This window comes from Listeria grandensis FSL F6-0971 (assembly GCF_000525835.1).
GTDB classification, from domain to species: Bacteria; Bacillota; Bacilli; order Lactobacillales; family Listeriaceae; genus Listeria_A; species Listeria_A grandensis.
Map to the genome: position 1 here is coordinate 1 of NZ_AODD01000013.1, position 57,671 is coordinate 57,671.

At 43.4% G+C, this 57,671-nt stretch carries 48 protein-coding genes and 1 pseudogene (1 of these 49 running past the window's edge); 6 read left to right on the top strand and 43 right to left on the bottom strand.

Going from position 1 to position 57,671, the window contains the following annotated elements; all coding sequences use genetic code 11:
• From PGRAN_RS08650 to PGRAN_RS16605, 4 genes are all read right to left on the bottom strand, one after another.
• A partial coding sequence (locus PGRAN_RS08650; RefSeq protein WP_051998526.1) for an Ig-like domain-containing protein occupies positions 1–4,120 on the bottom strand: 4,120 nt, incomplete at its 3' end.
• A gap of 347 nt (positions 4,121–4,467) precedes the next feature.
• Entirely contained in the window at positions 4,468–5,142 is a 675-nt protein-coding gene (locus PGRAN_RS08655) for a Crp/Fnr family transcriptional regulator (RefSeq protein WP_036066515.1), read from the bottom strand.
• Positions 5,143–5,269: 127 nt separating this feature from the next.
• The gene (locus tag PGRAN_RS08660; RefSeq protein WP_036066516.1) at positions 5,270–5,956 is read right to left on the bottom strand and encodes a Crp/Fnr family transcriptional regulator; all 687 of its coding nucleotides are present in this window, start codon (positions 5,954–5,956) and stop codon (positions 5,270–5,272) included.
• A 744-nt stretch (positions 5,957–6,700) separates the two neighbouring features.
• The gene (locus PGRAN_RS16605) at positions 6,701–6,961 is read right to left on the bottom strand and encodes a hypothetical protein (RefSeq protein ID WP_149024027.1); all 261 of its coding nucleotides are present in this window, start codon (positions 6,959–6,961) and stop codon (positions 6,701–6,703) included.
• 637 nt (positions 6,962–7,598) lie between these two features.
• On the opposite strand from PGRAN_RS16605, the gene PGRAN_RS17780 reads away from it, so the two are divergent.
• Positions 7,599–7,826 (top strand): WxL domain-containing protein, encoded by a 228-nt coding sequence (locus tag PGRAN_RS17780; protein ID WP_420911973.1) that lies wholly within the window; start codon positions 7,599–7,601, stop codon positions 7,824–7,826.
• Between the two features lie 125 nt (positions 7,827–7,951).
• Here the strand turns inward: PGRAN_RS17780 and PGRAN_RS08680 are convergent, their stop codons facing one another.
• From PGRAN_RS08680 to tadA, 21 genes are all read right to left on the bottom strand, one after another.
• Positions 7,952–9,304, bottom strand: coding sequence for a nucleotide sugar dehydrogenase (locus PGRAN_RS08680; RefSeq protein WP_036066520.1), 1,353 nt, complete (start codon positions 9,302–9,304; stop codon positions 7,952–7,954).
• On the bottom strand, positions 9,301–10,242 hold the full coding sequence (locus PGRAN_RS08685) for an NAD-dependent epimerase/dehydratase family protein (RefSeq protein ID WP_036066521.1): 942 nt from the start codon (positions 10,240–10,242) through the stop codon (positions 9,301–9,303). The genes PGRAN_RS08680 and PGRAN_RS08685 overlap by 4 nt, the downstream gene beginning before the upstream one ends.
• On the bottom strand, positions 10,229–11,659 hold the full coding sequence (locus tag PGRAN_RS08690) for an oligosaccharide flippase family protein (protein WP_051998527.1): 1,431 nt from the start codon (positions 11,657–11,659) through the stop codon (positions 10,229–10,231). Before PGRAN_RS08690 ends, PGRAN_RS08685 begins: the two co-directional genes overlap by 14 nt.
• Positions 11,656–12,018, bottom strand: a complete 363-nt coding sequence (locus PGRAN_RS17295; protein ID WP_241433322.1) for a glycosyltransferase family 4 protein — start codon at positions 12,016–12,018, stop codon at positions 11,656–11,658. The genes PGRAN_RS08690 and PGRAN_RS17295 overlap by 4 nt, the downstream gene beginning before the upstream one ends.
• A complete protein-coding gene (locus tag PGRAN_RS08695) occupies positions 11,990–12,793 on the bottom strand; it encodes a glycosyltransferase family 4 protein (protein WP_241433323.1) in 804 nt (267 codons plus the stop codon). The genes PGRAN_RS17295 and PGRAN_RS08695 overlap by 29 nt, the downstream gene beginning before the upstream one ends.
• A complete protein-coding gene (locus PGRAN_RS08700; RefSeq protein ID WP_036066522.1) occupies positions 12,793–13,458 on the bottom strand; it encodes a sugar transferase in 666 nt (221 codons plus the stop codon). The genes PGRAN_RS08695 and PGRAN_RS08700 overlap by 1 nt, the downstream gene beginning before the upstream one ends.
• A gap of 15 nt (positions 13,459–13,473) precedes the next feature.
• On the bottom strand, positions 13,474–14,235 hold the full coding sequence (locus tag PGRAN_RS08705) for a glycosyltransferase family 2 protein (protein WP_051998528.1): 762 nt from the start codon (positions 14,233–14,235) through the stop codon (positions 13,474–13,476).
• A complete protein-coding gene (locus tag PGRAN_RS08710; protein WP_193786259.1) occupies positions 14,208–15,170 on the bottom strand; it encodes a hypothetical protein in 963 nt (320 codons plus the stop codon). Before PGRAN_RS08710 ends, PGRAN_RS08705 begins: the two co-directional genes overlap by 28 nt.
• Positions 15,092–15,985, bottom strand: coding sequence for an O-antigen ligase family protein (locus PGRAN_RS08715; protein ID WP_159101127.1), 894 nt, complete (start codon positions 15,983–15,985; stop codon positions 15,092–15,094). The genes PGRAN_RS08710 and PGRAN_RS08715 overlap by 79 nt, the downstream gene beginning before the upstream one ends.
• Positions 15,900–16,445, bottom strand: coding sequence for a hypothetical protein (locus PGRAN_RS16300; protein ID WP_051998531.1), 546 nt, complete (start codon positions 16,443–16,445; stop codon positions 15,900–15,902). The genes PGRAN_RS08715 and PGRAN_RS16300 overlap by 86 nt, the downstream gene beginning before the upstream one ends.
• Positions 16,446–16,464: 19 nt before the next feature.
• Entirely contained in the window at positions 16,465–17,154 is a 690-nt protein-coding gene (locus PGRAN_RS08720; protein WP_051998532.1) for a CpsD/CapB family tyrosine-protein kinase, read from the bottom strand.
• A complete protein-coding gene (locus PGRAN_RS08725; RefSeq protein WP_051998533.1) occupies positions 17,144–17,824 on the bottom strand; it encodes a YveK family protein in 681 nt (226 codons plus the stop codon). Before PGRAN_RS08725 ends, PGRAN_RS08720 begins: the two co-directional genes overlap by 11 nt.
• Positions 17,824–18,990 carry a glycosyltransferase family 4 protein gene (locus PGRAN_RS08730; protein ID WP_036066524.1) on the bottom strand — a complete coding sequence of 389 codons (1,167 nt, stop codon included), beginning with the start codon at positions 18,988–18,990 and terminating at the stop codon, positions 17,824–17,826. The genes PGRAN_RS08725 and PGRAN_RS08730 overlap by 1 nt, the downstream gene beginning before the upstream one ends.
• Before the next feature lie 19 nt (positions 18,991–19,009).
• Entirely contained in the window at positions 19,010–19,495 is a 486-nt protein-coding gene (locus PGRAN_RS08735; protein WP_036066526.1) for a DUF4352 domain-containing protein, read from the bottom strand.
• A gap of 69 nt (positions 19,496–19,564) precedes the next feature.
• The gene (locus tag PGRAN_RS15690; RefSeq protein ID WP_051998535.1) at positions 19,565–23,920 is read right to left on the bottom strand and encodes an Ig-like domain-containing protein; all 4,356 of its coding nucleotides are present in this window, start codon (positions 23,918–23,920) and stop codon (positions 19,565–19,567) included.
• 91 nt (positions 23,921–24,011) lie between these two features.
• On the bottom strand, positions 24,012–24,695 hold the full coding sequence (locus PGRAN_RS08745) for a Crp/Fnr family transcriptional regulator (protein WP_036066527.1): 684 nt from the start codon (positions 24,693–24,695) through the stop codon (positions 24,012–24,014).
• 436 nt (positions 24,696–25,131) lie between these two features.
• On the bottom strand, positions 25,132–26,874 hold the full coding sequence (cydC, locus tag PGRAN_RS08750; RefSeq protein WP_036066528.1) for a thiol reductant ABC exporter subunit CydC: 1,743 nt from the start codon (positions 26,872–26,874) through the stop codon (positions 25,132–25,134).
• Positions 26,874–28,589: a thiol reductant ABC exporter subunit CydD gene (cydD, locus tag PGRAN_RS08755; protein WP_036066530.1), complete on the bottom strand. Its 1,716-nt coding sequence runs from the start codon at positions 28,587–28,589 to the stop codon at positions 26,874–26,876. Before cydD ends, cydC begins: the two co-directional genes overlap by 1 nt.
• Complete coding sequence (cydB, locus tag PGRAN_RS08760; protein ID WP_036066531.1) at positions 28,589–29,602, bottom strand: cytochrome d ubiquinol oxidase subunit II; 1,014 nt, start codon at positions 29,600–29,602, stop codon at positions 28,589–28,591. Before cydB ends, cydD begins: the two co-directional genes overlap by 1 nt.
• Before the next feature lie 20 nt (positions 29,603–29,622).
• Entirely contained in the window at positions 29,623–31,029 is a 1,407-nt protein-coding gene (locus PGRAN_RS08765; RefSeq protein ID WP_051998536.1) for a cytochrome ubiquinol oxidase subunit I, read from the bottom strand.
• Positions 31,030–31,510: 481 nt separating this feature from the next.
• Positions 31,511–31,984, bottom strand: a complete 474-nt coding sequence (gene tadA, locus PGRAN_RS08770; RefSeq protein ID WP_036066533.1) for a tRNA adenosine(34) deaminase TadA — start codon at positions 31,982–31,984, stop codon at positions 31,511–31,513.
• 360 nt (positions 31,985–32,344) lie between these two features.
• Between tadA and PGRAN_RS08775 the strand changes: the two genes are divergently transcribed.
• Complete coding sequence (locus PGRAN_RS08775) at positions 32,345–33,928, top strand: acetate--CoA ligase (protein WP_036066535.1); 1,584 nt, start codon at positions 32,345–32,347, stop codon at positions 33,926–33,928.
• A 72-nt stretch (positions 33,929–34,000) separates the two neighbouring features.
• Positions 34,001–34,441: a GNAT family N-acetyltransferase gene (locus PGRAN_RS08780; protein WP_036066536.1), complete on the top strand. Its 441-nt coding sequence runs from the start codon at positions 34,001–34,003 to the stop codon at positions 34,439–34,441.
• Between the two features lie 293 nt (positions 34,442–34,734).
• On the opposite strand, the gene PGRAN_RS08785 is transcribed toward PGRAN_RS08780, so the two are convergent.
• The 8 genes and pseudogenes from PGRAN_RS08785 to yicI form a co-directional block, all read right to left on the bottom strand.
• Positions 34,735–35,265, bottom strand: coding sequence for a hypothetical protein (locus PGRAN_RS08785; protein WP_036066537.1), 531 nt, complete (start codon positions 35,263–35,265; stop codon positions 34,735–34,737).
• A gap of 11 nt (positions 35,266–35,276) precedes the next feature.
• Positions 35,277–36,155, bottom strand: coding sequence for a hypothetical protein (locus PGRAN_RS08790; protein ID WP_036066538.1), 879 nt, complete (start codon positions 36,153–36,155; stop codon positions 35,277–35,279).
• Positions 36,156–36,591: 436 nt separating this feature from the next.
• Positions 36,592–37,512 carry a DUF6119 family protein gene (locus PGRAN_RS15695; protein ID WP_051998537.1) on the bottom strand — a complete coding sequence of 307 codons (921 nt, stop codon included), beginning with the start codon at positions 37,510–37,512 and terminating at the stop codon, positions 36,592–36,594.
• Between the two features lie 58 nt (positions 37,513–37,570).
• Entirely contained in the window at positions 37,571–37,960 is a 390-nt protein-coding gene (locus PGRAN_RS15700; RefSeq protein ID WP_206537360.1) for a hypothetical protein, read from the bottom strand.
• Positions 37,961–38,471: 511 nt separating this feature from the next.
• A complete protein-coding gene (locus PGRAN_RS08800) occupies positions 38,472–40,031 on the bottom strand; it encodes a right-handed parallel beta-helix repeat-containing protein (RefSeq protein ID WP_051998539.1) in 1,560 nt (519 codons plus the stop codon).
• A gap of 223 nt (positions 40,032–40,254) precedes the next feature.
• Positions 40,255–40,773, bottom strand: coding sequence for a peptidoglycan recognition protein family protein (locus tag PGRAN_RS08805; RefSeq protein WP_051998540.1), 519 nt, complete (start codon positions 40,771–40,773; stop codon positions 40,255–40,257).
• Positions 40,774–40,846: 73 nt separating this feature from the next.
• Positions 40,847–42,232, bottom strand: a complete 1,386-nt coding sequence (locus PGRAN_RS08810) for a glycoside-pentoside-hexuronide (GPH):cation symporter (RefSeq protein WP_036066539.1) — start codon at positions 42,230–42,232, stop codon at positions 40,847–40,849.
• Between the two features lie 57 nt (positions 42,233–42,289).
• Positions 42,290–44,559: pseudogene (gene yicI / locus PGRAN_RS08815) on the bottom strand (alpha-xylosidase).
• Positions 44,560–44,712: 153 nt separating this feature from the next.
• Here yicI and PGRAN_RS08820 point away from each other — a divergent pair.
• The gene (locus PGRAN_RS08820; protein WP_036066540.1) at positions 44,713–45,867 is read left to right on the top strand and encodes an ROK family transcriptional regulator; all 1,155 of its coding nucleotides are present in this window, start codon (positions 44,713–44,715) and stop codon (positions 45,865–45,867) included.
• A 51-nt stretch (positions 45,868–45,918) separates the two neighbouring features.
• On the opposite strand, the gene PGRAN_RS08825 is transcribed toward PGRAN_RS08820, so the two are convergent.
• Positions 45,919–47,271: an MATE family efflux transporter gene (locus PGRAN_RS08825; RefSeq protein WP_036066541.1), complete on the bottom strand. Its 1,353-nt coding sequence runs from the start codon at positions 47,269–47,271 to the stop codon at positions 45,919–45,921.
• On the bottom strand, positions 47,268–47,717 hold the full coding sequence (locus tag PGRAN_RS08830) for a MarR family winged helix-turn-helix transcriptional regulator (protein ID WP_036066543.1): 450 nt from the start codon (positions 47,715–47,717) through the stop codon (positions 47,268–47,270). The genes PGRAN_RS08825 and PGRAN_RS08830 overlap by 4 nt, the downstream gene beginning before the upstream one ends.
• 198 nt (positions 47,718–47,915) lie before the next feature.
• Here PGRAN_RS08830 and PGRAN_RS08835 point away from each other — a divergent pair, with 198 nt between their 5' ends.
• Positions 47,916–48,737 (top strand): helix-turn-helix domain-containing protein, encoded by an 822-nt coding sequence (locus PGRAN_RS08835; protein ID WP_241433324.1) that lies wholly within the window; start codon positions 47,916–47,918, stop codon positions 48,735–48,737.
• Between the two features lie 384 nt (positions 48,738–49,121).
• Here PGRAN_RS08835 and PGRAN_RS08840 read toward each other — a convergent pair whose 3' ends face one another.
• The 4 genes from PGRAN_RS08840 to PGRAN_RS08855 form a co-directional block, all read right to left on the bottom strand.
• Positions 49,122–49,517 carry a DUF1398 domain-containing protein gene (locus PGRAN_RS08840; RefSeq protein WP_036066546.1) on the bottom strand — a complete coding sequence of 132 codons (396 nt, stop codon included), beginning with the start codon at positions 49,515–49,517 and terminating at the stop codon, positions 49,122–49,124.
• Between the two features lie 12 nt (positions 49,518–49,529).
• On the bottom strand, positions 49,530–50,696 hold the full coding sequence (locus tag PGRAN_RS08845) for a DHHW family protein (protein ID WP_036066548.1): 1,167 nt from the start codon (positions 50,694–50,696) through the stop codon (positions 49,530–49,532).
• An 18-nt stretch (positions 50,697–50,714) separates the two neighbouring features.
• The gene (locus tag PGRAN_RS08850; RefSeq protein ID WP_036066550.1) at positions 50,715–52,139 is read right to left on the bottom strand and encodes an MBOAT family O-acyltransferase; all 1,425 of its coding nucleotides are present in this window, start codon (positions 52,137–52,139) and stop codon (positions 50,715–50,717) included.
• An 80-nt stretch (positions 52,140–52,219) separates the two neighbouring features.
• Complete coding sequence (locus PGRAN_RS08855) at positions 52,220–52,810, bottom strand: LysE family transporter (protein WP_036066552.1); 591 nt, start codon at positions 52,808–52,810, stop codon at positions 52,220–52,222.
• A 116-nt stretch (positions 52,811–52,926) separates the two neighbouring features.
• Between PGRAN_RS08855 and PGRAN_RS08860 the strand changes: the two genes are divergently transcribed.
• Positions 52,927–53,481, top strand: a complete 555-nt coding sequence (locus tag PGRAN_RS08860; protein ID WP_036066554.1) for a helix-turn-helix domain-containing protein — start codon at positions 52,927–52,929, stop codon at positions 53,479–53,481.
• A gap of 61 nt (positions 53,482–53,542) precedes the next feature.
• Here the strand turns inward: PGRAN_RS08860 and PGRAN_RS16785 are convergent, their stop codons facing one another.
• The 4 genes in view from PGRAN_RS16785 to PGRAN_RS08875 are tightly spaced (at most 45 nt apart) and all read right to left on the bottom strand, a layout consistent with a single transcriptional unit that may run on beyond the window.
• Positions 53,543–53,689, bottom strand: coding sequence for a hypothetical protein (locus PGRAN_RS16785; RefSeq protein ID WP_159101128.1), 147 nt, complete (start codon positions 53,687–53,689; stop codon positions 53,543–53,545).
• 45 nt (positions 53,690–53,734) lie between these two features.
• Positions 53,735–54,394, bottom strand: a complete 660-nt coding sequence (gene pgmB, locus PGRAN_RS08865; RefSeq protein WP_036066555.1) for a beta-phosphoglucomutase — start codon at positions 54,392–54,394, stop codon at positions 53,735–53,737.
• Entirely contained in the window at positions 54,391–55,509 is a 1,119-nt protein-coding gene (locus tag PGRAN_RS08870; RefSeq protein ID WP_036066556.1) for a glycerate kinase, read from the bottom strand. The genes pgmB and PGRAN_RS08870 overlap by 4 nt, the downstream gene beginning before the upstream one ends.
• A gap of 21 nt (positions 55,510–55,530) precedes the next feature.
• Positions 55,531–57,671, bottom strand: partial view of a glycoside hydrolase family 65 protein gene (locus PGRAN_RS08875; RefSeq protein ID WP_036066652.1) — the 3' portion only. Its footprint extends 43 nt past the window's final position; only the last 2,141 of its 2,184 coding nucleotides appear in the window; its start codon lies beyond the right edge, outside the window; its stop codon occupies positions 55,531–55,533.

Consider the following 57,671-nt stretch of genomic DNA (forward strand, 5'->3'; position numbering starts at 1 on the left):
TCTTAATCTTATCTTTTGCATAATACTGCCAGTTTGTCGCATCTACCACGTTTACTTTACTATAAACAGTATCTCCAACTTTCAGGGCTACAGTTTTCACACTACCAGTGAAAGTACCTTTGACAGTCGTGTCTGTTTTTAGTTTAAATGCAGCTGGTGTAATCGTGCTTGTTCCTGCAGGGTTTTGTGTGACAGTGATTGTTTTCGTGTCTACAAGCGTTCCAGCGGCATTGTAACCTTTCACAGAAACAATATCCGTAGGGTTCGTAATTTTACCTTTCGCATAGTACTGCCAGTTTGTTGCGTCTACCACGTTCACTTTCGCTGATTCTACACTGTTAACAACGAGCGATACATATTTCACGTTACCAGTAAAGGTACCTTTCACATATGTGTCTGTTGAAATGACAAAATTACTTGGGTTTGGTGTAATCGTACCAGTTAAGCTTTCTGGACCAGCCACAGTAACGGTTGTTGTCGCAATAGATGTGCCTTCGGAATTGTAACCAATGACTTTCACGACATCCGTTGTATTTTTAATCTTGTCTTTCGCGTAGTATTGGAATTTGTTATTTGCGCCTACAGCCACGGCAGGGTACACCGTTCCGTTGACAGAAATGGCTACTTTGCTGACAGAGCCCGTGAAGGAACCTGACACATAACTAGAATCACTGATCGTGAATCCGTTCGCTGTCACCGCACCTTTTAATAGGTTGCCGTCTTTTAATGTTACTTTCGCGCGTGATAGTTCTCTACCAGATGCGTCTGTCGCTACAATATACGCGTTTTGTGTCGTGCTTGTAATCTTGTCTTTCGCATAATATTGGAAGCTTCCACTTACGGGAACGGTTGTATATTTCGTATCGCCTACAAGAAGGTATACTTTTGTTGCGTCGCCAGAAACGGTTGCTTTGACGTTGGTATCATAGCCTACATAATAAGCTGCGTTGACAACGACAGTACCTGCTGTTTGTTTGGTTACGGTTGTAGAAGCGCTCGATGATTTACCATCTTTCGTTACATTCGCTGTCACAACGGCACCTGTTGTTTGTTTTGGAATCGTCAAGCTGTAATTGCCATCGCCTCCTGTTGATCCAGTTGCGATTACAGTTCCAGCAGCATTTTTGATCTCGATAGAAGCGTTTGGCTCACCTGTACCTGAAACAACGGTAGAATCATTGGTTAAAGGATTAATCGTTGTTTTCGCGAGTTCTTTACCTGCTGTTACAGTTGTATTTCCACTTGTTGATTTACCATTTAATGTTCCTTTTGCTGTCACAACTGTTCCTGCTGCTTGCTTAGTAATGGTCAAGCTGTAGTTACCTTCTCCGCCTGCTGTTCCTGTTGCAAGCGTCGTCCCAGCAGCGTTTTTAATCTCAACTGAAGCGTTTGGTTCTGTTGTTCCTGTTACTACTGTTGAATCAGCTGTTAGTGAATTAATCGTTGTTGGTGCAATGCCGCCACGTACGACTGTTGTGTTTGCACTTGATGTTTTACCACTTAGTGTTGCTGTTGCTGTAATAACTGTTCCTGCTGGTTGTTTGGTAATAGTCAAACTATATAGACCTTCTGATCCAACACGACCTTTTGCAAGTTCCTTACCATCTTGATCTTTCAAAACGATATCTGAGTTAGGCTCTGCTGTTCCTGCTGCCGTTGTTGACTCTGTTGTAACGGTGTTAATTGTTGTTTGATCAATACTACCACGTACTACAGTTGTGTTTGCACTTGATGTTTTGCCATCTAATGTTGCTGTTGCTGTAAGAACTGTTCCTGCTGGTTGTTTAGGGATCGTAAGAACATATTTACCGTCTGATCTCACTGCTCCAGATGCTATCTCCGTTCCATCAGCTTTTTTGATCACAATATCGGCATTTCTTTCTGCTGTTCCTGATATAGTTGTTGCCTCTGTTGTAACTGGATTCTCAATTGTTGTTTGATCGATACTACCACGTATTACAATAGTTGATGCTGTAGCAGAAAATCCATCTAAAGTAGCTGTTGCCGTAATAACTGTTCCTGCTAGTTGCTTATCAATGGTAAGACTGTATTTACCGTCTGATCCTACTGCTCCTTTTGCAAGCTCCTTACCATCTTGATCCTTCAAAACGATTGCTGAGTTAGGCTCTGCTGTTCCTGACAAAGTTGTTGACTCTGATGTAATAGGATTATTAATAACTGTATCCGCAATGTCACCACGAACGACTGTTGTTTGTGCAGTAGATGTTTTGCCACTTAATGTTGCTGTTGCTATAACAACTGTTCCTTTTGGTTGCTTAGGAATCGTAAGACTATACTCACCTTCTGATCCTACTTTTCCTTCTGCTAGTAAAGTTCCATCAGCTTTTTTGAGTACAATTGCTGCATTTGCTTCTGCTGTACCTGTTGCTGTTGTTGATTTTGTTGTTAAAGCTGAAATTGTTGTTTGTGCAAGCTCACCTTTTGTAACGGTTGTTGTTGCTGAAGAAGTTGCGGATCCTTTTGTTGCCGTTGCTGTTACTCGTGTGCCCACATCTTGTTGTGGAATGGTAAGGCTGTATTTTCCGTTTGCCCCTACTGTTCCAGAAGCAATAACTTCACCATTGGCCATAAGTTCAATCGTCGCATCTGGTTCCGCTGTACCTGTTGCTGTTTTTGAATCTGTTGTTAAAGCTGCGATTGTAGTTGGTGCAATTGCTGCTTGTTTTACTGTTGTTTCCGCAGAAGAAGAAATACCGTTAGAAGTTGCTGTTGCTGTTACTACTGTACCCGCATTTTGTTTCGATATCTCAATGCTGTAGTAACCATTTGCTCCTACTGTTCCTGATCCTAAAGTTACTCCTGCAGCATTTTTAATAACGATTGCTGCGTTTGGCTCTGCTACACCAGTTGCGATTGTTGAATCTGTCGTAAGTTCCTCAATTGTTGTTGGTGCAATATTCGTTAATGCATAGCTACCACCAAAAAGTTTAGCTGTTGTTTTACTTACAAATTGTGATTGGAATTGAGCACTGTTTGAAGTTAGATTTCTTTGACTCAAGTTGCCTTTCGCCCATCCAGATAAATCAAAAGTTGCTGTTGTAAAGTTGTTGTAGTTACGTGTTGGAATCTCACTGTTGATTAGACCAGAATCCCACGTTGATAGTCCTTTATCAGAATTAATATTGATGTTTGTTGAATTTCCTGCATAGTTGGCAAAAACAGAACCAACAGAGTTCGTATTTGTAATAGCAAAGTTCGAACCGTTCTCAAATACTAATTTACTACCCGTTTGAACTGTTCCTTGTTGACCTGGTGAAGTCGCAACAAAATCTGCGCCAGTTTGAACCGTCAAGTTACCACTTGTAATAGAAATACCTTCTTCAACTAAATCGCCTGCAACAGCTTTTAATTTAGCTCCAGTTTTGACAATCATGTTACCGCCTGAACCTGCTGTGTAGATTGCTTGTCTATTTGTAGAAGTTAAGTCCATATTTCCTGCTAAAGTGATTTGTGTGTTGTTGTTATGACCGTAAATAGAAATATCTTTCGAATTTACTTTCAAATTAGAGTTCGCTTCTTGATTCATACTTCCGTATAAACGAATGGCAGGACAGTTAGATGAAGATGTGAAGTTTACGTTTGCGCCATCTTTAATATTGAGAGTTGTTCCTTGAAAAACTTCTTCTAATGCTGCATCTGCTGTAATTTTGCCTTCTAAGATTGTTGTACCATTAGCGTTATATACAAATTGTTGACCGCTAGAAGTTACATCTTTATACGTAACTTGTACGCCTTGATATTCTGACCAGAATAATGGATAGATATTTTGATTCGTCATTGTTAAATCTTCCACACGGTTGACTGAATCTGCTTTGGCAATTCCTATTTTGGCGAAGTTCATATCAATAGTGTGCCCGTTACCATATAGATTTTTTTGTGTTGTGAAGTTAAAGCTTTCTGTTACCTTGAAATCCGCCATTAACTTAATGTTTGTTACGTTTTTATCCAATAATGCTGCTTTGAACTGAGCGTATGACGATACCTCTGTTGCATTGGCTGGTGCTGCTGTTAGTGCTGTGCTTTTAAGTGCCGCGCTTTTAAGTGCAGCTTCACTTGCGAATACATTAACAGGTAATGTGCTTAATAAAGAACTTCCCACCAATACAGTTGCTAAGGCGATTGTTCCACTTTTTCTGACGATATTTTTTTTTCGTTGACATTAATAAATGTCCTCCTCTGAATTTAAATTATTATTATAGTTGCGCAACTATTTTTTGGACTGAATTCAAAAGTTTTAACTTGAATCAATCATATTTCTTAATTTTTCCATAAGGCACATCCTTTCTTCATGAAAAATTATTTAAATAATCGCTTTCTTGAAACATTTCGAATTAATTTATCTGACAAATAATAAGCCTATGTTTCAAAAAATCATGTTTGCTTTTGAAATTGAACTTCTGCTCTGACCTGAATATACGTTTTACTTGATGATGAAATAATGTTTTTTTATACGTGCACGATCTCTTCCTTATTTAAAATGTATTGATTTGGATCGACAGTGAAAATACCATCATTTGCGAGATTTCGATATAAGGTTGTCATATGCTGTCGAGACATACCTAGATAATTCGAAATTATTGCTTTTGTAAAATATTTCGGTATTTTAATTTGATCGCCATCTTCTTCTCCATAAAGTCTTCCTAAATAAGTGAGTGTGGATATAAGTCGTTCTTTTGTATCTTCCATTTGCCACATTTGTTTCTGTAGCAGCTTTGCATTTGTTTCTTTCATAGAATGATAAAGGTAAAAGGCACCTTCTTGAGAATACATCAGCTTACTCATTACTTGTTGTTTTGAGAAGCGCCAAGTCTTTACATCTGTTAACGCGACTGCGCTGATAGCCGATTTTTCATTTCCAAATATATCGTTCATACCAATGATATCGTGTGGACCAATAAAGTAAGTGACGTGTTCATTTTGCCACGCTACACAAACACCGGATTGGATAAAATAAATGTAATCATGTATAAGGTTTTCTGAACTTAATTTTTCTTTCTTGTTAAATATTCTCTCTTCTATATTGATGGGATAAGAGCTTGTATCTGATAATAATTTTAACAACTGCGTACTACCAAACTGTTGATCCATGACGTCCTTATCAAATAATGCCATATAACTCATGTTTGGGCAGCTCCTTTCTGTATTGCCTTTCGATATATTTAATATTACCATGTTTTTTAGGGATGAGATGGAAAGTATACGTCATAAAAGTTACTTTATTTCATCTATTTTGTGAACACCTGTTTTTTTAGCTGCAGGCGCCTATTTTAGGGGAAAGTTGATTAAGATACACGATCATGCCGTGTGGCTCATCATGGATAATACCTTCTGCCACTAGCAACTTAAAAGCCTTGACAACCGTAACATAGCTTACATTCAAATAGTTAGCTATCATTTTTTTAGAAAAATATTTTTCTGTATAGATACAATGATCTTTTTCTTCACCGTACAAAAAGCTAAGTTGGAGTAACACATCCAATACTCTATCTCTTGCTACGCCTGATCTAATAAGATGATGTGTCAATAACTCTGTGCGGCCAGCCATGACCGCTGCTGCTAAACGCCATCCTTGTGCTCTTTTGTGTAATTTTATATGCACATCTTGTAATGTCATTTTGTATAACTTCATTTTGGTCAGCGCCACAATACGTGTTCTTGTTTCACCACCAACCAAAATATTTTCTACTCCTAGGCATTCGTTCCGCCCCAAGAATTGAATAATAATACCATCTTGCATCACTACAGCAACACCGGATGCTATCATGTATATATCTGTTAAAAGTGTATCTTCTGCTATGATGACTTGATCAGCTTCCATGAAACATATTTCACTAGGAATGCTATATGCGCCGCCTGCTACTAAATATTGTTTGAGTAGGCTATTGATACGTTTCTGTTGTTGTAGCGCTTCATTTAAAGTAATGGAACTGTTCATCACGGATACACTCCTTTTTTTCTTTCGTTTTTGTTGTCTGAATTTGTTTACTCACACAGTATACCCCCATTTGCATTTCCGTGCCTTTGGTATTCCAACTTACAAATGAGAGATTTTTTTGCATTTACGAGATCCTTCGTATTATTTTGGCGTTAAATGTATTACTTTTGTTATGCTGTTCCTGCCGATTATGAACAATTGGTGACAATAAAAATTTATTGGTATCTCGATATAATGTTCTTCTAAAGATACATAATATACATTTTTATCATTTTATAAGAACTCAATATAGTGTTTCCGATCTCCTTTATTTCTCTTTTTCCCCATTGCTATACTTGATTGTATGCCTTGATACACGCAAAAATGCACATCTAAACTGTTCCTACAGTCCAGATGTGCATTTTATTAGTATATTCATCTTTACTTCTATATTATTCAGTTAAAAATTATTACTTTCGTTTTCTTCCTTAATCCTCAGCATCTATTGGAATTTTTTCTTGTGCCATCAACTCCATAAATCTTTTTACATCTATAATAGTCCAAGGCCTCTTACTAGAAACTAGTATCCCATCTTCTCTCAAAGATTTACAAACGAGGGTTACCAAACTTTTTGAGACGTTGGCCATATCAGCTAGTAGTACGTAATTAACGAACATCGGTAACTCAATACTATTAGGTTTAGCATGGAAACCATCGTACATTAATCTGTATATGCAGAAATATACCCGTTCCGTAGCATCCAAGTTAGCTCGAATAGAAGCTTGGAAAAATTTTTTTACGTGTTCTTAAGAAATGTTGCATTAAAATAAAATTGTGAGGATCTTCCTTAGCTAAGACTCGCTCAAAGAACGGAAAATCAATTACCCAGCCAACGATATCTGTAATAGCCTCGTAACGATATTCCATTGGTAGTTCTGCCTCGTATTCTGTAAGCCTCAGAAATTCCGTTGGTTCTAAAAAATGTTGAAAAATGAACGCTTGATCTTTCGCATAACTAAATTTCATTACGCCTGCTTCTATAAAGAAAAGATTGTTATTAATTATTTTTCGCGTTAGTACCTCTCCTTTTTTTATTCGCTTTTCATAGCAACTTTCATGGAAATCTGGATCTGACCTCAAAAGTTGCATCGCATCTATTTTCTCTTTAATATTTGGAAAAAAAGATTCGGAGTACATAATTCTCACCTCTATCTATTTTTTTATGTATCTTCTCTTACAACTTACCCATAATCACATTTTACAAACTCAAGTAATGGGTGACACAAGATATCGTTAACGCACCAGAGAACACAGGCATTGGAGTTTGGACGAATGCCTTTGGTAAAACATTAGGCACAAACGCAAAATCCGAAAATGCCAGCGTAACACTGAAAGTTCTAGGTGAAATAAAGAAACAGACAGCAAATACGGGACTACTTTAACATGGTCAATGACAGATACACCAGACTGATTGAAAAGCTGAAACTGCCCGTTAGCCTCGACAAAATTTGCTAGGGGGGGCGCAGTGAAAAGCCGTTCCTACTTGTGAAGTTTTCGAGGAGCTAGCCCGTGAAGCTGGATCCGGAGGCTCTAAACATGATACAGTACATGGATTACATGTCACTTTGTTCTCATGCATATTGAGGTTCTAAATCAGCAAATGATGCTTCATAAGAGCCACAACAAAGCTGATTCTATTAATCTAAGTGACGCTCCGCAAACCGTTCTTTCCGCCGACAATAGAGCAGGTATGGGTACTTGGACTACTTCTTTTGGAACCTCGACCGGGACAGACAATCTTGACACTAATAAAAACATCAAACTGCATGTCCCTGCAGAATCTAAAAAATCGCTAGAGAGACTTACAGTTCAGAACTCACATGGACTTTGACTGATACTCCTTAATCGTGTAAAGCTTTCGATATATGATCTCTAAAATGCTTGATACTCTCATTCCTAGCAAAAAAAGTAACTAAACTCAGCGTATTATGCGAGAATAGTTACTTTTTTTGTGACTCAAGAATGACTGAAAACCGATTTTTGTTGTTGCCTAGCGTCTCCGAAACGAGCAGTTTTTTCGGAGTATTGATTTGCTAATACATTTTTAGTGTCTAAAATTAAACGGCTATGTTTTGCTATTTTTTCTTTGCTTAACACTTGATGGCATGCCAATAACATGACAAGATCATAGTCAGCCATTTTTTCGTAGTCGACCGCGACGGATTTATGAATTGTGCCATCTTTTGCGCGGAATGTGGACGCCAATGGATCACAAAATGAGACGTTCGCGCCTTGTTCTTGTAGATTTTCAAAAATCGGAATGCTTGGAGATTCTCGCAAATCGTCAATGTCTTCTTTGTAAGCCATTCCGATAAGCAAGATGTTGGAGCCATTCAGTGATTTCTGCACCGTGTTCAGTGTGGCACCTGCTTTTTGAACGATATAATCTGGCATTTGTTTGTTCGTTTCCTGCGCGAGCTCGATAAAACGACTGAAGAAATTGGCTTCTTTCGCTTTCCACGATAGGTAAATCGGGTCAAGCGGAATACAATGACCGCCGATACCTGGGCCTGGTGTGAATCGCATGAATCCGAATGGTTTTGTGCTAGATGCATCGATTGTTTCCCAAATATCAATTCCCATTTTTTCGCACAGTAAAGCCATTTCGTTGATGAATGCGATGTTAATACTGCGGAATGTATTTTCGAGTAGTTTACTCATTTCGGCTACTTCTGTCGATGCTACCGGAACGACTTCATGGATCACTTTTTGGTATAGTGCGATACCTGCTTTTGTTGATGCCTTACCGATTCCACCCACCACTTTTGGTGTGTTTTCGGTTTGGTAGGTTTTGTTGCCTGGATCGACACGCTCTGGGGAATAACAGATATAAAAATCGTCGTCTAAGCGCCAACCAGCTGCTTCCAGTGGTGCCAGTAATAATTCGCGTGAAGTCCCAGGGTATGTCGTGCTTTCTAGAACGATCAATGTGTTCGGGCTCATATTGTCTTGAATCATTGTCACCGCGTTCGTGATGTACGAAATATCCGGCTCATACGATTTGGTGAGTGGCGTTGGGACGCAAATAATGATTGCATCGGCGGCGTGTAAATCTTGGACATTTGTTGTTGCATGAAGCTTTCCTGTTGTAACAACTTTCTCTAAACGCACCGATGAAATATCCATAATATCCGACTGACCCGCGTTCACCAGCGCTACTTTGCGAGCACTCAGCTCAAAACCGATGACTTCCAAGCCAGCTTCGGCAAAAGAAACAGCGAGTGGCAAGCCGACGTAACCAAGCCCCATCACGGCAATAACGGCTGTCTTTTGATCCATTTTTGCGATATATTGTTCGATTTTGTTCATTTGCTTAGCACCTGCTCTTTTCTTTTATTGGCTTTGAGGCATTTTTCTAGTCCGGCTTGCAAGGTATATCTTGGTCGCCAGCTCGTTGTCATCATGAATTTTTGATTGGATAAACGGCTGTCTTTAATATCGCCAATCCTTGCTGGCAACTGTTGTGGGGAAATCGTAGTGGAGAGAATCGTGTTCATAATGCGCAACACGTCTTGAATCGATGTCTGTTCGTCTGTAGAAATGTTGTACGTGCCATTTTGTGACACTTTCAGAGCATGAATGAGGGCCTGTGCAATATCATCGACGTAAATAAAATCACGTGTCTGCTCGCCGTCACCGTAAACTGTTGGTGCTACTCCGCCCGAAAGTTGACGCCAAAAGTTAGAAATGACATCCTTTCCAAACCCGCTTTTATCACCATATACATTAGCAAAACGTAGCGCGCAGTAAGGGAAATCATGTGTTTCTTCATTCAGCGCCAAGTACTGCTCGCCCACAAGTTTACTCATGCCATACGGTGAAGTCGGAACGGTGAGAGACGCTTCCACGAGTGGTAAATCCCTATTATCGCCATAAACTGCCGCCGACGAAGCAAAAACAAAGCGTTTAAAATCCGGCAAACTCTGGCATGCTTGCATCACATTGAGCGTCCCCATCACATTAATATCTGCATCCAATAACTGTTGTTCCAGCGACATTTGTACATCGATTTGCGCGGCTAAATGAATCACATAATTGGGCTCGATTTTCGCAATATAACGCGTCGCTTCTTCGCTCCGAATATCACATATTTTTAACGCTACACGATTCGTAGGGATCGCCTCGCGCGTGCCCGTGCTCAAATCATCGATGACAAAAATTTCGTAGTCCGATCCCACCAACAGCTTCACTACCTTGGCACCGATAAAACCACACCCACCTGTAATCAAAATCTTATTTTCTAGCATAATTGCCTCCTTTTTTCCGATTTAATAATGAAAATAATAATGGATCCTTCGTCAAAAATAAGCTAAATCCGTAAATAAAGATGCCTGCACCAATCTGAATCAGTAAACTCGTCATGTTGCTATCCCCTGTGTAAAGCGATTTTGCGTACAGAACGCCAAACAACATCAGCACGCCGAAACTCACATACTTCGACATTATTTTCAAGAAATAGCCAAACGAATAATGATGTCTTGCAAGATAAAGTTGCAGGAGTACAATCACCACATTAGCAATCAAGAAGCTAAACGCTGTCCCCGCACTTTTCCAAGTTGTAACAAGCCATAAATTAGTCGCAAAACTCACCGCACAGCTAATCACAATCGACATCGTGTACCGTCTCGCCTGATTCGTGATCAATAAGATTTGCAAGCCTAAAATATCCGCGACACCCGCTAAAAATAGACATGGCGCAATCAAAATCAAGCTTGCCGTCGCAGGCGTAAAGGCTTCTCCTAAGAAAAAGGGGACAAAACTCGCCGAAATAGCAATCAATCCGAAACTGAGCGGAATCGTTGTAACCCCAACATAACGGAAGGAAAACGCGATGAATTTTTGAAATTTTGCTTGTTCGCCATTTTTGTAATAGACGGCCATTCGGGGCATAATTACCGTCGACAAGGCGCTGACAAATCCCATGCAAATCGTGTATAATTTGAACGCCTGATTGAAATAACCGACCTCTGTTTCCCCAGCTACGTTGCCCAAAATCACTTTGTTTAGCGACGTGTAGACGAGCGAAACACAAGGAATCACCGATAGAAGCAACATCGGTTTCACATGGCGCTTCATCGCGTGTACAGAAAAATGAATCCAACCTAAATCAATGAGAAAAGCGCTCCACGTCACGAGTTGGCCAATCAATAGCGACGCTGCATTAATAAAAACGTAAACCAATAAATCACCGCTATCACGCACAAAAAGAAAAATACAAGCAATGCTCAAAACCCGCACAATCGTATTTCGCATCATGATCTGTTTCACTTTTTCCCGACCGATAAAGTACCATGAAATATCAAGGCTATAGGCGATTAATGTTAGCGAATAAATCCAAAATACGGGTTGAAAATTCGATACGTGTAGCATAAAAACAAGATAAGTTATCCCGATAAGCACCCCGCATAAGCATTGCATCAAGTAGATGCCGCCAAATGTTCGTTTTAACTCTGCTCGCGTCTTTGTTTCCGCAATCTGCTTTCGCCCATAAACACCTACATTCAACAAAATAAACACGAGAAAAATTTGTACGATCGAGTTCACATAGGCATCGATTCCGATATTCGTAGCACCGAGTACACGGGACACGTATGGCGTTGTGAAAAGCGGTGAAACAACGATGACAAACTGGTACAGCAACACGTAAATATAGTTTTGCTTCATGGCTTCGGCATGCCATAAACATGCTCCACGTCCTTTGCCAGCTGGCGCCAATTCAGTTCTGTTTCCACGCGCCGTCGCCCTGCCACACCCATATCACGCCGTCGTTCAGGCTCCGTCAAACACGTATCTAGCGCTTCTCGCAATGCCTCACTAGACCTTGCTTCAATTAAAATGCCTGTTTCCTTCGAGATAATATCTGGATTTCCGCCAACATTTGCCGCGATAACTGGCTTTCCACACGCCATGGCCTCAATAATCGCGATGCTACAACCTTCCATAAGTGACGGCTGCACGTAAATATCTGCCGCATTCACGACCTGCTGCACTTCTTCATTCGTCAGCCTTCCTGTAAAAATCACCTTTTTTTGCTTGCGATCCTATTTTGGCGATTTCTTGCTGAAACTGTCCCGACTGGCTCCCGTCGCCTGCAACCAAGAACGTCACGTTGTCCGAAGTCGCCAAAATGCTCGGAATCGCTGCCATCAAATAGGTCATACCTTTCACTGGCTCCATCCGGTTCGTTGACACAATTACCGTTTCGCTTGTCGCAATCCCATATCTCGCGCGAACCTTCGCATCCGCCGCTGCATCTGGCTTAAACACATCCGCATCCACCCCATTTGGCAAATAAACGACATGCTGTGCGCCATAAAGCTCCGCGCTCATCGCCTCCACTTCCCGACTCGGCGAAATAATCACATCCGGTCGCCTAATCAAACGCTTAATCCTGCTGAATTCCCCATCATTAAACAACATCCGAAACCACGACAAATGATTCGTGTATACCTCCAAAGCTTGCACCTTAAGGCCGCGCATCACTTTCGCATCTTTGTTCATCGTCTGCCAATGTACCACATCAATTTGCTCCGTGCGCTCCAACTCGGTAATCATGCGCCGCATCCGCCTTACATACTGCCAATCATCCAACTTTTTAAGCGGCACAATCGGAATCCGAATCACTAGCATCCCGTCTCGCCTCTCCCGCACAATATCTCTTCTAAAAGAACGATACTGTGTCAAAATCGTCACTCGGTGTCCGCGCGCCACAAGGGCCCGCCCAAGCTCATGCACATACACCGCAATCCCACCAATGTTTGGTAAGTAATCGTGACTTACCATCAAAATATGCTTCATCAAATCGCTCCCCGAGACGTCAAAACAACTCGAACCGTCCGAAATAGGATGATGATATCCAAGCCAAGCGAATAATTTTCAATATAATAGTAATCCATCTTCATTTTTTCACCATTTGTCACTGAACTGCGCCCATTCACTTGCGCCCATCCCGTAATGCCAGGCTTTATACCCAGTCTCTGTTTCTGCTTAGCCGAATAACACGACGTAATCGCCGGAATTTCTGGCCTTGGCCCAATAAAACTCATGTTTCCTAACAATACATTAAAAAGCTGCGGTAACTCATCCAAACTTGTGCGACGAATAAACGCCCCCACCCGTGTCACATTCGGATTCTCCCCCGCCATATCCTTAAAAACAAAACCATCCGGCACACCGTTCTCCCACGCATAAACGTGTTCCTCACGCACTACCTCCTCCTGACGCACCTTCATCGACCGAAATTTGTAGATTGAAAACGGCACACCCTCTTTCCCCGTCCGCGTTTGCATAAAAACAGCCGGGCCCTTATCCTCCAACTTGATGCAAATCGAAACGATCAGCATAATCGGCGCGGCCAACACAAGCCCCACCACGCTCAAAATAATGTCTAGCAAACGTTTTATGAAGACCGCCATAACTCTCTGTCGCTTCCTTTTTAGCGTAAATATTTCTGTTTTTTCCATCTGCCGTCCCCCCAGTTAAATTCGTTTGGAAATCGCATTTTTAATATAAAAACTAAAGCAAATACACGTCGAAAAAATCGATAAGCGTTGTGTTTCTCGGTACATTCGCCACGTTCGGCGCACCATTTGTAGCTTATTCCCAGATAGCGAAGCCCCCGAAACCCGGTAATAAGCGAGTGGTTTATCGATGCCATACGCCGTTCCGTGCTGCCACAAAATATTCAGCCACGTCGCCGTATCCTCTCCACCAGCCAAATCCGGCATCTGAAAATCGCCCGTCTGTTTGCGATCCACCACAACCGTTAAGCAGCCGATAATCGTGTTTCGCAATAACTGCGTATAATTGATGCTCCGCGGAACCCGCACCGTTTTCAGCCGATTTGACGGCCTCTCATGAAACGTTTCATACGCCGCAAACGACAGCACCGCCTTGTTTCTTCTCATATCCGCAAGTTGTGTCGCTAGCTTCTCCGGCACCCACAAATCATCACTATCCAAAAACGCAATATAGCGTCCTGAACTCCGCGCCAACCCATCATTTCGCGCCCGCGCCACGCCATGATTCTCATTTTTCGCAAGCAGCATTACCCGCGAATCCTGCAAATACGGCGCAATAACCTCCAAGCTCCGATCCGTCGAAAAATCATCAATAATGAACAACTCAAAGTTTTGATACGTCTGCGTCAACACGCTTTCAATCGATGCCCCAATCACGTCCGCTGAATTAAAGCACGGCATAATAACGCTCACTAGCTCATTCTCATAACGCTTGGACACCCAACTTCGCCTCCTCTTACTTCCCGCAAAAACAGCTCCGTCCGTGCTCGTTGCCCAGCCTCATTCACGTGGTACACGGAGTTAAAAATCTGCTCATGCGGCACCAAATAATCCCAAGGTTCACCAATCACCTCATAATTCGCCGTCAAATATGCCTGCAACTCTCGCAAATAAGAGCTCTCATCATACACATCAAAACGAAGCGTACTCGTATATGTCACCCGCACCACCACATCCTGATCCGCACACCACTGACAAAACTGTTCCAAATCTCGAACCGCCGCCGTCCTCGTAAACTGCGTCGGAAACACCAACGGCTTATTTTTGCACGCCTCAAGCTCCGAACCTCGAACCCGCACATAAGCACCACTCTCCGCCAATTCGAACTGCTTTTGTCGATACGCCATATTCAACTTAAAGTTTCCTAGCAAATAATACATCTGCCGCCGCCACGAAAACCGTCGCAACTCCCGCTTTCGAAACATCCGATAATACTCGTACGCAAAAACATCATAACTAGGCTTAAAATAAAGCGAATACGCCAAGCACAGCACCACCTCATCACCTGGTTTCACATTCTCCCGCGCCACATCCAACAAAAATCCCATCCCAAGCCCCACATTCAACCCGAAATTCACCGTTCGAATCCCAGTCTCCTCACCAATCCGGTCCGTATCGAAGCTGTACAACACATCGCTACCACCGACAATCAACCGCTTCGGTCCATCCCCGTCCGCCGCAAATGCCGTCTTCACATCCAGCAGATGCCTAATCCGCAACAAGCCTTTCGAGCGATACCCGAAAAAATATCCCAGTCCGCATCCCACCACACCGCACAACACCACCATCACAAAAATCATCCAGAACCCCTTTCCCGCCAATCCGACCGCATACTGAAATTCATCACGCTGACCGCCATCCCGACCGCCAACCACAAATACCGCTTATCGATCACTGTACTCAGCGCCACAGAGGCAAACATAAACACCAGCAACACCAAAACCGGTACCAACCGCAAAAGCCGATCCACACTACGTCGCCCAGTCCACCAAACACACACAGCAACCCCGAAAAAGCTCGCAAACAAACCCAGCGCAATCAATCCCATAAAACCACCGTCCGCGAGCAACTCCAACCAGAAATTATGCGGCGCTAAAATCGCATCCTGCAACACCTCATGCCCCAAACGGTACTCATTCAACTGAATCGGCGAATTCCCAGCACCAACTCCTCGAAACCTCGAATTGACCACAATTTCCCACAGCGACTGATACCGTTCCACCCGATCCGTTGTCGACGCCCCTTTTTCCGTAAAAGAAGCATCAATAACCTCGATAATTCGCGCCAAGGCCTGCGGAAACACCAACAAAACAATCGCCATCAGAAACGTCAACACTGCGCCAATCAGCCATGCCAACCGTCTCGTATACTGAATAACCAAAGCCGCCACAACGAGTAACACCGCAATCAACCCCAACCGCGAATACGTCATCACGACAAGATACAACACGACACTCAGCACACTCAGCATCCAAACAAACCGCCACGCTCCCTGCACAAACGTCAACCGCCAAAACACAATCGGTAAAAAAATCGCCAAGAACATCGCATAATCATTCGTATTAAACAACATTCCCGTCGGCTGAAACGCACTCGTCGTCGTGTCATACACAAGTGCCCCAGACGCTGGCAAATGCCAACCCACCAACACTTCCACCATTCCAATCACCAACTGCAATCCATAGATCACCGTGATAATCCGCGAAAACTGAAAAAAAAATACGCTTCGTTCGCATATAATACACCGACAAAAAAATCAAATACCCCAGTTCAAAAATATAATACACATACCGCAATCCCGCACCGATCGCAAGCGCCCAAAACAATGTCACTGCAAACCCCGCCAGCCACAATCCCAACAATAAAAACAGCCATTTTGTAGGACGCATGTGCCCCATCTCTTTTTGCTTCATAAAAACGAATAAAATAAAATGCAATACCAATAAGATTCGGAATAAGAAAATATTATCGTTCCCCGGAAGCCCCAAATACGCCCCAAAAAATGCCGAAATAAAAATCCCAATCCAAACACCGTATGCCAATTTTTCCAGTGGCAACACGAGCACTAGCACCGCCATCGCAAAAAATCCGAAACCAATAAATCCGTACGGAAGCACCGTCATTGTGACGGATAACGCGATACAAATCACCGCTAACCATACCACTCTATTAATAATAGGAATAAGTCTTCATCTCTCTCGCGCCATACTTTTTGCCATTGAGAACCGAACCAACCACCCGTCCATCCGCACGATTAATCAAGTCCATTGCCTGCACCACATCTTTTTCTTTCGTTACGTTACTCCTAACAGCCAAAATCACACCATCACATAAACTTCCCAATATTCTGCCATCATTCAGTAACAGAACCGGTGGCGTATCAAATAGCACTAAATCAAACGCTTCTTTATAGGTTTCCAACACCTCTTTCATTCGATATGAGTTGATTAATTCTAACGGATTCGGAGGAACAACCCCAGACGGTAAAAACATCAAATTCGCCTCACTCGTTCCTTGTACCAAAGCCATCGGATCCGCATAATTTGCCAAAACATTCGATAACCCTTCTGCATACTTCATTTGAAATTGCCCCGTTAACTTTGGTTTATATAAATCCGCATCGACTAGCAAAACCCTCACATTTTGCCTCGCATATGTAACCGCCAAATTCAGCGCACAGAAACTTTTACCTTCCCCTTTATGCGCTGAGGTGAAAACAAGAGACTGAAGCGGCGCTCCACTTTCCGCCTTGATAAACTGCAAATTCGTTTTGATCGCCCGGAATCGCTCGGCTGTAAACCCGTTCTTCTTATTAATCACAACCGGTAGAAAAGGTGGGCTATACTGATTACTCCGCATCTGTCTCAAAATCCTCTCTCCGTAAATTTTTCCAAGGAACGTCGCCGAGAACTGTGAGTCCTAAATCTCGCAGTTGCGACTCCTTCGTAACAATCGAGCTGAACAGTAAAATTGACAATGCCAAAATAAAGCTCGCCATCGTGCCTGTTATAAAGCCAAGCAGCAGCTGAAAAGTAATCGCCTTACTTTGTGCTGTATCCGCGCCCTCCATAATATTCACATGAATTCCGCTGAACAATTTAGGAAAGTCGCGCGTCAAAACATCGCCCAACGTATTCGCAACAGCCATCGTTTGCTCCTGATTCGTCCCCGTCACATGAACCGTAAAATAAAGCGAATTCTGATCGGTCACAACGCTAACCGATTCGTCCACCCCCTCCAAACCTAGCTTCTTCGCGACCTCATTACGAACTTTTGCGCTTTGTATTGTCGTCGAAAACGTTCCGATGAGCTGAATACTCGTTCGCAAATCATCGAAAGTCTGCGTCGGGTTATCCCCTTTTTTACTGCTATCCATCGTGAGTAATAATTGCGTTGACGCCGTATATTCTTGTGGTAATACTACTTTTTTGACAACAAAAACGAGGCCTGTCGTAACTATTGGGATGAGCAACAAAAGTAGCGCATATTTTTTGCATACTTTTCCCAGATCGCTCATTGAAATCTTCATCACTTGCGCATCCCCTGCTTTCCGTCGTTAAGTTCACTGTAAATATGGATCAATTTCCCAGCTTCTGTCGTCCAGTTATATCTCGTTTCAAACGCCCGTCTACCATGTCGTGCAAAATCTTTACAGAGCGCAGGTTTCGCGATGAATTGCTCCGCCTTATCAGCAACCGCTTGTCCATCCCAAACATCCACCGTAAAACCTGTATCCGTCTCAGCCATAAGCGCTTCCCAATCTGGAATATTCGTCGCTAAAATCGGAAGCCCTGCCGCCATATATTCGAAAATCTTCGTCGCTAAGGAATGCATGTAGTTCGGAATCGGATGCAGCAAACACAAGCCAACATGCGCGCTTCCATAGTGATCCCAAATCTCGTTATATGGTAACCTTCCTAGCCACTCCACATTATTTACTAAATCACGCTCCACAATACACTTCATCACTTCCGTCTCCACATGCGACTGCATCGGCCCAATCAGCTTCAATTTCAGCGCATCATGTCCCCGTAATTTCAGCTCGTGCATCAGCTCAATCATGTTGAAAACACCACGATCCTGAATAATATCACCCACGTAGATGAACGTAAACACCGTATCCTTTTCCCGCTCCTGCCTCGCTTCCCAAATCGGCAAGTTCAGAATATCTGTTTTTGGTATATCCAAGTCCGCGTAATGCTTTTTATACGAACTCTCCGCAAAAATAAGATGGTCACAATGCGGTATATAATCACGCTCTTTCTTCGCTATCCATCTAGAAAAAGGCTTACGAAACAATGCCGGAATCCAGTCTTTCGTTTCCATCATCGCCGGAAAATTCTCATGCATATCATAAATAATGCGCGCACCGGGCTTTCTCTTTTTCAATTTCACAGCCACCGGAAGCAACTCAAAATCATGAAAATGATAGCAACTGGCGTCAGACTGTAGTGCCGCTTTATATAGTGTGCGCCACGTTTTCGGACGACTCCATTTCCCACCTCTCGCAAGCGTCGTCACTTGCAAATTAGGAATCGTATCCTCGTATTCCGTCGTGCCAGACATCGCATAGAAATCAACCTCAAAACCATTCTCAACCAATGTTTTCGCTTCCTTAAAGAAAATCCGAGTATCCGACCAAACATGTACAGAGCTGAACATAAAAATCTTGTTTTGTCGTAGCTTATGGTTCATTTCCACTCCTTCTCCTACCTCACTTTGTCGGCGTCCCGATAAACCAGCTGATTGTTTTTTTATCTTTGGCTTTATTCATCACTTGATCATAGACGACCGTTAGCTTCTTCGCATTTTTTGGAACGGCATAATAACCATTTCCTTTCAGCGTAGCACCAGCCTTTATTGCTGCTCCAAAATTATCCTCGCGACCTGTCATCGTGTATTTTTTTCCCGCCTCGTCTTGAATGTAAAAATCGCCAGAACCGATCCCGTACTCTGCTTTGCTACCGTTCTTAATTTCGAATTTCAACTGAAGCATTTCTTGTCCTTGTTCTAGCGTGTCATCTTTTATAGTCGTCGCATTCGTTATTTTCATCACTATTTCATTGACTGTTTTCGCTTTATTTAGCTCGCGTTTTACCGCTTTCTGCTCTGTTTTCACTTCGTTCTTATCTCCAGAAGCCGTGTTAGAACAGCCAGCAAGAAGCACTGCCGCCAAAGCAAAAATAATTACTTTTTTCATACGCTTCAAACGCCTCATTTCATTGATATAACTTCCCGACCAGGCGTCATGCCTAGTCGGAAGTCTTTCTTATTTTATCGTGACTGCTTGGCGAGAAATTTCAAGTCCTGCCGCGTCGAATCCGACGACTTCTACTAATTGTGTTTTGGAAGTAACTTTATCCTTTGCATAAACTGTGAAAGTATTACCTGTAAGCGCTGCTTGACGTGCAAAAGCTCCATCGACAAATAGTTGTACTTTTTTCACGTCAGAACCGAATGATCCTGTCACGCTATCTGTACCAAATGTGTAATCATTTGGCGTTACTTTCTTAGCTGCTGGGTCAAGACTGACAACGGAAACAGTAATGCGATTACGCTCTATATTATTTACGTCGTATGCTACAATTTCAACCATGTCAGAGGCTGAACTGATTTTGTCTTGTGCGTAGATTTGGTATGCGCCACCAGTTACTGTTGTAGAACGAGCATCCTTGCCATTTACGACTAGTTTAATTCTTGTAATTGCCATATCGGAATCACCTTTGACATATTCATCTGTTACTGTGTTATATACGTCTGCGTTGATGTTGTATGTTTGTGGTGCTTCATTTTTCACAGATACTGTCACGCGATTACGTTCGAAGCCTTGTGCGTCGTAACCAACCAGTTCTACTTTTTGAGTCGTGGAAGTGATGACATCTTTTGCGTAAATCGCGTACGTACCGCCAGATGTTGTTGTTTGACGCTTCACTTCACCGGCTACTTCTAATTTCACGCGAGTGATTCCTGTTCCGTGTGTTCCCGAAACATCTTGATCTGCCGCCATATTATATTCATTCGCTGTAAGTGTGTACGCAACACGATTGTCTTCTTTTACTGTTCCTGTTGCTTTCGTTCCGATGCTACCGTTCGCGTCTACCGCTGCAATTTGGAATGTATTCCCAACGGCTGTTAATGAGGCTTGATCCCCTGTGTAAATCGAATATGCGCCGGCTGTTACTGGTGCGTAGCGAACAAATTTATCATTAACATAAAGCGCTACACGTGTTGCATTGGCTGGTGCTGTTCCTTTTGCATAAACGTCCGTTGGATAGTAAGCCAAGATAGTTGGTGCGGCTAGAACGGTTTGAACCGTTGCCGTTGCTTTAGGGCCTTCCGTACCTGCACCATCGATTGCTGCAATTTGGAATGCCTTACCTGCCGTTCGTAGCGCTGTTTGGTCGCCTGTGTAAATCAAGAATGTTCCATCTGGATTGACAGCTGCTGTACGAACGAGTTTGCCATCAATGTATAATGCCACTTTTTCTGCGCCGCCCGTTGCTGTTCCTTTTGCATATACATCAGATACGACATATTTATTGATAAGTGGTGCCGCCAGTTTAGATTTAACAGTTGCTGTTGTTTTCGCGCTCACTTTGTTATCTGCACTTGTCCCTTGAATTTGGAACTTGTTGCCCGCTGAGGCTAGCGACGCTTGATCGCCTGTGTAAATCGAATACGTGCCGTCTGCTGCAACTGCTGCCGTACGAATTGCTTTGTCATTTACAAATAGCGTAACCTTCGTAGACCCGACTGCTGTTCCTTTTGCGTAAACATCACCTACATAAAAATCTTTCACGCTTGGTGCTGCAATGTTAGCTTTTACTGTGGAACTTGCTTTTGTTCCTACTGTACCGTTCGCGTCCACCGCCGCTACTTGGAAAACAGTTCCGATAATTTGCATTTTCGCATGATCTGCCGCGTAGATTTGGTATCCGCCGTTTGCGTCAATAGCGCCGTAACGAACTAGTCTGTCCCCGACGTATAGCGCGATTCTGCTGGCACCTGCTGGAGCTCTACCAACAACAAATCCGTCTGCTACTGTATATTCATTGATTGTCGGTGCATCTAGAATGCTTGAGCCCACAGTAACTTCTGTCGCTGCACTCGTATTATTCGCTGCATCTGTTAGTGTGACACTGATTTTTGAACCTACTGCTTGGGCTGGAATGGTAATTGAAAATTTACCATCCATTCCAACTACTGCTTCGGCTTTTGAACCGTTTGGAAGTGTCGCCGTTGCTGTTGCGCCTACTTCACCTGTTCCTTTCACAGTGGTATCTGTATTTAAGACTGGTGACACAACTGGTGCCTCTGGTGCTGTTACGTCCTGTACTGTTTTCGTAACGATCTGGCTTGATGCACCGCCTTTTGTTGCTTGTAATTCTACCGTTGCGCCAGCTTTCAACGTTTTATCTAGACTTACGAGAATTTTTCCAGTTCCGTCAGCTTGGCCTTCGTATTTCACGGTTGTACCGTCTGTCGTTACCTTGATGATGAAATCTGCGTTTGGTACCGTCGTTCCTGTAATAGATGTTGATTTGTCTGTGATATCATTTAATGTTGCGGCGATGACGTTGGCTGCCACAGTTACTTTTGTTGGCTCGCTCTCGTTACCCGCTGCATCTGTCAACGTTACTTCGAGCACTGCTCCAACTGCTTGGGCTGGAATCGCTACGGAAAACTTCCCGTCTTGACCGACACGTGCATCGGCTTCACTGCCATTCGGCAATTTGACCGTTGCTGTCGCGCCGATTTCACCAGTTCCAGTAACTACTATGTCTGTGTTTAATACCGGCGATACAAAAGGAGCATCTGGAGGTGTCACATCTTTGACTGTTTTCGAAATGACATTGCTTGATGCGCCGTCTTTCGTTGTTTGCAACTCAACTGTTGCACCTGCTTCTGGGGACTTATCAAGGTTTACTAGAATTTTTCCAGTGGAATCCGCAGAGCCTGTATATCTTACTGGAACACCATCTGTGGTAATTTTCAATGTAAAATCTGCGTTTGGTACGGTTGTTCCTGTGATAGATTTCGATTGATCTGTGATGTCATTTAATGTGGCTGGAATCGTGCTTGCAATTACTTTTGTCGTTGCTGTCGGACTCACATTGCCACCTGTATCCGAAAGCCATACACTGATTGTCGCGCCAATTTCTTGTTTTGGAATAGCAACAGAATAATTCCCGTTATCATCTACCGTTCCTGTGTATACCGAGCCATTTGGTAGTTTCACATTGACTTTTTTGCCTGATTCACCCGTTCCTTTGACAACCGTATCCATGTTCGTTACCGTGTCTACTTTCGGAGCTGCAATCACTGTCGCGTCAGACGAGAAAGTAAGCGTCCCCGCTGCCGTGAATGGGATGTTACGCACGCTGTTGTCATTGGTCGTTGTAATGTTGACTGCACCTGTTCCTGTTGCTACACCAGAAGCTACGAGCGCATCTTTATCCACCGCATGATTCGCTGTAAACATTGGTACCCCTGCACCAGTCGAATTATTCCATGCTTTAACATTTTGAGCAGAGAATCCGAACGCACCACTATACTTCAAAAGTGATCCGATATTACCTTGAAATGTCACTTCATCTGGGTCGTTCAAGCTGATGGAACTGTTGCTAGATCCACTAACCACTGGGCCTGTTTCATTATTTAATTTGACCTTTGCACCTTTGTTAACAACCATCGTTCCAGGATTGGAACCGCTTTTTAAATTGATAAGCTCTTTCGATTTCGTCGAATGACGCGTCATAGTCGTTTCGGAACCTTCACCAAAAGTCATATTTTTCGCGCCCATACTTGATGTACGGAACAAATCTTTATTCGTCACAACGTCAAATTTCGCATTTTTCCCGACAGTCAGGCTAAACGGCTTAGTCGCCGAATTGTCTAAGTAAAACATATCCGTATTACGTACCAATACGGAAACTTCCGCATCATCTTCAATATTTAAGAAAGTCGGTACATAGTTGGCGTAACCAAACCAGAAAGTACTATCCGATGTCCCACCATGATCGATAACTAGCTTGCCACTCACGTTGACACCAGTTGCTTCCGAAAATTCTTGTGCTTTATCGCCAGTGGAGAATACTTTTGTAATCGTGACATGATTATCACCACTGAAATTTGCGTAGCCACCAACGTTATGAATAATTTGTGGCCCTGTATAAGTTACGTCTTGGTAGTTCAGCGTAATGCCACGTAAACTATCACTTGTGTTCACCGGCCCATAATAGTTTTTACCGACGATATTCATGTTTTTCATTGTTACCGTCTTCGTGGCTGCATTGCCGATATAGATCGTTCCCGCTGCTGCACCTGCCGTGTTTTCCGTCAATGTATAGCCCTGCCCATCAATCGTGAGCGACGTAATATTTTTACTAACCGTTGTACCCTTTTCCAAAGTAATATTGTTGCCAAGAGCGATAGAAACATCCCCGCTACCCGTGGTTAATACATTCTGTAATTGCGCAAATGTAGTTACGACTGTCGTATTTGTTGCTGCCGCTTGTTTTATTGGTGTTATATTTTCTGCCGCCTGAACGCCAACTGCACCCGCAAATTGCGAACCTGCAACAGTCACCGCTAACATACCTGCTAAAACTTTTTTGTTCTTCATAAAAATTTAAACTCTCCTTTTATTTACATTTTTGTGTTATCCTGTGATTTGTATTACTTTTTCGCGGTTACACGCTCACCCCCTTCAAAAATTAGCGATACAGCTCACCTTTCTTTCTGTTTATGATAAGAATCTGCCGCAAGCTTTTTTCTAAAATCCCGTCAACCTCCAACTGCTTACAAAGGATAGACATCGTTCCAGGATTAAGATTTAAATGATTTGCAATTATCTTTTTAGTGAAAACTTTCGGCAATTTTATTTCGTATGAACTAACTTCTCCGTACCTCTTTCCCAACTTTATAAGGCTTGCTAGAAGCCTCTCTTTCGTATCCTCCAAATGCATCGCGTCCTTATGCAGCAAATCCATATTTGCCACTTTCATATTGTTATACAAGAAAAACACCCCTTCTTGCGTAAACATCAACTTGGCCATCACTTGTTCCTTAGAAAACTTCCACGCCTCTACTTCCATTAAAGCAGACACCGTAACGAATGATCGCTCATTACTCAAAATATCATCCATCCCAATGACTTCTTGGTGCCCATAGAAATTCGTGACATGTCCATTTTTCCAAGCCCCGCATATTCCTGATGCTATGACGTAGATATAGTCATGTACGTCATTCTCATTGAAAATTACTTCTCCTTTTTCTAATGTGATTTTTTTCGAATCAATGACATAAATATCATCATCGAGTAACAAATCCAATAACTTATTACTGCTGAAGGTTTTGTCGATTACATCTTTATCATACAACTCAATGTAAGACAACATGGCTCATCTCCTTGCTTTCAAAGTTTATATTTCTATATACTATGACTTAAACTTTGTATGCAGATGACAGGTATTGGTATTCTATGTATAATCTACTACTCTGTTGCCTGTCACATATTTATATTACCACGGTAAAAAATATTACATCTGTGGATTTTCACAGGAATTCGTATTAAAATCCAAACGATGTGTGAACTACTCCATATTCTAGCTTATTTTTTCACTAAAATTATCTTCCATCCGATATATCACGCCTCCATCTCGCTTTTTTTACTGTCCCTTCAATATGTGGTATGAATGTTATACAAGCCATTTTATCACCGTTCCTATGCTTTATATAGTGAACAAATTGGCTACTATCAGCTCTATAGAAACAAAAAAAATACTCCCATACACCACAAGAGCTAGCTTGTCGTGCATGAGAGCGTATTTTATATTACTTTATAATAGGGCGATCCAATTCATACAAATGACGATAACGTTCTTCCTTCACCAGCAATTCCTGATGCGTTCCGTCCATAATCACATCACCATTCTCCAAGAATAACACTCGATCCATTTTCTCCACACCAACAAGATGATGCGTCACCCAAACGAGCGACTTCTCTTGCAGTGTCTCAAAAATCGTGCCAAGCAATTCCTTCTCGGTAATCGGATCAAGTCCCACTGTCGGCTCATCCAATACAACGATTGGCGTATCCTGCAGCAAAATCCGAGCCAGCGCAATCCGTTGACGCTCGCCACCTGAAAAGCGTGCACCCATCTCCGTCATCTGCGTACGATATCCATCCGGCATGCTCATAATAAAGTCATGTAACTTCACTTGTTTCGCGACCTCAGCCACTTCCTCATCCGTTGCATCCTGATTGCCCATCCGAATATTATTCAGCACCGTCGTATTAAACAAATGCGCCTTCTGATTCAGCATTGAAATCACCTCCGCGATTTGCGGTCGCAACTTCGCAACACTTTCACCATTCAACGTCACAGAACCAGATGTTGGCATCAAAGCGCCCTGCACCAATTTCAAAAACGTCGATTTCCCAGTGCCACTTCGTCCCAAAATCGCAACCTTCTCGCCCTGCTTCAACTCGAAATCCAAATCACGCAAAACCGGCGCCTTTGCTTCCGGATAACCAAATGTCAGTTTTTCCGTACGTAAAATTACGTTTTCCGTATCGATCGCCACTTTTGGGAGCGCACCTTCCTCTTCCCAAGTGAGGAGTTCCGCGTCTTCCATCTGCTCCAAGCGCGCAATCGAATCCTTGTAAAGCGAACCATCACTGACCGCGTTACTCACCGGAATAAAGCTCTCCGACAACGCCAAAATCGCGAGCACAAACGCTGCAATAAAGGTCGGTTCAAAAACACCATCCACGACTTGCTGATTCGTCCAATACACCATCGAAAGCACCATAACCCCAATAATCAATTGCCCGACAAAATCCCGCAATGTCGCAAAGCGCGCCTGTTTTGTCTCCATCGCCAGCAACACTTTTTCATCCGCTTCATAATCCGCGATAAAGTCCTTTTCACGACCACTAAACATCCAGTCGCTAATTCCAAACACCGCATCCGTGAACTTCTGATACAATTTGTTCCGCTCCTGTTTCATGTATGCATTTTTTCCACGCGCGTAAAGCAACGAAACCCAAGGCATCACGAGCACTAGCAAGGCAATATACGCGAAAAATAAAATTGCAAACGGTATCGAAAAGAAGCCCAGTCCAATCACAATACCGCCGTACAAAACCATCGCCACAATATTCGGCAACAACGTCGTCAAATAGTAATTTTGCAAATGCTCAATATCATCCGAAAGAAGCCCCAAAATATCCCCGGTCCGATAACGCGAACGCATCAACAACGCCTGCGGTTCAATGATTCGGTACAAACGCACACGCATCGATGCCAAAATCCGCAAAACGAGCGAATGACTTGCGAGCCGCTCAATGTACCGCGACACCGCACGCATAATTCCGAATGCCCGAACCCCAACGATCGGCACATAAATCAGCAAAATCGTCTCCGGAATCGTCGCTGCCGTCGAAATCAAATATCCCGACGTAAACATCAGCGCCCCCGTCGAGAATACCGTCAGCAAACCAAGCAAAATAACCCAGAGGAAAAGCATCCGATTTTGTTTAATATAAGGCCCAATCCAGCTACTTTGTCTCATCAGATCTCCTCCAATTGGGCTTTGATTAATTTCGCATAAAAGCCATTTTTCGCGAGCAATTCCTCGTGTGTGCCAACTTCCACAATCGCGCCATGATCCAGCACAATAATCCGGTCCATTTCAAGCATCCAATGCAAACGATGCGTCGCAAAAAAGACAAGCCGATCCGTGAACAAATCAAGCATCGGCTGCTTCAACTCATACTCCGTTTCAATATCCAAATGCGCCGTCGGTTCATCCATCAACACAATTCGGCGATCACTTAAGAATGCCCGCGCAATCGCGATCCGCTGCTCCTGACCACCACTCAGCACGCGTCCAGCCTCACCTACAAGCGTATCATAACCAGCATCAAGCTCCGCCACTAACTCACGCAAGCCCGCCGCATCAGCCGCCCGTTCCACTTCTCTATCATCACTATCCGGCGCATAAAAACGAATATTCTCGCGCACCGTCTCGTGGAACAAATAAGGATGTTGCGGAATATACGTCACCTGACTCTGCCAAGCCGCATCACGCAACTGCACACGTTCGGCGTCATTCCAAAGAAATCCCCCGTCCGTCGGTTCCAAAAAGCCACTGAGCACATCGATCATCGTCGACTTCCCAGCACCCGTAGCACCGATAATCCCAATTTTCTCAAAACCGCTCACCGTAAAATTAGCCGCATCAAGCGACGTCGGCGAATCCGGCTGGTGTTGCACCGTCACATTTTGCAAAGTAAACGACGTATTCGCGTCATAATCCAACGCTTGATCCGCCACAATCTCCGTCACGTCCTTATCAATAATCTCCTGAATCACGCGTCCAGCCTCTTGCCCAGCAAGCGTCGCATGATAATCTGAGCCAACTTCTCGAACCGGCAAAAAGTACTCCGGCGCCAAAATCAGAATCGCTAAAGCCGGCTGCAAAATCATCGTCGACTCAATCAAGCCTAAGCCCAGAAACACCGCCACCGTCGCGACCGAAAGCATCGTAAAGAAGTCTAGCGCAAACGAAGACAAGAACGCCATCCGCAAAGTCCCCATCGTCGCTTTCCGGTAATCCTCACTCACCTTCGCAATATTCCCCTCGTGCGCGCGACTAATCCCCAGATACTTCAACGTCTCAAGTCCCTTAAGCGAATCCACGAAATGGTTCGACAACACCCGATGCGTCTCAAACTGGCGATCCGCCTGAGCCTTCGTTGCCAGCCCAATCATAATCAAAAACAGAATCAAGATCGGCAACGTCAAAATCAGAATCGTGCCCGACGTCGTATCTTCTATAAATACGTAGATTAAAATCATCGCCGGAATAATCGACATGTTCATCAATTTCGGCAAAAACAGCTCCAAATAACGACGGAAATCAGCGACACCTTCCATGACCATCGTCACGACTTTCCCTGTCCCCTCCGCACTCGTAAAACGCGGCCCAAGTAGAAACAGTTTCGAAAGCAACGCCTCACGCATTGCCGTCCCCGTTTTTGCAGCATAATCATAGACAATTTTGCGTTTCCATACATTCAAAAAATGCCGTACGAGATAAGCCCCCGCAAAGAGGCCTAAATCGAACAGCGCATCTCCCCACGGATCACCGTGAAAGAGCGTCGTAATCGCAGTTGCTAAGTATTTTGCCATCGCAATGATAGCCGCGCCCTGAATTATAGTCAGGACGGCTAACATCGCAAGGATCGGTTTGATACCTTGGTATTTCAATAAATCTCTACCCATTAGTACGTCATTTTCTCCTTACTGGATACACGCTTGCGGAACACATAATAGCTCCAGATTTGATAACCTAGTACAAACGGCAAAAGCGTCAGAGCCACGATTGTCATTACTTTTAGCGAATAATCGCCAGATGCTGCATTATGAATCGTTAAATCATACAACGAGCTTGTCGAACTAATCATCACACGCGGGAATAATCCTGCGAAAATCGAACCGATCGTCCCAACAATTCCTAGTCCACTAAACGCAAACGCCCAACCTTCGCGCCCCTTCCAAAGAGAAAGCGCAGAGATCACGTAAAACACGACTGTCGCTCCAATCATAATCGGTAACAGAATCGGACGAACTTGGAAAATATCTGTATAGAAGAACGCCATAACAACAAAAATCGCAAGGACAGGAACCGTTACAAACCACATCCGTTTTGCAATCCGAGTCGCACGTTCACGAATTTCGTCATGCGTACGAAGCGTAATGAACAGCAAACCGTGGAAGTAACAAATCAGCGTTACCGTCACACCGCCCATAAGCGAGAATGGCGTAATGTAATCGAAGAACCCTGCATTCATATTCATTTCACTATTAATCGGCATCCCCGCAACAAGTGAGGAGAACAAGACGCCAAGCAAGAACGGCGGCAAAATACTACCGATAAAAATAACCCAATCCCACGTCTTCACCCAAGCCTTCGTATCATGTTTCCCGCGGAATTCAAACGAAACCCCACGACCAATGAGCGCCAGCAAGAAGAATACAAGTGGAATATAATAACCACTAAACATTGTCGCATACCAGTTCGGAAACGCCGCAAAAATCGCGCCCCCAGCCGTCAGCAACCAAACCTCATTCGCGTCCCAGAATGGCCCAATCGTATTGATTAAAACACGACGTTCCAAATCATTCCGAGCCACAAAGCGCGTCGACATCCCAACCCCGAAATCAAAACCTTCCAGGAAGAAAAAGCCGATGAAAAGTACAGCAACTAAAAGGAACCACAGTTCGTTTAATTCCATCTTAATTCGCCCCCTTTAAATCAAATGGATCCACAGACGCAGGCTCTTTTTTGCCTTTTTTTCTTGTCATGATTATGCGCGTCTGGGCCTGCCTTAATTTCACGAATAAATAGCCAGACGAGTACAATCGCGAGCGCTAAATAAATCGCTGAAAATGCAATAAGTGAGAACAGTATCGAGCCCGCCGAAACGTTCGGTGAAACCCCGTCCGCCGTTGACATATAGCCAAATACCACCCACGGTTGACGCCCAACTTCCGTCATGATCCACCCCATCGAGTTTGCGATGAATGGGAAAGCAATCATTGGAATCATCAAACGTAGATACAATTTTGACGTTGTTAATCTCTTACGCCATGCAAGGAAAGCTCCCCACAAGCCGAATAGAATCATTAACATACCAGAGAGCACCATGATCCGGAAGCTCCAAAATGACGTTTTAACTGGTGGAATGTAGTTCATATCCGCCCCGAAACGATCTTTGTACTTCTCTTGATACTCGGCCTGCAGTGATTTCATACCTTGCACACTACCAGAGAACGTCGAGTACGAGAGGAAACTTAGCGCGTATGGAATGTTGACTTCCCAGGTATTCTTCTGATTAGCTACATCAATACCCGCGATCATCGTCCACGGTGCCGGATCGGCTGTATCCTCCCAAATTCCTTCCGTCGCCGCCATTTTCATCGGTTGCGTTTTAACAAGATATTGCGCTTGTTGGTGACCACTGAAAGCCGTACCAAAACCACCGATAATAACGAGTACAAGCGCGATCTGGAACGATTTTCGGAAAAAGTCCACATCTTGCTTTTTAAGTAATTTGTAGGCGCTGACCCCTGCGACAAAGAATGCCCCCGTCGCGAACGCACCAAAGATAACGTGTGGAAACTCCACAAGTAACTGCCCATTCGTAATAAGCGCCCAGAAATCGTTCATTTCCGCACGGCCATTAATTTCTTGGAACCCTACTGGATGCTGCATGAACGAGTTCGCCGCCAAAATCCAGAACGCGGAGAAGACCGTACCAAGCGCAACAAGCCAAATACATGCCAAATGTAATTTCTTGTTCAGGCGATCCCAACCAAAGATCCACAATCCGATAAACGTCGATTCCATAAAGAACGCGAGTAGCGCTTCAATCGCAAGCGGCGCCCCAAATACATCCCCTACGAATCTGGAGTAATCCGACCAGTTCATCCCGAATTGGAATTCCTGAATAATCCCTGTTACTACCCCCACAGCGAAGTTGATTAAGAACAAGTGTCCCCAGAACTTCGACATTTTTTTGTAGATTTCTTTTTTCTTCACAACATACAACGTTTCCATGAGAGCAACCATAAATACAAGTCCAATAGAAAGTGGTACAAATAAGAAATGGAAAACAGTTGTTGATCCGAATTGAAGTCTAGCTAAGAAAAGTTTATCCACCTTTTTTCCTCCTTTTTGTGTTTATTTGGGTGTTTAACCCGATTTTGTCTTTATTATTATAATTTGCCGACTGTTTACTATACACATTAATCGATTGTGAAAAACTGTGAATACTGTTACGCTCGGTTGTGTTTTAATTCACAAAAACATGTGTACGAAAATAAAGTATGTAGGAATCATCTGTTTACCGTGAAAATTTTTCATTTTTCAGGCTTTGTCTATTTTCTCACATAAGTAAACGAGCCATAGAAACCAGACTACCGAATTTCTCTCGCATCTTCAGCCAATTAGAATAAGTTTTACCTAATTCTTATTCTATCGCATTTCGCCCTAAATTTGTTTAGTTCTTTTGGTTCTATTTTAATAAGGGAAAACATGGAGACAAGAAATGAGTCGGGTAGGTCACTTAAGTAACATCAATCGATTGCGCATATTTTCACAAAAGAACGTATAATGGATGTTACATGCATTAAAATAGGTATTAAGGCTCTTTTTGCTGTTTTTTCTTTGCACGTAGATCTCGGAAAAAGCTGGTCAAGATGGCTCCACATTCATCGGCTAGGATTCCCGGTTCGATTTCACATTGATGATTGAAACGTGAATCTTGGAGCAGGTTCATGAGCGTTCCTGCTGTGCCGGCTTTTGGATCGGCGGCTCCGTAGTAGACTTTGGCAATGCGGGAGAGCAGAATTGCGCCGCTGCACATTGGACAAGGCTCAAGCGTGACGTAAAGTTCTGCACCTTCTAATCGCCAGGCATCTTGATTTTTGCAGGCGTCTTGAATCGCTAGAATTTCGGCGTGCGTGATGGCGTTTTTGGTCGTTTCACGGAGATTATGCGCGCGTCCGATGATTTCGCCGTTAAGCACGACAACCGCGCCGATTGGAACTTCTCCTTTTTCGCGTGCTTTTTCGGCCTCTATTAAGGCCTCACGCATGTAGATTTCTTTTTGCATTGGTGGATGACTCCCTCTTTTTGAATTCTTTTATATTTTAGCATAGCGACAGCATGCACGCCTTTTATTTGCTTTGAGATAATCGATATAGTACCATGTATTAGTAGTAGGTAATAAAGATGCTGAAGGCGCTCGTTTAGCCCTGACAGAATTTGTTAGAGGGCGCTGAACGAATGCTCGCTTTGCTCATACTCATATTGATAATCTAAGGAATCCAAGAACGCTTCCTAAAATTATCAACAAATTCCGAAGGGCTAGCGCCTGAAGCTCACTAAACAAGATCTCAAAGACACCAAATCCGCCTAACCGCCATCCATGGAAAAACACAAAACTAACCTAAAACCAAGGAGATGTTATCAAATGAAATCAGAAAATTTAATTGCCCCTGAATTTTATAATATTACGGATGAGATTGCACAATTTGACTCGGAGAAGGCGGCGCTGATTTGGCAGAATGAGGCTGGAGATGTGAAGGAATGGTCGTATCATCATTTGTTGGAAGCGGCGAACCGTTTTGCGAATGTAATCAAGCATGCTGGGATTGAGAAAGGCGATCACGTGATTGTGATGATGCCGCGATTGCTTGAGACGTACGCGGTTTATATGGGGATTTGGCTGACGGGCGCGATTATTATTCCTGCCTCTGAGCTTTTGAAGGCGCATGATTTAGAGTATCGGATTCATCATGCAAACGTGAAAGCGGTCATTGCGGACGCGAGTTGTACGGCGGAGTTTGATAAGATTGTGGACGCGCCAAGTGTCGCGACGCGGATTGTTGTTGGGGCGGACGGCGCGCTTGATGGTTGGCAGAATTATGAGCGGTTAGTTGACGCGGCGTCGACGGAATTTGAAAAAGTGGCGACGCGCAAGGATGATCCGTGTTTACTGGCCTTCACGTCAGGCACAACGGGAAATCCGAAGGGCGTGGTACACGTTCATGGTTGGGGTTACGCGCATATTCGGATTGCTGCGGACCACTGGCTGGATATTCGCGAGGATGACCTCGTTTGGGCAACGGCTGGACCTGGCTGGCAAAAGTGGGTTTGGTCGCCGTTCTTGTCTGTCCTTGGTAAAGGCGCGACGGGATTCATTTATAATGGGCGTTTTCGTCCCGCGAAGCAGTTGGAACTTTTGCAAGATAAGCAAGTGAATGTGCTTTGTTGTACGCCGACGGAATACCGTTTGATGGCGAAGGCGGACCACTTGGATGCGTATGATTTGAGTCATTTGCGCAGCGCCGTTTCTGCTGGTGAGCCGCTAAACCGCGAAGTGATCAGCGTTTTCCAAGACAATTTTGGCATGAAGGTTCGTGATGGTTATGGCCAGACCGAGAGTACGCTCCTGATTGGGACGCTTGTCGATTTTCCGATTCGTCCGGGCTCGATGGGCAAGCCGATTATGCCGGAGTACATGGCGATTATTGATGAAAATGGCCAGCCTGTTGGTGTCGGCGAAATTGGCGATATCGCGATGCGCAAGGATTTTCCCGCGCTGTTCCAGGAATATTACAAAGAACCTGAGCGTCTGGAAAAGGCGATTCGTGGCGATTATTTCGTGTCCGGTGACCGCGCCTATCGTGACGAGGACGATTATTACTGGTTCCAAGGCCGCAACGACGATATTATTATTAGTTCTGGCTACACGATTGGACCGTTTGAAGTGGAGGACGCGTTGACTCACCATCCGAGCGTGAAGGAAGTGGCTGTTGTGGCGAGTCCTGACGAGATTCGCGGCACGGTTGTGAAGGCGTTCATCGTTTTAAAAGACGGTTTTGTTGGGGGTTCAGTACTTGTGAAAGAGTTGCAGAACTTCACGAAAGAACACACCGCACCGTATAAATATCCACGCCGCATTGAGTTTGTAGAGAGTTTGCCAAAAACCGATTCTGGAAAAGTTCGCCGAGTAGCCTTGCGCGTAGCCGAATTCGCAAACATCTCACAATAATCGTTGCCAAATCCCGCAAAATTGGGTACAATCATTCCAAGTAACTTGCTTTTGAGAGAGGGAATGGTATAGATGGAAACACGGTTTATAGAGGCCACCCAAACACACGATTTGCGCCACCGCGTGCTAATTCCAGATCACCCAGTGGAGGCGCTTGTCTATCCGGGAGACGAGGATCAGACGACGTTTCATGTTGGGGTGTTTGACGACGACGAGAAGCTGGTTGCAATTGGGAGTTTTTACGAAGAATCAGACAGCCATTTTGAAGGTGAAAAACAGTACCGATTACGCGGCATGGCGAGCGATTCAAAGGCACGATTGCGCGGGCTCGGAAAAGCAGTGATTGTGTTTGCCGAGGAAGAACTGGCGCGACGTAACGCGGATTTACTTTGGTGTAACGCACGCGTAATTGCAACTGGATTTTATGAAAAAATGGGATTCTATTCGGTTGGAGAAGAGTTCGTGATTCCGAAGATCGGCGGGCATTATCGGATGGGGAAGGATTATAAATGAAGATTAGTTATTAAACGCAATAGAACCCCCAGTCTCCAGCCAGAGATTAGGGGTTCTTTTAGGATGTTTTTTCAACGCCATTATTAAATAGAGTGTCCTTATTGGGGCATAAAACCCGGTAAAGAATCTACAATATTAAGCAGTCTATCTGAAATATTTACAAGCGCATTTAGTATAAAAATCTGGATTATTAAGAACGCTACCATGCAAATAATAATGGCAATTTTGAAATACAAATCATTTTTATTCATGAGTTTTTCTCCCTTTTTATTAATTACCTATCTATATACAACCTAATACGGAAATTTATATTTATCGTAATCATACAACACAACAACCGTTACTGTATCATTTGCGTAATCAATTCCAAAACCTATCTTTTGATTTGTGTTAGAGTCCTGGAATTCAACCATGTCACCATATATCTCCGTACTTTTCTTTCTATAGTTAGTCCCATATTCCAGCTTAACATCCGCAAAGCTACTGCCGATACCGAGTCCTTTTTTTGTCGTAAAATTTTGCCCATCAATCTTGTCCCTTAGCTCCATGCAAACAATTTTTTTAGTTTTGGCGTCCGTTGTCACAATAAAACTATCTTTATCATCGAAATAATATATATTTCCTTCATCCTCGTTCGCAATTGCAAATTCAGGATAGTAATGTCTAATATGCGATTCATCCATTCTGATAGTTAGTTTTCCGATCCCCTCGTTTTTTAGCGAAGTGTCCTCAATAGGCCATACATTTTTTATCCATAAAACACCCATGTAGACCAGTAAACCTGTTAACAAGATTCCAATAATCAATAATATTTTTTTTAGCATTTTTCACCTTCCTAATGCGCATGATATGTCTTACCGTGACCAATTAAACCACTACATTTTCCATTTTTGGATTTATCTTCCCAAGCGCAATATCTATATTTAGCTAGCCCATAATCTTTTAAACATTGTACATGCCATACAAGTGCTCGGTCACAGTCACTCCATAAAAAATTCCTAGCAGCCATTACTGCATTTTCTGACTTCAGATAATATTTATTGTTTCCCCAAGGTCCATTAAATCTATTACAGGTTATCCGTGCGCCCTTACTATAAGATTTTACTACCTTCTCAAATTTAAATTTACTAGCTGGTGCTAAAGGAATTATCATAAATTTATCAGCATGTGCTTTATTTATCTTTTCGGTTTCATGTCCATTTTCCTCATCCATCCTGTTAATAAGTGTGTCTAAATTTATTTCCTCTACCAAGCTTACCTTTTTTTGCTCTCCTTTTTCAACAATTACTTTCTTTGCTTCCTCGTTTATCTCTGCTTCGATACTTACTGGGTTAGTATCATAGTTTGGTGAAGAGACGGTTACCTCTCCTTCTCCAGTTCTTACACTAATTTTAGTAGATACCTCACCATTCTCATCCGTTATGTAAGTAAGCCCATTGATGTTGACTGTTTCATCAGCATAACGTACATCTTTATACATATAATTAAGCTCTTTGTTCCATTTCCAGCCATCATTAAGATATAAATCGATTAGATCGTCTGGAGCATTATCTGGCATAGAATATTCCAACCTTTTTATATTTTCGACTACCAAATTATCTATAGAGGTATCAGTACTCTTTGGTATCTCATCTGCGAATACATGGAGTGAGCTCAATGTCACTCCAGTTAATAAAAATACTACGATGCATAAACTAACTTTTATTTCCCTCATTATTCACTTCTCCCTTTAAGTCTATTTTACTACTTTCTATTGATGGTTATTGTATTCCCTCGATTATTTCCAATCGCATGCTCACTATTACACTAACGAACAGAAAAAAATATTATGCTTTCACTCGTTACACTTTACTTTACAAGCACTGCAAATCCTCACATAAAGTTAATACGAATTATTAAGCATCACTCTTCTCAACTCCCTTTGTACCTATCTCCCCTTAATTTTAACCGAATACAAATAAATGCGCTGATGCCCTATACTTCAGAAATTACGATTAGCAGTATCATATAAAATGCTAGTTTTAAATTGCCCTATCTAATACCTAGAAGTGTATAAAAACTTAATTTCCCCACAAAATATTGAATATAACTTTTATGCGTTTTTTTTAATATCTAACTCACCAATTTAAAACAACTAATAAAATCACTGCTTAATCAATTACATCCATTGGTAAAGGTAGATCGAGAGCAAAGTAAATTTTAGGAGTATGTCCATTATCTTTTGTAAATGAATACCAATCTATTATCTTAAGCTTAAGCAAAATTGAGTTAAATTTCAAAAGATCAAAATTTTTATTTCGCACACCTTCATATACGTAAGTCACCTTTTGATCTATCAACCATAGTACACACGATGTTTTGCATTCCATAATCTCACCTAGTTGTTTTTTCGTTAAGTTCGGATATTTCTTCACATCATCGTATTTTTTTCTATCGTTGTATTTCAAAAGCTCATCTCGCACCTTAAACTCATTACTGTTAGATAATACTTGCATCGATAATAGCGATTGCTCGAAACTATATAATGCCATTGATGTTCCTGTCCCTCTCTTTATTGCAAGTAACTCTTTGCTATTCCGATTAAATATATCAGCCACTTCTATATATGTTCCATGGGTATTTATATTACGTTTATGGAGTTTCACCATATGAGATATTCCAGCTAACGCTTCTATATAACCACCTTCACCAGCGTATTCACCAGACTCGTCCCTTTCATATTGACAACTATATTCATCATTATAGTCTATTATTTCATTGATTTCTTTCATTTTTTCTTCAACTAGATTATAAAAACGATTATTAAAGTGTCCCCACATACCGTTGTCCAACAAGTATACTTTATCTTCCATTTGCAATTCGCAAAAACCAATTTTTTTAAATGGTATATCCTTAGTTATACAATCGCTCTCCTCGAATACACTAAATTTCAACTTAGATATATCCTCTATTAAATCGCCATACTTAATTACATACTCTTTTAATTGATTACTATCAATAGAAATCTCCTCTTCAGTTTCTTTTTTTGAATCAGACACATGAACAGTTGATTTTTTATCGCTTTCCAACATGGTTATCTTATTATCTATCAGTTGAATTTTACTAATACTAAAGGAAATAGATATATTATCATATCGAGCAATTGTGTATCCAAATAGTGTTAAGTTTATCTTTCTTAGATACTTTTATTAATCTTGGTATGGACGATATATTATCTTTCAACGATAACGCAATATCGATTTGACCAAATAAATCTATAAACTCATCTTGCTGCTCATCCTCTTGATTCAAACTATATTCCCTAGCAAATGTAATTCCTGTTCCACAGGTTAAGTTACTGCCAAAAAAGCTTTCTGATCTAGGTTTTCCACTTACGCTAAAATAACTTTCACTAGCTTGTGGAGATTCAGTTTGATTCTGCTTATAATTTGTTACGCCTTTCATTTTATTTCGTTGTATATAGCTTACACCTTTTAAAGAAATATCTTTATCCAATATAGTTTTTTCAGCAAAATTCAACCCGAAATTCATATCTGCTAACTTTTCAACTGTCCAATATGCTCGACCTTGCGGGAGTAAATATACATTTGTTATTGTCTGTACAACAATAATTGCATTATACTGATCAGGAATCGTGTAATCATCTTTACCACGATTTTATTGAAATGAGCGATCTGTTTGAAACTAATCTCAATATACTTGCAATCTATCCATATGTAAACCTACCTATTCATCCATTAAGTATTCATAATCCTCGAATACCTCACTTTTCCCAACCACTGTAAACTTCGAAAAATCATGCCTAACTTCTCGGTCCATCCGCTCAAATTTTCGCGCCACAAATATTACTCTGTATGTTCCTCATAGAAACCCTCCAATATCTACCTTTATTATATGAAATCATTTTTTAGATGTACAGCATCAAGCAGGAAGCATCTGACCTCTGTACATACATTTCAAATGAAACATATACGTTATTGTAATGCTTTTGCGAACAAAAAAAAGCCGCCCATACACTGAGCGACCCCCTTCATTTTATAATCCTCACCCGCTCCCTATCCAACTGCTTATTATTCGCATTATAAGCAATCAACTCCACCTTATCCGTGCTCTTATACCGAGTATGTCCTCCCACATAAAACTGGAACTTGCCATTCATAAAAGCACCGCCCAACTGTTTCGCGACACCATTCACAACTAAGCGAGCCCTCACAACTGGGCCACTGTAAGTTCCCGTCATATACTTGCTCCTATTCCGATAACCATTCAGCTTCACAGTCCCGCCGATCCTATTTAAAATCGCAGGATATTTGCCACTAAATTTGTTGCTTTCCATCTTCAATACCTTAATTTGAGGGACGACTGGTACTTTTTCACGTAGCAAACAGGCGTTTTTCGCGATAACGCTGCCAGCACGAGGTTTTACTGTATTTCCCGTAATTTGCACCGAATCCACTTCTGCTTGACCTTGCAAACTAAACAAATTTTGATAATTCGCGAGACCTTTCACAATAAATTGATTCGCTTGAATGGTCAGCTTTTTCACTCTACCGATCGGAATGGTGTCGTAGTTTGCGGGTGCCGTATCGGTATCTATTTTATTGTTCGAAAAATTGAGTTGTTGCACGGTATAGGCCGTATTGTTACGCCATGCAATAACCGCTGGACGCTGCTGTGTTTTTTCATTTTTGACGTTATTATTCGTTACTTCTACACTTTTTGTAGTACCGTTAATGGCGATAAATTTATTCAACACATTGTATGCGCGGTTATTCGTGATTTTGAAATGGCCACCGGAGAGGACGATCCCTTCATCAGGAGAATTAGTGGTCTTCGTTTTATTGAAGTCATTGTTGTAGATGTTCGCAACGGGGATATCCAGTAGGTATATGCTATTATCAATCACCGCGTTGAAAGCATTATTGTAGACGTTGAATTTGCTAATTTTATTGCCATTTACGACGATAGCCTGGTTTACTTTGGTAAATTCATTATTGTAAATGGTGTAGTTGTCGCCAGCATTTCCCTGAATTGTAATGCAGCGATTGAGCTCACTCAGGGCTCTGCCGTATTGGTAACCGTTATTGATAAAGCGATTATTGCGAATGATGATATTCTTGCTATCCGTGAAGCAAATCGAACTGTCGACTTTGCGCCAACCATATGTTTTGGAGTAACCTGTGAAAAAGCAGTTTTCCACGACGATATTCGTATTTTGATAAAAATTAATCGCTCCCCTACCGATCTGAGCCAAATCAAAGCTGACATTTTTGATGAAAATATTGTGGATACCAGCTTGATAGTGAAGCAAAGATGGCGTCTCTGAATTACCGTAGCCTTTGAAATTCGCTTTAACCGAAGAACCTCCTGGTGCGCCTTGAATGCTACATTTCACATTTCTAATTGGCTCATTTACGATGTAGGTAACTTCTTTTTTGTCTTTCAAAATGAGTGTCCCACTACCAGCTTGTTCGATGAGTGGCTTTAAATCAATAACACTAGCCGATTTTACAATTACGGAATTTTCCAAAATAACTAAGCATAATACAGTTATTAATGAAACCACGCCTAATAAATATAATTTTTTCAATGTCGCTCCCCCCTACATAATTCTATGAGCGTCATGATTGTATTTATTATTACTTATTTAGTTCCCCGAAAATGATATATGAAAACTATTGGGTAATAATTTTGATTACTTAGGAAGGATAAGCGTCGCGTAAAAGACGAAAAAGCCACCCATCCCTGAGTGACCCGATATTTCCCCCAATAGCTACTGCCGTCTTTTCCAGTTCTAACTGTTAGCATCAGGTCTACCCTTTTATTATTTTCTCGTCGTACTCATTCACCCGCCGAACAATTTCGGCTAATCGTGGAATCAGCGATGGTCCTGGACATTGTGTTGTCTCTGCAGAATTTCCTTCCGCGCATTGATGCCCAACGATTCGCATTTTTCGATCGTATCGCGCGTTAATATCTTGGATTAGTAGCACAAGCGAATCGATCGTTTTCTCACTGACTTCCCAATCTGGCGCTTCCGTGACATTACAACATTCAATGCCAATCGAATAAGCGTTTGCTGCCCGCGCATGCCAAGCCCTGTGCTCTTCACCAACATAGACTCTTATTTCCCCGCTCGGCCCAATTCCATAATGTGCAGAAGCCTCGCGCTCTCGCCATACCTCCGGAACCTCATCGAACTCCGTTTTCGCCATATGATGCACAACAACCGTCGTGATTTCTGCGCCTTCTCTGCTATCCCATCTTTCCTCTCCAGGATTCACAAAGCTTTCAAACTCGTACGGAGTTGCTAACGGACTAATCGTGGACATACACTTCGCCTCATTTCTTTTTCTAAAAGTATACCACAAGAAAACCACCCCAGATTCGGAGTGGCTCGCCTCATTACTTCTCTTCTCTTAATTTCCTATTACGTTCTGCCAATTCCACAAGATACATTTTCTCCTGCTTATCCGCTTTATAGAACATCAACGCAATCGCTGCAATCGCAAAGCCGACAATCGGAATCCAAATAAAGTTGAACTCAATCGCATGTAGCGCGCTCGTAGATTGGACTTTATTCGCTTGATAACCACCCGCCGCTAAGATTCCTGCAGTCATCGCGCCACCAATTCCCATTCCAAACTTCGCGCCGAAGCTTGATGCGGAAGTCAGCAATCCTTGTGCTCTCACGCCACTTTTCCACTCTCCATAATCGACGGTATCTGCAAGCATAACCGACAGCAATCCAGAGATAAATCCAGTTCCAAACGCGTTAATCACAACGCCGACAATGATAATCGGCACGCTCAGGCTATACGCCCCAACGCCCATAATCACTTGTCCAATAATCGCCAAAACAAGTCCGCCAACCATCGTGTTTCGTTTACCCAATCGTCCAGCCACAGCGGGCGTCATCAGCAACGTCAAAAGTGATCCAAACGCCAGCGCCATAATCATCGGCACCAAATCTTCGCGCCCCAAATTATATTTGAAGAAGTAAATCGTCGTTTGGTTTTTCATCGTCATCGCCATCCAATAAATGAAGTTCATCAAAATCATGATCGCCCATGGCCAATTCCGCTTAATCGCCTGAATACTGTCCTTCACGCGCACAACTTTTTGCACGTTTTCGATGCGCTCTTTCGTGTTGAAGAACGTGTTCAGCAATAATACCACAGCCACGATGGAAAAAATCAAAATCGTGAGGAAAAAGCCTTTTTGGTCGTCGCCTTTTCCGAGTGCTGCTACGATTGGCAGCGTGAATACGGTTACAATGATTTGCCCTAGCGTTCCACCAAATTGGCGAACCGTTCCCAATACTGTTCTTTCTTGCGGGTTATTCGTTAAACTTGGCAAAATCGATGTGATCGGCAAGTTCACGCAAGAATATAAAATACCTACTAAAATATAGGTGATGTAGGCCCATGACAATTTTCCAGCGTCGTCAAAGCCTGGTGTCGTAAAGGTTAACACGCACATGAGGCCAAATGGAATCGCGAACCACAGGAAAAATGGTCGACTTTTGCCCCAGCGTGTATTGGTCCGATCGATGAAAATCCCGATGATCGGTCCGTCGAAAGCATCGATCACGCGCGCGACTAGAAATAGCGTTCCAACTGCGGCCGCGCTTAGTCCGTAAACGTCTGTATAGAAAAACATTAAATAGGTCGAGATAACTTGAAATGCTAGATTACATGCGGTATCACTTAAACCATAACTAATTCTTTCTTTCCATGGCACCATTGCTTTCAATGGCTGTTCCGTCGATATTCTTCCTGTTGCTTCCATTAAATCTCCACCTTTTTTAGTAGTCGCCCATCTCGACGCAGAGATGGGCTTGATTTTTTATGCTAGTTTGATTGTTTTTTCAGATGTTTTGTATGTTTTTGTCCCTGATTCGTGTTGTTTATGCCAGATGACTTCGTAGTTCGCCAAGCCTTCTGTGTGAACCGTTATTTCAGAATTGTTATTTCGGACGCGGATGGTTGCTTTTGGTGTACCGTTTGCTTGATAAATCACGGTTTCCGCGCTCGCGTTCGCCGTTTCAAAACCGTATACGTGGATCGCCGGATTTTCCGCATAATCGTATTCTGCGTGGTCATCCTGTGAACCGCACACGATAATGCTGTTTTCCTTCGCCAAAAGCGGGAAGCTCATGTAATCGTGATGCTCGCTCACCCATGTGCCGCCGTCGTACACTGCATCGGTCAGAATATTTGTCCACTTGCCTTTTGGAAGGTAAAACTCGGCGCGACCTTCGTCATTGAAAATTGGCGCTACGAGGAGATTCTCACCTAACATGTATTGACGGTCAAGCGTCGCGACGGCTGGATCTTCCGTATAAGAAAGCACCATCGGACGCATCATTGGCATACCATCTTGATGCGCCATTACGGCTTGCTTGAACAAGTACGGCATCAGACGCATTTTTAATTTCGTGAATTTCCGCGTCACGTCCACCGCTTCTTCGTCGAAAATCCACGGTACGCGATACTCCACGTTTCCATGGTAACGGCTATGCGATGATAGCAAGCCAAACTGTGTCCAACGCTTGTAAATATCCGGTGTCGCGCCCTCTTCAAAGCCGCCGATATCGTGGCTCCAAAAGCTGAATCCCGATAGCATAAAGGATAAGCCGCCACGTAACGATTCAGCCATCGAGCTGTACGTCGAAAGGCAGTCACCTCCCCAATGAACCGGGAATTTTTGCGATCCGACTGTGGCTGATCTGGCGAATAGTACGGCTTCTTGCTCGCCTTTCTTCTCTTTCAACAGATCAAACACCACTTCATTGTAAATGTACGCGTAATAGTTATGCATTTTTTCAGGATCGGCGCCGTCGAAATACTGCACATCGATCGGGATTCGTTCGCCGAAATCCGTTTTGAATGCGTCCACGCCCATATCGATTAACACGCTCAACTTATCACGATACCACGCGCACGCCGCCGGGTTCGTAAAGTCGACAATCGCTTGCCCACCTTGCCATAAATCCCACTGCCACACGGAACCGTCTTTATTTTTGATGAAGTAGCCATGTTCTTTACCTTCCGCGAAAAGCGCCGACTTCTGCGCGATGTACGGATTAATCCAGACGCAGATCTTCAAACCCTTCGCCTTCAACTTCGCGAGCATTTTCTCAGGTTCCGGAAAAACACGACGATCCCATTCAAAATTGCACCACTCAAAATCCTTCATCCAAAAACAATCGAAATGGAACACATCCAGCGGGATATCCCGCTCTTTCATACCATCGATGAACGAATTCACGGTCTCTTCGTTGTAATCCGTACAAAAGGAAGTACTGAGCCATAGTCCGAACGACCAAGCTGGCGGCAAGGCTGGTTTTCCCGTCAAATCCGTATACTTCCGCAAAATCTCTTCCATCGTTGGTCCATAAATAATCATGTACTCCAACGTCTCGCCGGCAACGCTAAATTGATTTTTCGACACGTGCTCCGAGCCAACTTCAAAGGACACACACTCGGGATGATTCACAAACACGCCGTAACCTTTATTGCTCACGAAAAACGGAATATTCTTGTACGACTGATCACTACTCGTTCCGCCATCCTTATTCCAAATATCCACGGTTTGTCCATTCTTCACGAAATTCGTAAAGCGTTCGCCTAGCCCGTAAATATTTTCCCCAACACCAAGATCCAAGCGTTCCCTTATGTAATTTTGATCCGCGGAAGTGATGTAACCTTGCCCATTCACATCCGATTTCGTCAAAAACTGCTGCTTCCCGAAAAAGGACAGGCCATAGTTTTCTTTATCGATTTGAACCTCGAGATCTCCCGACTTGATTGTAATCGCTTTCTCATTATCCGTCATTTGTAGCGAAACCTGCTGTTCTTCCACATGAAACGCCGGGGACTTTCGATCGCCGCCATCGTGATGCTTCAACCACACGGTGAACACATCTTCTCGTGGCGAACGGATCTCAGTCGTCATCAAACCAAGATTCAATGTATCTCCACGCGTTTTTAATTTTTTTTAAAAGGTGCGAAAATCGTCGCTGTATCCGCTTTCAATTCATAATCAAATACTTCTTTCGGATTTTGGATTTCAAAGCCTTCTTTTACAAGCCAAATCCCATCTGTAAATTTCATTTTCGTCCCTCCTTAGACTCAATTAAGTTAGTTAGCATAACAAACCAACTAACATCATAATAATACGCCTCTTTCATTTTGTCAAGCGTTTTCTTCATAGACAAACAGGGCACTACACGCTACAATAAGTAGTAAGAATAAGGGGGTACTGCAATGTTTGCAAATCGAACTGGCATTAGAGAAACCAATGAGCGTACCGTTCTGAGCGTCATCCTTAATGAAGGACCTCTCTCACGTGCTCAGCTCTCTGAAAAAATTGGTCTAAACAAAGCTAGCGTTTCTGCCATCGTCAAAACACTGATCGATCAACAACTCATAAAAGAAGTCGGCATCGGCGAAAGTACCATCCAAGGTGGCCGCAAACCGATCATGCTTGAGCTCAACAAAGCAGCTGGCTTCGCGATTAGCGTCGATATTGGCCACGATTACATAGATACGATGGTTCACTACCTCGACGGCTCCACCCTAAAAAGAAAACTACTCCCGTTTCGCGTCGTCGAAAAAGCAACCATCACCGCTGATTTAGTCACCATTCTCCAAGAAATCACCGCCCAGCTTCCAGAATCACCTTTTGGCATTGTTGGTATGACGATCGCAATTCATGGCATCATCCACAATAATGCGATTGACTTCACGCCAGTTTATGACTTTTCCGATTTTCCGCTTGCCGAAGAGCTTGAGAAACATCTGGATTATCCGATTTTCCTAGAGAATGAAGCGAACCTACTCGCGCTTAGCGAACACGCCAAAAATAGTGCCTTCAGCAACCTTGTCTGCATCAGTATTCACGCTGGCGTCGGCGCCGGTATTATTATGAACGACCAGCTTTACACCGGGGAAAACGGGCTCAGCGGCGAAATCGGCCACATGATCGTGCAAGTCAACGGAAATCCCTGTACTTGTGGCGGAAACGGTTGCCTCCAGACGTATAGTTCAGAAAAAGTGCTTTTGGATACGTATCGTGAACTTTCAGGGAACAAAGAAGCGATTATTCCCGATGTTTATCGCGCCTATGCGAAGAACGACGCCCTTGCGATGAAGCTGATCAACAACATGATCGACTACTTAACGATTGCCGTCCACAACATCATTACGCTTTATAACCCGAGAGTTATTGCCATTCACAGCGAAATTAGCCGCCTCCTCCCTGAGTTTCCAGAGAAAATCAAGCACAAGTTACCGCACCTCACATCAGCGAACATTCAGATGAAACACGCCAGTCTCGGTGAAGAAGCCATTCTATTTGGCGCCGCGGTAGTAACGATTGCGAATTTCTTAGAAGTACCAAGATTCGAATTAAAAAAATAAGCACACAAAAACCAAGTCGGGCAAAATGACTTGGCTTTTTGTGATGCTCTTTTAAACCATTTCTGGGTTTTTAAATAGTCCGCGCCACGTGCGCATCATGATGATGAGACACACCGTAAACGCGCCGACATCTGCCAGTGGGAAAGCGTACCAAACTCCGTCCAAGCCCCAAAAATTCGGTAAAATGAGGAGCAGCGGAATCAGACAAATAATTTGGCGCATCAGCGAAATCACAAAGGAGATTCGCGCGCGACCAAGCGCTTGATACAAGCCACCGCAGACGATTTGGAAACCGATTGTAGGTGCTGCGAGCAAAACGATTTGCACGGCGTGTGCTCCGTCTTTTAGGAGTTGCTGATCGGTAGTAAAGACGCTGACCAGCAAATCTGGAAACAGCTCGACGACGGCAAATGCGACGAGCGACATCACGGTTGCTGCTACGATAGAAAGCTTCACGGCTTTTACGACCCGCTTATACTCGCGCGAACCGTAGTTAAATCCGACAATTGGTTGCATGCCTTGTGTCACGCCATTAATCGGCATAATCATGAAGGATGCGATTCGATTTGCGACACCATACGCTGCAATTGCCATCGTCCCGCCATGAATATTGAGCATCCAGTTTACCGCGATCGATACGACACTTCCCGCGGACATCATGATAAACGACGGGAATCCAATCGCAACAATACTTCCCGACAATTTCCAATCAATATGAAATCGGAGACCTTTTAGCGTCAGCGAACTTTTCCCGGATAGAAAGTAGATGAGTAGCCAAACCGCGCCAACCGCCTGCGCTATCAACGTCGCAAACGCCGAGCCACGAATCCCCATATCCAGACCCATAATGAAAATTGGATTCAAAATCATATTCAAAACCGCCGAAATGATCATTGTCAGCATCGCAATTTTGGCGTTCCCCTCCGAACGAACGATATTATTCATCGCCATCGCGAACGTTTGAAATACCGAACCCAGTAGCAAAATTTGCAGGAAATCCTTCGCGTATTGGTGAATCTCCGGTGTCGCGCCAAACATCGTTACGAGCGGATCAAGAAAAATAAACGTCACGATTGCCAGCAGTAAACTCGATATAATAACGAGCCAAATCACCTGATGGTACACTTTATTGGCCTCGTCCTGCTTTCCTGCGCCAAGTGCTCGCGAAATAATCGACGCCCCACCGATACCGAACATGGCGGCCATTGCCATCATGATCATCTGCACCGGAAAAGCAATCGAAAGTGCCGCTACACCTAACGATCCAACGCCACGCGCCACGAAAATCGTGTCGACAATATTGTACATGCCCATCACGAACATGCCGATAAACGCCGGAACGGATAAACGCCACATCAGCGACCCAATTTTATCCTCACCCAGTCGTTTGCTCTGTTCCTTCATTCCAAATCACCCGCCTCCTGGTAATTTTGCGCATTAGCCGACATTCGCAAGAGTAAATCGATCAACTGCTCCTTCTCCTCTTCCGAAAAATCTTGCGTCAAAATTCCTGACCATGTTTTCATTGTATCCTCGATAAGTGGCTGGACTTCCCTGCCTTTATCCGTCAAATAAACACAATGTTTGCGCTTGTCGGCTTGGTTCACTTCTCGTCGAATCATGCCTAGCTCTTCCAAGCGATGAAGGTGTCGCGCAACATTGGCCTTATCGACCATGAACCGTTTCACGATCTCATCCTGTGATAAACCATCGAACTGGTACAGCGTCGCAATGTAACGCAATTGTCCGACACCCAGTCCATATTTCTTTAACCGTTCTAACTTAAATGTATTTCCACACCGATTCACAATCGACATCGACTTTGCTATAATTTCGTATCTCTCTGTCATAATATCCTCTTTCTCAACCGCTAACTTGGTTGCGCAATCAACTTTATCCATTATAGCGAATATAGGTTCGATTCGCAATCAAATTTGACTTTGCCCTGCGGTTTTGACACAATAAATGAGTGGAAAGCGAGGCTATAATGATGCGAAATAAAAAAACTAAAAGAACGATATCCCGACCTTACATATTCTGAAAAACCGTTGAAAGCAAACACGACACATCTCTTTTTCTATGAAAACCCATATTATTTTGCGATTCCAAAGAGAACGTTAACAACCGAAGAGCAACTGCTTTTACAAACCTTGTTTCAAGCGCCCACACCAACTTTCAAAAATGCAGGCTTAGAACAATGGTATGCATTATTATTCACCCAAAAAGAAGTAACACTTGCCGCAAAGCCAGATGCTTACCGAATCATCCAATTCCAAATTCAGTCCGGCACACCAGCAAAAGCCACCTTAATCGAATGGCAAAAAGCTTTGACAAGTTTCTTCGCACAAGACGCCGAATTGCTCATGCTGACCGATGATTACGGCGTGATAATCGAAAAAGTCGCCGGTTCCTTGCTTGGTGAAGAAGAGCTCGATGCGATTGCGACAACGCTTGAAGGCGATTTTTACATGCGGGTCCATTTTTTCATGGGCTTGTTTCATCAGCAAAATTTATTGTTACGCGACTTGTTCGCCGAGGAACAACGACTGTTTCGGCAGAATTCCAATCACCTCGTACAAACCGTTGAATCTAACTGTCTGCCAATGATCGCCGAACAGCTCACGAACAGTTTATTAGCCCAACAAATCGGCCTCCTATTTGAAAAAGACGACGCGTGGGAGCCGCTCATTAAGGCGCTTTGGGAGCAGCAAGGAAACTTGAGCATGACGGCAAAATCCCTATTCATGCACCGCAACACGATTCAATATCGGATTGATAAGTTTCAGGAGCTGACAAATTTGTCGTTGCGAAAAACCGATGGATTGCTATTTGCTTATTTGAGTTGTTTGCTTTATGAAAACAGACATTGACGAAAAAAAAAGCCCTAGAGTTACCTCCTAGAACTTTAGTCATCGTGTCGTTCTCTGCTTTGTGGCTCAAATATGAAAAGTCCAATACCCAACAATACAATCCCGATAATTAATAGATACATCACATAGCCCCTTTTCGAAACAAATGCTAACACTTTTACTGTTTACCCTATTCGAAAAAATATATGCAAAAAAAAAACGATGCTACTCCTAGAAATTAGAGTAAAATCGTTTTTTGTGGTTATACGATCATCAAGCGTTTGAAGAATTATAATGCAAGAGCATTTTTAAGAGAAGACCTGTCGTTTCTATGTAGATGAACTAATACTTCCACGCCTGCCAATAAAAGAGGCTCTCCATGACAGAGAGCGCTCTTGCTAATACTTATTGAACAGCAGGGATCGGTTCTTGTAGCAAAATCCCTCCAGCTTTATCTTGATAAGTAACCAACATTTCGATTAAATTGGAGTGCCAAATCGATACGCCCGCCTCGCCTGCCAATTCGCAAAACTGTTCAAAATCGATGTTGCCAGATTGGGCTTGTTTGACAGCGGCTTGAATTGCCTTCACTGAGCCGATTTCTGCGATGCTTTTTGGTATGCCATTTAGTTTCGCTTCGACTTTTGTGCCGTCTATGTCATAGAACACGTACAGTCCGCTCGCCACGATGTAATCATATGCCACAACGCCTGCTGATTTAAATCCCTGCACTACTTTTGGAAAATCTCCAGCATTCGCTTCACTCGTCGCTACTTGCATGATGGTTTCTTCGGTTAACATGAACTCACCTTCCTACTCAAACGTCGTCAATTGCGGTGTCGCGTAAATCGAATTATTATTGAAAAATAACAACGCTTGATCGATATCATATTTTTTCACATACGCTTGCAAATCGAGATTTTTGTAATAACGCAAATCCAGTACGTGCACATTGGCGTAATATGGCGCGATGAACTGGATAAACGCATTCGCATAAGAATCTTTAAAAATAAGCAAGTTCTTATTCGTCAGCGGATTTGGTGTTTGGATATGCGCCTCCGGATAATCCGTCCCAATATAGGTCGTGTAACGGTTTGCGTACACGGCTGGGTCAGTTAAACGACTCTTCACGTAAAGCGAATCGCGCTGTTCCTTAATCACATCAAGTTTATACGGTGCGCTCAAATGTTTCTGCTCGGCAACCATCACTTGATCGGATTTTGAGACAAGTGCGGAAGTCGTTTTCCGAGCATCCGAACCGTAAAATGGTAAACCTTCTAGTTTCCAAGTCCAATCAGCCATCGTCAGTTGCTTCACGCCCGGATTCATTTCTTTGGTCACCTTTTCTGATGCTAAAAATGCAGCTGTGGCTTGCCAATGGTGATCCGTATAGAAAAACATGTTGGCTTTATTTTTGTTTTTATAAAGGATTTGTGAAATATCAATATTCTGCACATATTTCTCATTAATCATCGGCATCAAGCGCTCGTAACCTTCACGTCCAAAGCTCGGATAATAGGTTGGAAACTTCGCTTCAAACACCGTCGATTTATTCGGAACGAGTACTAGACTTGTCTTGACGTCCATTTTTTGCAAAGATTGTCCGACGTTATTTACGCGATCGGCGATTTTTTTGGCATCGGCTTTCGTGTATTGCTCTACTTTTGTCAGCAAATAACCGTCTGGTGCTACATAAACGTCTTTATAGACATCTTGCCCGAGCGCCAACTGATTCACGCGCATGTTGAGCTCTGTGAACGCGTCTCGCCGTGGGAACTGGTCATTGAAGAAAACGTCCCATTTTTTCATGTAATCGCCCGTGCTAACTGCGTCTGCGCTAAAATCAGGTTTTTGCGCCAAATTGCGGCTTTCTAGAATCGATACTTGATTTTTCCCAGCAAACAGATAGAAGAAAAAGACGCCGAAAATAAGGAGTAAAAACCCAGCCGATAGTAAGATATTAAATAGTTTTTTATTCACAGTGATTCTCCTAACGTTTTAAAATCTGAAATAAATAAATGGATTGAAAGTCGAGCCGACAACAAGCGCGACAGAATAGACAAAAATGAAGGCAAGGACAGCAAGTGTCGCCACATCTTTTGTAATGTGCAAGGCGCGATGGCTCTGCATGAAGGTTAGTAATTTTTCGCTCGCAAATAGATTTTTAATAACCGGTGTGCAGGCGATAATCGCAACGATCAAAACGACTGCATATTCGTGCATGTAGTAGGTCGCACGCGCGTCCCAGAAAGTTCCTGAGCCAAACATCGAACCGAGATAACTCCAAATATCACTGACGTTATCAATGCGGAATAGTAGCCAACCGAAGATGATCACGATCAGCGCGTACACGTGTTGTAGCACCGCTGGAACTTTGAGTAATGCTTTTCCTAAAAAGGCTTTTTCGAGCATGATGAACAGTCCGTAATAGGCACCCCAAAGCAAGAAATTCCAACTCGCACCATGCCAAATCCCAGTCGCCAGCCAAACAATCGCTAGGTTCCGGTATACTTTTATAGGAGAAACGCGATTTCCACCTAGTGGGATGTACAAGTAATCTTTGAACCATGTGCCCAGCGAAATATGCCACCTGCGCCAAAACTCGGAAACCGATTTCGCGATGTACGGATAGTTAAAGTTCTCAAGAAATTTAAAACCGAACATCCGGCCAAGCCCAATCGCCATATCGGAATAGCCTGAAAAATCAAAGAAAATTTGAAGTGAGTAGAAAATGAGGCCGATCCAAGCGGTACCAACAGATAATCCGCCACCTTGACTCTGAAAAATCTGATCCGCGACAAGCCCACAGTTGTTAGCAATGAACATCTTCTTCGCCAAACCGATGATGAAGCGCTTCACACCGCTCGTAAATAAATTTAAATCGACGCGCCGATGATCGATTTGGTCCGCAACCGTTTGATACCGAACGATAGGCCCCGCAACGAGTTGTGGAAATAGTGATATGTATAGCGCAATATTTAATGGATTTTTCTGCACCCGCCCGTCCCCACGGTACACATCGAGCACGTAGCTCATCCCTTGGAACGTGTAGAAGGAAATACCTAGCGGCAACGCAATCGCTGTCCATTCAAAATTCGTCCCAAAAAACGTTTCCAAATTAAATACGACAAAATTAGCATACTTAAAAACGCCCAGAACAGCCAAGTTTCCGATAACCATCGATGTAATGACTAGCTTGCCATGCCTTCCTTCCCGCTTCGCCTTATCCGCGAGCAATCCGAAAACATAGTTAATTGCAATCGATAGCAACATAACGAAAATAAACTTAGGCTCGCCCCACGCGTAAAACAGCAGGCTAGCAAGTAGCAGTATAATATTTTTTAATTTCGTCGGTGTGATGAAGTAAATAACTAACACAATAGGTAAAAACACAAATAAGAACGTCGTTGTACTAAATAGCATCTATTTTCTCCCTTTTCCGGTGGTGTGATAAACTCCTCTTCATTTTACTATGCCCACCACCAAAAAAACAATACACCTTGCTAAATCAAAATAGAGACTGCGCAATACCCTAGCAATAGCGCCATTACAATGTTGAGCCCCCGCTTATGTTCCGCGAAAAGCTTGCTGAAAATAGAGCCGAACATCGCCCAACAACACGTGCCAGAAAAGCCAACAACCGTCAAAATCACGATAAATAAAGAAACTTGGAACATACCTGTGAAATAAGGTAAAACAAGCGTTGAAAAAGTCGTAATCCCGTATAAAATCACCTTTACATTCACAAACTGCATCACCATCCCCGTAAAGAAACAGTTCGGTTCTAATCGCACTTTGTTATCTTTAGAATTTTTAGGTTTATCTCGCAAAATCATCCACGCTAGCCATAAAATATATGCTGCCCCGATAAAACGCATAAACGGTTCAATCGTCGGGATAATATCATATAAAGCTGCACTAAAAATCGCGGATGCCAGCACAACGACGAAAAATCCAGCTAAAACACCTAAACAAAACCGAAAACTCTTTTTAAAGCCGTCATTACTTGCGTTGGTCATTGCCATGATATTATTTGGCCCCGGCGTGTATGCTGTCAGGAATATATAAGATAAAAACGCTGCTACATTGAACATATTCTTTACCTCCTTCTCTTCGGATGTTATAATACACAAAAAGGATACTATAACGTTTATACAGTATACGATACATTATGTGCGTTATATTGTCAACTTGGTAAAAGGAGCAGTCTATGGATAATATAAGTGCCATTGTCTCAGAAAATTTAAAATTAGCCCGTCAAAAAAAACGTCTCAGCCTCGATGAACTCGCGAAACTCACTGGGGTCAGTAAGAGTATGCTTGGTCAAATTGAGCGCGGAGACGTGAATCCCACCATTTCTACGCTTTGGAAAATCGCGAATGGGTTGAAAGTTTCTTTTACAGAACTTGTTACGAAGCCCAAAATTGACTATGAAGTGATCGATCGAAAATCCCGTGAACCACTTATTGCTGATGACGGGAAATGTCGTAACTATCCAATGTTTACGTTCGATAGCGAGCGCCGCTTTGAAACATATTATTTGGAGATTGATCCCGATGGAAGGCTAGAATCCACACCACATCCAGATGGTACGGAAGAATTTATCACGGTTTTTTCCGGAGAACTCGTTATTATGACAAACGGACAACAACTAAACGCCAAGGATGGCGACTCGATTCGTTTTAAAGCCGATCAAGAGCATGTCTATACCAACGCAAGTTCCGACATCTGCCGCCTCAGCATGATTATTTACTATCCCAACTAACGACAAAAGGAACCACTCCGTTTTTGATGTCCTATCAGATCCATCAAAAGGGAGTGATTCCTCATGTCATATAATCCGCGCGCGTAGCAGAGCTACTTGTTCGCTTGTGCCGACATTCCTTATTCCAAATTTCTCCGAATAAATGTACTTCAAACGCATGATCCATGCTCTCTACAACAGCCTTGTCCCCTTCCACTAAATTCAACATATTCACCATTTTTCCCGAGTAACTTAGTTCGTAGGCAATTAAAAGTTACAGCTGAAATACTTTTTGAACCATCGCTAGTGACAATTTCGATGTATCGCTAACGAGTTCATCTGTTCCGATGAGTCCAGTTCCGACACCAATTGCTTTCATGCCAGCTGATTTGATAGCTTCAACACCGGCTTGAGCGTCTTCGATTCCAACGGCGTTTGCAGGCACTACGCCAAGTCCTGCCGCTGCAACTAAGAAGATTTCTGGATCTGGCTTCGAATGTGTGATTTTTGCTGCGTCTGCTAGGTAGTCAAAGCTATCCGTTAAGCCAAGTGCCGCCAGAACCATTGGGGCATTTTTAGAAACAGAAGCTAAGGCGATTTTCAAGTTTGCCGCGCGAATTGCGTCTAGTAATGGCTTGATACCCGGCAAAATATCTGCTGGTGACAAGTCTTTTAACAACTCCACATAATGCGCATTCTTTTTCATCGCTAATGCTTCTTTTTCAGCGATTGTGAAATCTTGTTCGCGCCCACCTTTCGCTAAAATTAAGTCGAGTGAGTCCATCCGACTAATGCCTTTTAGCGTCTCATTGAACGCCTCGTCGATCTCGATATCAATCTCTGCCGCGAGTTGTTTCCATGCCAAATAATGAAAATGTGCGCTATCTGTGATGACCCCATCCAAATCAAAAATTACTGCTTCTAATTGTTTCACCGTACTCTCCCTTTCAGCAGAACTGCCACGTTTCGGGCCGTCCGTTCAATATTTTCACGCGTTTTCGGCAAAATGTCTTCCAAGCTCCCAGCTGTTGCAATCGTTGGGAATACGGCATCGATTTTCGAATAAACCGCGTCAATTCCCTCTCCAATACTGCCGCAAATCCCGATGACCGTCGCATTTTCCGGTGCACAGTTTGCTACACCGATTGGCGCTTTACCAAAGACAGTCTGAGCATCCATACGCCCTTCACCAACCAAGATAATATCCGCATCAGCGCACACTTCTTTCATCCGCAGTTCACGTAAAACAAGCTCGATACCCGGCTCAAATTTGGCACCTGCAAACAGCATCAATCCTGCGCCCATTCCACCTCCAGCACCGCTTCCTGGCAAATCACGAACATCTTGTTTGAAAATGGAATAAAAACCGTGCATCGCGTTATCGATATGGGGAATCCTATCCTGCGGTAAACCTTTTTGCGGACCAAAAATCGTCGCCGCCCCATTTTCACCGCACAGTGGATTTTCTACGTCCGCCGCAATTCGAATCGTCGTTTTAGATAGTCGTGGATCAAGGTTTGTCAGGGAAACCGAGCTAATCGCGCTCAAATTCGCACCAATTGCCGTCACATTCTCCCCACGCAAATTATAAAAACGCGCGCCCAGCGCTGCGGCCATGCCAATTCCGCCATCATGAGTGGCACTTCCACCAACCCCAATCACGATCTCACTTACCTTAGCATCCAAAGCATGCAACACCAATTCGCCGACACCTGCCGTGCTCATCGCTAGCGGATCACGTTTCTCTGCGGGCACCAAATGTAGTCCACACGCCTCCGCCATTTCGATGAAAGCCCGCGTCCGATCGGCACTGAATGCCATTTTTGCGGTTACCACCTCGCCTAGCGGTCCCGTCACACGCACATCCTCCGTAACGCCACCAGAAGCCTGCGCCAGAATCGCGATGGTTCCCTCTCCGCCATCACCCACAGGTAAAAGCTGATAATCCGCATCAGGAAATACAGTCGCAAATCCCGTCTGGATCGCCTCTGCTACCTCCTGTGCCGTTAAACTTTCCTTATATGAATCGGGGGCAATGACAATTTTCATGAAAACTCTTCCTTCCAAAATTTAAATTTCTAGTCCTGTCGTCATACAATGCTTTTCACCAAAAATGTGAATCTGAATTGGCGCTGTCGTCTCTTTTGTCACGCGAATTTTATCCGATTCCAGTTCGATTTCCAGGCGTTCCCCATGCCACACAAACGAAAATGCCAAGCGCTTCCATTCAGCCGGTAATCGCGGATTCAAATGCAGTTCGCCATCCGAAATCGCAATACCGCCAAATCCGAATATCGTGGACAACCAAATTGCGCCAAGCGACGCCGCATGCACACCTTCATCCGTCCCACCAGGAGCCGCCTCGAGATCAATCCGACATGCCTCTTCGAAAAAGCGATACGCCTTCTCCGACTGACCAACCCGGTTCGCCACAATCGCATGAATCGCCTTACTCAGCGAAGAATCATGAATCGTGTGCGCCTCATAATAATCCAAATTCCGCGCCACAATTTCCTCGGCAAACAGATTTGGCATCAAATAAAGCAACATCACCACATCCGCCTGCTTCAAAATCTGCATCTCGTTCACTTCCGCTCGCGAATAATCCAGCAAAATCGCCTGCGATCCCTGCTTCTCCTTATACCCCGTCAAATCAATCTCTGGTTTATCAAGAAACGTATCATCTTGCGGAATCAACTTCGCCTCATTTGGCTGCGGCAAATAAATTTTTCGTAAAAATGCCTCACACAAATCATAAAATGCCGTATGCTTCTGACCGTATTTCGCCATAAAGCGCAACGTTTGATACACATTCTCATGCGCCAAATAATTCGTATAAGCATTATTATCCACATGTTCCGTATACTCATCAGGACCGATTACATCTAATATAACATATTTCCCCTGCTTTAATACAGCCCTACTCAACCAAAAACGCGCTGTTTCCTGCAAAATTTGCAACCCATCATGCTCCATAAATAGTTCATCTTGGCTCGCCTCATAATAGTTGACCACAGCATGCGCAACATCCGCCACAATATGGTGTTCCGCAAGGGCCGACGCCACTTTTTGACGCTTCCCAGTGCGAACGTTAATCGCAGCAAATTCAGGCGTCTCTTCCTCTCCACTAAACGCGCTCTCCCAAGGAAATAATGCCCCTTGATAGCCATTTTTGACAGCTTTCGCGCGTGCCTGTTCCAGATGAAGATAGCGATAACGCAACAACTTCCGCGCTTTTTCCGGATGATTATACAAATGAAACGGCGCAATAAAAATCTCCGTATCCCAGAACACATGCCCTTTGTAACCTTCACCCGTCAGCCCTTTCGCCCCAACGCTAAAACGCTCATCATGAGCCGGTGTCATCGCTTCCAAATGATACGCCGCAAAATCAAGCGCCAACTGATCAAAGGTGTTTTCAGATGTCACCTCAACCCGATAATCCTGCCAAAATTTCTGCCAAGAAACGCGCGATTCCGCCAAAGCATCGTCATAGCTCTTCGCCTCGCGAATCTCGCCGAGCCCAAATTCAGCCGGATTCTCCGTCTCCAAACTCGTCGCGATGACGCTTACCTTTTCCAACGAAAACGGCTCGTTCTCCGCCAACTTCTGATTCACCGTCACGAGCAACTGCCGATTCTTCGCCGCAAAACTTCCAGGCGCGCTAATCATCGACGTCACCGCTAAATCTTGCCCACTTTGCGTCGTCACATAATCGCCCTGCATCCACGTCTCACTAAATACACGAAGCGATTTTTCCACCAAATGCTGCGTCCCGAAATTCGTCTGTTGCCCATCAATCCCCGTCCGAATCCGCACATCCGCGTCACCCGACAGGCTCGTAATCTCAACCTTCGCATACACCTTATGTAATTCCTTCTTACTGACAAAGCGTTTCAAACAAAGCCCGAATCGTTTCCCATTTGGGTGCTGCCAAACCAATTCGCGACACACCTCACCCGTCGCCAAATCAAAAACCCGCTCAAAATCCTGAACTTCCCCACGATGCATTGAGAAATTCACACCATCAATCTCGAACTCAAACCGCGTTACATCAGGCAAATTCACTAAATCAGAACTCACTTGCCCCTGCGCTTTATTATAAATTCCCGCCACAAACATGCCACGCGTCTGCTCCGGATAATCTTCCTCAAATCCTCCGCGAATCCCCATATAACCGTTCCCAGTCATCATCAAACTCGCATACGTAT

Excerpts from the sequence above, each read along its gene's own strand:
- PGRAN_RS08825 (WP_036066541.1), bottom strand. The coding sequence starts at position 47,271 with ATGAAGGAACAGAGCAAACGACTGGGTGAGGATAAAATTGGGTCGCTG.
- PGRAN_RS08855 (WP_036066552.1), bottom strand. The coding sequence starts at position 52,810 with ATGTTCAATGTAGCAGCGTTTTTATCTTATATATTCCTGACAGCATAC.
- cydD (WP_036066530.1), bottom strand. The coding sequence starts at position 28,589 with ATGGGTAGAGATTTATTGAAATACCAAGGTATCAAACCGATCCTTGCG.
- PGRAN_RS17780 (WP_420911973.1), top strand. The coding sequence starts at position 7,599 with ATGCTTCATAAGAGCCACAACAAAGCTGATTCTATTAATCTAAGTGAC.
- PGRAN_RS08850 (WP_036066550.1), bottom strand. The coding sequence starts at position 52,139 with ATGCTATTTAGTACAACGACGTTCTTATTTGTGTTTTTACCTATTGTG.
- PGRAN_RS08785 (WP_036066537.1), bottom strand. The coding sequence starts at position 35,265 with ATGCTAAAAAAAATATTATTGATTATTGGAATCTTGTTAACAGGTTTA.
- PGRAN_RS08830 (WP_036066543.1), bottom strand. The coding sequence starts at position 47,717 with ATGACAGAGAGATACGAAATTATAGCAAAGTCGATGTCGATTGTGAAT.
- PGRAN_RS16785 (WP_159101128.1), bottom strand. The coding sequence starts at position 53,689 with ATGTTGAATTTAGTGGAAGGGGACAAGGCTGTTGTAGAGAGCATGGAT.
- PGRAN_RS08810 (WP_036066539.1), bottom strand. The coding sequence starts at position 42,232 with ATGGAAGCAACAGGAAGAATATCGACGGAACAGCCATTGAAAGCAATG.
- PGRAN_RS08805 (WP_051998540.1), bottom strand. The coding sequence starts at position 40,773 with ATGTCCACGATTAGTCCGTTAGCAACTCCGTACGAGTTTGAAAGCTTT.
- PGRAN_RS15695 (WP_051998537.1), bottom strand. The coding sequence starts at position 37,512 with ATGTTGGAAAGCGATAAAAAATCAACTGTTCATGTGTCTGATTCAAAA.
- tadA (WP_036066533.1), bottom strand. The coding sequence starts at position 31,984 with ATGCAAAAAGAAATCTACATGCGTGAGGCCTTAATAGAGGCCGAAAAA.
- PGRAN_RS08745 (WP_036066527.1), bottom strand. The coding sequence starts at position 24,695 with ATGTTGTCTTACATTGAGTTGTATGATAAAGATGTAATCGACAAAACC.
- cydC (WP_036066528.1), bottom strand. The coding sequence starts at position 26,874 with ATGAGACAAAGTAGCTGGATTGGGCCTTATATTAAACAAAATCGGATG.
- PGRAN_RS08780 (WP_036066536.1), top strand. The coding sequence starts at position 34,001 with ATGGAAACACGGTTTATAGAGGCCACCCAAACACACGATTTGCGCCAC.
- PGRAN_RS08690 (WP_051998527.1), bottom strand. The coding sequence starts at position 11,659 with ATGAAGCAAAACTATATTTACGTGTTGCTGTACCAGTTTGTCATCGTT.
- PGRAN_RS08680 (WP_036066520.1), bottom strand. The coding sequence starts at position 9,304 with ATGAACAAAATCGAACAATATATCGCAAAAATGGATCAAAAGACAGCC.
- PGRAN_RS08685 (WP_036066521.1), bottom strand. The coding sequence starts at position 10,242 with ATGCTAGAAAATAAGATTTTGATTACAGGTGGGTGTGGTTTTATCGGT.
- PGRAN_RS15690 (WP_051998535.1), bottom strand. The coding sequence starts at position 23,920 with ATGAAGAACAAAAAAGTTTTAGCAGGTATGTTAGCGGTGACTGTTGCA.
- PGRAN_RS08700 (WP_036066522.1), bottom strand. The coding sequence starts at position 13,458 with ATGGAAAAAACAGAAATATTTACGCTAAAAAGGAAGCGACAGAGAGTT.
- PGRAN_RS08820 (WP_036066540.1), top strand. The coding sequence starts at position 44,713 with ATGTTTGCAAATCGAACTGGCATTAGAGAAACCAATGAGCGTACCGTT.
- PGRAN_RS08730 (WP_036066524.1), bottom strand. The coding sequence starts at position 18,990 with ATGAACCATAAGCTACGACAAAACAAGATTTTTATGTTCAGCTCTGTA.
- PGRAN_RS08695 (WP_241433323.1), bottom strand. The coding sequence starts at position 12,793 with ATGAAGCATATTTTGATGGTAAGTCACGATTACTTACCAAACATTGGT.
- PGRAN_RS08725 (WP_051998533.1), bottom strand. The coding sequence starts at position 17,824 with ATGAAGATTTCAATGAGCGATCTGGGAAAAGTATGCAAAAAATATGCG.
- PGRAN_RS08860 (WP_036066554.1), top strand. The coding sequence starts at position 52,927 with ATGGATAATATAAGTGCCATTGTCTCAGAAAATTTAAAATTAGCCCGT.
- PGRAN_RS08775 (WP_036066535.1), top strand. The coding sequence starts at position 32,345 with ATGAAATCAGAAAATTTAATTGCCCCTGAATTTTATAATATTACGGAT.
- PGRAN_RS08735 (WP_036066526.1), bottom strand. The coding sequence starts at position 19,495 with ATGAAAAAAGTAATTATTTTTGCTTTGGCGGCAGTGCTTCTTGCTGGC.
- PGRAN_RS08720 (WP_051998532.1), bottom strand. The coding sequence starts at position 17,154 with ATGCGGAGTAATCAGTATAGCCCACCTTTTCTACCGGTTGTGATTAAT.
- PGRAN_RS16605 (WP_149024027.1), bottom strand. The coding sequence starts at position 6,961 with ATGAAATTTAGTTATGCGAAAGATCAAGCGTTCATTTTTCAACATTTT.
- cydB (WP_036066531.1), bottom strand. The coding sequence starts at position 29,602 with ATGGAATTAAACGAACTGTGGTTCCTTTTAGTTGCTGTACTTTTCATC.
- PGRAN_RS08660 (WP_036066516.1), bottom strand. The coding sequence starts at position 5,956 with ATGAACAGTTCCATTACTTTAAATGAAGCGCTACAACAACAGAAACGT.
- PGRAN_RS08840 (WP_036066546.1), bottom strand. The coding sequence starts at position 49,517 with ATGTTAACCGAAGAAACCATCATGCAAGTAGCGACGAGTGAAGCGAAT.
- PGRAN_RS08655 (WP_036066515.1), bottom strand. The coding sequence starts at position 5,142 with ATGAGTTATATGGCATTATTTGATAAGGACGTCATGGATCAACAGTTT.
- PGRAN_RS08790 (WP_036066538.1), bottom strand. The coding sequence starts at position 36,155 with ATGAGGGAAATAAAAGTTAGTTTATGCATCGTAGTATTTTTATTAACT.
- PGRAN_RS08870 (WP_036066556.1), bottom strand. The coding sequence starts at position 55,509 with ATGAAAATTGTCATTGCCCCCGATTCATATAAGGAAAGTTTAACGGCA.